Source organism: Bartonella acomydis (genome assembly GCF_039543025.1).
Classification (GTDB): domain Bacteria; phylum Pseudomonadota; class Alphaproteobacteria; order Rhizobiales; family Rhizobiaceae; genus Bartonella; species Bartonella acomydis.
Genome location: NZ_BAABIY010000011.1, coordinates 1 through 52,997 on the forward strand (window position 1 = coordinate 1; position 52,997 = coordinate 52,997).

The 52,997-nt window shown below is 37.5% G+C and carries 46 protein-coding genes, 3 tRNA genes and 3 pseudogenes; 43 read left to right on the forward strand and 9 right to left on the reverse strand.

The features are described 5' to 3' along the window. Window positions 1-297: pseudogene (locus ABD909_RS01575) on the forward strand (autotransporter outer membrane beta-barrel domain-containing protein); the annotation flags it as partial. Between the two features lie 412 nt (window positions 298-709). Beyond that, the gene (gene ndk / locus ABD909_RS01580) at window positions 710-1,132 is read left to right on the forward strand and encodes a nucleoside-diphosphate kinase (protein WP_345096213.1); all 423 of its coding nucleotides are present in this window, start codon (window positions 710-712) and stop codon (window positions 1,130-1,132) included. Window positions 1,133-1,230: 98 nt separating this feature from the next. Here the strand turns inward: ndk and pgsA are convergent, their stop codons facing one another. From pgsA to ABD909_RS01595, 3 genes are all read right to left on the reverse strand, one after another. Continuing rightward, complete coding sequence (gene pgsA / locus ABD909_RS01585; RefSeq protein WP_345096214.1) at window positions 1,231-1,812, reverse strand: CDP-diacylglycerol--glycerol-3-phosphate 3-phosphatidyltransferase; 582 nt, start codon at window positions 1,810-1,812, stop codon at window positions 1,231-1,233. Window positions 1,813-1,884: 72 nt separating this feature from the next. Then, window positions 1,885-3,870 (reverse strand): excinuclease ABC subunit UvrC, encoded by a 1,986-nt coding sequence (uvrC, locus tag ABD909_RS01590; protein ID WP_345096216.1) that lies wholly within the window; start codon window positions 3,868-3,870, stop codon window positions 1,885-1,887. A 389-nt stretch (window positions 3,871-4,259) separates the two neighbouring features. Continuing rightward, window positions 4,260-5,123, reverse strand: coding sequence for a 23S rRNA (adenine(2030)-N(6))-methyltransferase RlmJ (locus ABD909_RS01595; RefSeq protein WP_345096218.1), 864 nt, complete (start codon window positions 5,121-5,123; stop codon window positions 4,260-4,262). A gap of 185 nt (window positions 5,124-5,308) precedes the next feature. Between ABD909_RS01595 and ABD909_RS01600 the strand changes: the two genes are divergently transcribed. From ABD909_RS01600 to ABD909_RS01645, 10 genes are all read left to right on the forward strand, one after another. Further along, window positions 5,309-5,455 carry a hypothetical protein gene (locus ABD909_RS01600; RefSeq protein WP_345096219.1) on the forward strand — a complete coding sequence of 49 codons (147 nt, stop codon included), beginning with the start codon at window positions 5,309-5,311 and terminating at the stop codon, window positions 5,453-5,455. Window positions 5,456-5,690: 235 nt separating this feature from the next. Continuing rightward, window positions 5,691-5,996, forward strand: coding sequence for a twin-arginine translocase TatA/TatE family subunit (tatA, locus tag ABD909_RS01605; protein WP_345096261.1), 306 nt, complete (start codon window positions 5,691-5,693; stop codon window positions 5,994-5,996). A gap of 58 nt (window positions 5,997-6,054) precedes the next feature. After that, window positions 6,055-6,396 (forward strand): Sec-independent protein translocase protein TatB, encoded by a 342-nt coding sequence (tatB, locus tag ABD909_RS01610; protein ID WP_345096221.1) that lies wholly within the window; start codon window positions 6,055-6,057, stop codon window positions 6,394-6,396. A gap of 86 nt (window positions 6,397-6,482) precedes the next feature. Further along, window positions 6,483-7,265 carry a twin-arginine translocase subunit TatC gene (gene tatC, locus ABD909_RS01615; RefSeq protein WP_345096222.1) on the forward strand — a complete coding sequence of 261 codons (783 nt, stop codon included), beginning with the start codon at window positions 6,483-6,485 and terminating at the stop codon, window positions 7,263-7,265. Window positions 7,266-7,326: 61 nt separating this feature from the next. Continuing rightward, entirely contained in the window at window positions 7,327-8,604 is a 1,278-nt protein-coding gene (serS, locus tag ABD909_RS01620) for a serine--tRNA ligase (RefSeq protein ID WP_345096223.1), read from the forward strand. Between the two features lie 130 nt (window positions 8,605-8,734). Further along, window positions 8,735-9,394 carry a protein-L-isoaspartate(D-aspartate) O-methyltransferase gene (locus ABD909_RS01625; RefSeq protein WP_345096225.1) on the forward strand — a complete coding sequence of 220 codons (660 nt, stop codon included), beginning with the start codon at window positions 8,735-8,737 and terminating at the stop codon, window positions 9,392-9,394. A 147-nt stretch (window positions 9,395-9,541) separates the two neighbouring features. After that, window positions 9,542-10,714: a peptidoglycan DD-metalloendopeptidase family protein gene (locus ABD909_RS01630; RefSeq protein WP_345096226.1), complete on the forward strand. Its 1,173-nt coding sequence runs from the start codon at window positions 9,542-9,544 to the stop codon at window positions 10,712-10,714. Between the two features lie 407 nt (window positions 10,715-11,121). After that, window positions 11,122-11,574 (forward strand): preprotein translocase subunit YajC, encoded by a 453-nt coding sequence (yajC, locus tag ABD909_RS01635; protein ID WP_345096227.1) that lies wholly within the window; start codon window positions 11,122-11,124, stop codon window positions 11,572-11,574. Between the two features lie 509 nt (window positions 11,575-12,083). Continuing rightward, window positions 12,084-12,470: an Mth938-like domain-containing protein gene (locus ABD909_RS01640; protein ID WP_345096228.1), complete on the forward strand. Its 387-nt coding sequence runs from the start codon at window positions 12,084-12,086 to the stop codon at window positions 12,468-12,470. Then, the gene (locus tag ABD909_RS01645; protein ID WP_345096229.1) at window positions 12,467-13,327 is read left to right on the forward strand and encodes a phytoene/squalene synthase family protein; all 861 of its coding nucleotides are present in this window, start codon (window positions 12,467-12,469) and stop codon (window positions 13,325-13,327) included. The genes ABD909_RS01640 and ABD909_RS01645 overlap by 4 nt, the downstream gene beginning before the upstream one ends. Window positions 13,328-13,988: 661 nt before the next feature. Here ABD909_RS01645 and ABD909_RS01650 read toward each other — a convergent pair. After that, window positions 13,989-15,878, reverse strand: coding sequence for a peptidyl-prolyl cis-trans isomerase (locus ABD909_RS01650; protein WP_345096230.1), 1,890 nt, complete (start codon window positions 15,876-15,878; stop codon window positions 13,989-13,991). A 153-nt stretch (window positions 15,879-16,031) separates the two neighbouring features. Here ABD909_RS01650 and tpiA point away from each other — a divergent pair, with 153 nt between their 5' ends. The 14 genes from tpiA (at window position 16,032) to ABD909_RS01720 (ending at window position 30,165) form a co-directional block, all read left to right on the forward strand. Beyond that, window positions 16,032-16,796: a triose-phosphate isomerase gene (gene tpiA, locus ABD909_RS01655; RefSeq protein ID WP_345096231.1), complete on the forward strand. Its 765-nt coding sequence runs from the start codon at window positions 16,032-16,034 to the stop codon at window positions 16,794-16,796. 82 nt (window positions 16,797-16,878) lie between these two features. Then, the gene (secG, locus tag ABD909_RS01660; RefSeq protein ID WP_345096232.1) at window positions 16,879-17,304 is read left to right on the forward strand and encodes a preprotein translocase subunit SecG; all 426 of its coding nucleotides are present in this window, start codon (window positions 16,879-16,881) and stop codon (window positions 17,302-17,304) included. Between the two features lie 158 nt (window positions 17,305-17,462). Next, the gene (gene pyrG, locus ABD909_RS01665; protein WP_345096233.1) at window positions 17,463-19,091 is read left to right on the forward strand and encodes a CTP synthase; all 1,629 of its coding nucleotides are present in this window, start codon (window positions 17,463-17,465) and stop codon (window positions 19,089-19,091) included. A gap of 36 nt (window positions 19,092-19,127) precedes the next feature. After that, window positions 19,128-19,964 (forward strand): 3-deoxy-8-phosphooctulonate synthase, encoded by an 837-nt coding sequence (gene kdsA, locus ABD909_RS01670; RefSeq protein ID WP_345096234.1) that lies wholly within the window; start codon window positions 19,128-19,130, stop codon window positions 19,962-19,964. A gap of 77 nt (window positions 19,965-20,041) precedes the next feature. Continuing rightward, on the forward strand, window positions 20,042-21,310 hold the full coding sequence (gene eno / locus ABD909_RS01675; protein WP_345096235.1) for a phosphopyruvate hydratase: 1,269 nt from the start codon (window positions 20,042-20,044) through the stop codon (window positions 21,308-21,310). Window positions 21,311-21,405: 95 nt separating this feature from the next. After that, window positions 21,406-21,813, forward strand: a complete 408-nt coding sequence (locus tag ABD909_RS01680) for an NINE protein (RefSeq protein ID WP_345096236.1) — start codon at window positions 21,406-21,408, stop codon at window positions 21,811-21,813. A 348-nt stretch (window positions 21,814-22,161) separates the two neighbouring features. After that, window positions 22,162-22,569: an NINE protein gene (locus tag ABD909_RS01685; RefSeq protein WP_345096237.1), complete on the forward strand. Its 408-nt coding sequence runs from the start codon at window positions 22,162-22,164 to the stop codon at window positions 22,567-22,569. Between the two features lie 178 nt (window positions 22,570-22,747). Then, the gene (locus ABD909_RS01690; protein ID WP_345096238.1) at window positions 22,748-23,071 is read left to right on the forward strand and encodes an FtsB family cell division protein; all 324 of its coding nucleotides are present in this window, start codon (window positions 22,748-22,750) and stop codon (window positions 23,069-23,071) included. A 134-nt stretch (window positions 23,072-23,205) separates the two neighbouring features. Then, window positions 23,206-24,246 (forward strand): pyruvate dehydrogenase (acetyl-transferring) E1 component subunit alpha, encoded by a 1,041-nt coding sequence (pdhA, locus tag ABD909_RS01695; protein WP_345096239.1) that lies wholly within the window; start codon window positions 23,206-23,208, stop codon window positions 24,244-24,246. Between the two features lie 16 nt (window positions 24,247-24,262). Then, window positions 24,263-25,636, forward strand: a complete 1,374-nt coding sequence (locus ABD909_RS01700) for a pyruvate dehydrogenase complex E1 component subunit beta (RefSeq protein ID WP_345096240.1) — start codon at window positions 24,263-24,265, stop codon at window positions 25,634-25,636. 14 nt (window positions 25,637-25,650) lie between these two features. Then, window positions 25,651-26,991, forward strand: coding sequence for a pyruvate dehydrogenase complex dihydrolipoamide acetyltransferase (locus ABD909_RS01705; protein WP_345096242.1), 1,341 nt, complete (start codon window positions 25,651-25,653; stop codon window positions 26,989-26,991). A 223-nt stretch (window positions 26,992-27,214) separates the two neighbouring features. Further along, window positions 27,215-28,675, forward strand: coding sequence for a dihydrolipoyl dehydrogenase (lpdA, locus tag ABD909_RS01710; protein WP_345096243.1), 1,461 nt, complete (start codon window positions 27,215-27,217; stop codon window positions 28,673-28,675). A gap of 63 nt (window positions 28,676-28,738) precedes the next feature. After that, window positions 28,739-29,701: a lipoyl synthase gene (gene lipA, locus ABD909_RS01715; protein WP_345096244.1), complete on the forward strand. Its 963-nt coding sequence runs from the start codon at window positions 28,739-28,741 to the stop codon at window positions 29,699-29,701. A 2-nt stretch (window positions 29,702-29,703) separates the two neighbouring features. Next, on the forward strand, window positions 29,704-30,165 hold the full coding sequence (locus ABD909_RS01720) for a type II toxin-antitoxin system RatA family toxin (protein WP_345096245.1): 462 nt from the start codon (window positions 29,704-29,706) through the stop codon (window positions 30,163-30,165). A 98-nt stretch (window positions 30,166-30,263) separates the two neighbouring features. Here ABD909_RS01720 and ABD909_RS01725 read toward each other — a convergent pair whose 3' ends face one another. Genes ABD909_RS01725 through rirA form a run of 3 tightly spaced genes read right to left on the reverse strand, consistent with a single transcriptional unit; the run spans window position 30,264 to window position 32,411 of the window. Next, the gene (locus tag ABD909_RS01725; protein ID WP_345096246.1) at window positions 30,264-30,752 is read right to left on the reverse strand and encodes a CinA family protein; all 489 of its coding nucleotides are present in this window, start codon (window positions 30,750-30,752) and stop codon (window positions 30,264-30,266) included. Then, window positions 30,749-31,969, reverse strand: a complete 1,221-nt coding sequence (locus tag ABD909_RS01730; protein WP_425547911.1) for a bifunctional 2-C-methyl-D-erythritol 4-phosphate cytidylyltransferase/2-C-methyl-D-erythritol 2,4-cyclodiphosphate synthase — start codon at window positions 31,967-31,969, stop codon at window positions 30,749-30,751. Before ABD909_RS01730 ends, ABD909_RS01725 begins: the two co-directional genes overlap by 4 nt. Beyond that, window positions 31,965-32,411 carry an iron-responsive transcriptional regulator RirA gene (rirA, locus tag ABD909_RS01735; protein ID WP_345096247.1) on the reverse strand — a complete coding sequence of 149 codons (447 nt, stop codon included), beginning with the start codon at window positions 32,409-32,411 and terminating at the stop codon, window positions 31,965-31,967. Before rirA ends, ABD909_RS01730 begins: the two co-directional genes overlap by 5 nt. A gap of 177 nt (window positions 32,412-32,588) precedes the next feature. Between rirA and ABD909_RS01740 the strand changes: the two genes are divergently transcribed. From ABD909_RS01740 to ABD909_RS01775, 8 genes are all read left to right on the forward strand, one after another. Beyond that, entirely contained in the window at window positions 32,589-34,853 is a 2,265-nt protein-coding gene (locus ABD909_RS01740) for a sensor histidine kinase NtrY-like (protein WP_345096248.1), read from the forward strand. 1 nt (window position 34,854) lies between these two features. Beyond that, entirely contained in the window at window positions 34,855-36,213 is a 1,359-nt protein-coding gene (gene ntrX / locus ABD909_RS01745; protein ID WP_345096249.1) for a nitrogen assimilation response regulator NtrX, read from the forward strand. Between the two features lie 4 nt (window positions 36,214-36,217). Then, a complete protein-coding gene (trkA, locus tag ABD909_RS01750) occupies window positions 36,218-37,594 on the forward strand; it encodes a Trk system potassium transporter TrkA (RefSeq protein ID WP_345096250.1) in 1,377 nt (458 codons plus the stop codon). Window positions 37,595-37,604: 10 nt separating this feature from the next. Further along, window positions 37,605-38,414 carry a glycosyltransferase family 32 protein gene (locus ABD909_RS01755; protein WP_345096252.1) on the forward strand — a complete coding sequence of 270 codons (810 nt, stop codon included), beginning with the start codon at window positions 37,605-37,607 and terminating at the stop codon, window positions 38,412-38,414. 145 nt (window positions 38,415-38,559) lie between these two features. Continuing rightward, entirely contained in the window at window positions 38,560-39,183 is a 624-nt protein-coding gene (clpP, locus tag ABD909_RS01760) for an ATP-dependent Clp endopeptidase proteolytic subunit ClpP (RefSeq protein WP_345096253.1), read from the forward strand. Between the two features lie 183 nt (window positions 39,184-39,366). Beyond that, a complete protein-coding gene (clpX, locus tag ABD909_RS01765) occupies window positions 39,367-40,641 on the forward strand; it encodes an ATP-dependent Clp protease ATP-binding subunit ClpX (protein WP_345096254.1) in 1,275 nt (424 codons plus the stop codon). 179 nt (window positions 40,642-40,820) lie between these two features. Next, a complete protein-coding gene (lon, locus tag ABD909_RS01770) occupies window positions 40,821-43,244 on the forward strand; it encodes an endopeptidase La (RefSeq protein WP_345096255.1) in 2,424 nt (807 codons plus the stop codon). 232 nt (window positions 43,245-43,476) lie between these two features. After that, window positions 43,477-43,755, forward strand: a complete 279-nt coding sequence (locus ABD909_RS01775) for an HU family DNA-binding protein (RefSeq protein WP_345096256.1) — start codon at window positions 43,477-43,479, stop codon at window positions 43,753-43,755. A gap of 521 nt (window positions 43,756-44,276) precedes the next feature. Here the strand turns inward: ABD909_RS01775 and trmFO are convergent. Then, window positions 44,277-45,682: pseudogene (gene trmFO / locus ABD909_RS01780) on the reverse strand (methylenetetrahydrofolate--tRNA-(uracil(54)-C(5))-methyltransferase (FADH(2)-oxidizing) TrmFO). Between the two features lie 169 nt (window positions 45,683-45,851). On the opposite strand from trmFO, the gene ABD909_RS01785 reads away from it, so the two are divergent. The 6 genes and pseudogenes from ABD909_RS01785 to ABD909_RS01810 all read left to right on the forward strand — a co-directional run bounded on the left by ABD909_RS01785 (window position 45,852) and on the right by ABD909_RS01810 (window position 51,488). Further along, window positions 45,852-45,934: transfer RNA gene (locus ABD909_RS01785), tRNA-Leu, on the forward strand. A gap of 135 nt (window positions 45,935-46,069) precedes the next feature. After that, a pseudogene (gene tig / locus ABD909_RS01790) lies at window positions 46,070-47,496 on the forward strand (trigger factor). 127 nt (window positions 47,497-47,623) lie between these two features. Continuing rightward, window positions 47,624-49,123 (forward strand): Asp-tRNA(Asn)/Glu-tRNA(Gln) amidotransferase subunit GatB, encoded by a 1,500-nt coding sequence (gene gatB / locus ABD909_RS01795; protein ID WP_345096257.1) that lies wholly within the window; start codon window positions 47,624-47,626, stop codon window positions 49,121-49,123. A 182-nt stretch (window positions 49,124-49,305) separates the two neighbouring features. After that, entirely contained in the window at window positions 49,306-49,704 is a 399-nt protein-coding gene (locus ABD909_RS01800) for an NADH:ubiquinone oxidoreductase subunit NDUFA12 (protein WP_345096258.1), read from the forward strand. A gap of 75 nt (window positions 49,705-49,779) precedes the next feature. Then, window positions 49,780-50,205, forward strand: a complete 426-nt coding sequence (locus ABD909_RS01805) for a DUF2155 domain-containing protein (RefSeq protein ID WP_345096263.1) — start codon at window positions 49,780-49,782, stop codon at window positions 50,203-50,205. Window positions 50,206-50,750: 545 nt separating this feature from the next. Next, window positions 50,751-51,488, forward strand: a complete 738-nt coding sequence (locus ABD909_RS01810) for a rhomboid family intramembrane serine protease (protein WP_345096259.1) — start codon at window positions 50,751-50,753, stop codon at window positions 51,486-51,488. Here ABD909_RS01810 and ABD909_RS01815 read toward each other — a convergent pair. Beyond that, window positions 51,478-52,308: a TrmH family RNA methyltransferase gene (locus ABD909_RS01815; RefSeq protein WP_345096260.1), complete on the reverse strand. Its 831-nt coding sequence runs from the start codon at window positions 52,306-52,308 to the stop codon at window positions 51,478-51,480. The two genes, ABD909_RS01810 and ABD909_RS01815, sit on opposite strands and share 11 nt — an antisense overlap. A gap of 203 nt (window positions 52,309-52,511) precedes the next feature. Here ABD909_RS01815 and ABD909_RS01820 point away from each other — a divergent pair. The 3 genes from ABD909_RS01820 to ABD909_RS01830 all read left to right on the forward strand — a co-directional run. Further along, window positions 52,512-52,595 (forward strand) — tRNA-Tyr (locus ABD909_RS01820). A gap of 31 nt (window positions 52,596-52,626) precedes the next feature. Then, a tRNA-Gly gene (locus ABD909_RS01825) sits at window positions 52,627-52,700 on the forward strand. Window positions 52,701-52,870: 170 nt separating this feature from the next. Next, window positions 52,871-52,997: GTP-binding protein (locus ABD909_RS01830; protein WP_234924853.1), on the forward strand; the 127-nt coding region annotated here is incomplete at its 3' end.

Here is a 52,997-nt window from a genome sequence, read left to right on the forward strand (position 1 = left end):
TTGAGGTGGTTGCAAGTTAAAGGCAAAGAAATCAAACTTTCGAATGAAATGACAGGTGCTATCAAGCCATTGACGTCACTGCGCAGTGAGGTTGGATTATCGTTAGGGTATGAATTTAAATTAGGGATCATTGCTTCATCGCTAGTTTATATTACGGCAGCTTTGTTGTGTGAGAATAAAGATGACACCCATACGACGATTAACCAATATCACCAATTTAGCGCTGACTTATCTGGGAATGCAGGGAAATTAGGCATTGGTTTAAGCAGTTTAGTGAGTGAGAAATTAAAGCTTTATGTGNGATTTTAGGTATACGCTATAGCTTCTAAATAGGTTGTGTTTTTGATTGATTTTAGCGTGTGGGTTATTAGGTAAGTGAAACAGGAGTCTTGAGCTGTGATTTTGAGAGAAGTTTGGCTATTTATAAAGGCTATGTATTTTCTGCTCCATAGCATTTTTCTTGGATCTTTTCTTTCTATTGAGTGGTAGTTTGAAGAGAAATATTCAAGGTTATGCCAAGATGTTTGGTATTGTAAGAGGGAGGCGACGATAGGGATGTCAGATATCATGGGTGTTTTTGTGTTTTACGGAAACTTGTGCGAAGCAATGCACCTTTTTAAAATTTGCTATGGATTTTTCCACAATCCCTTGGCAAAAGGCTTCTTGCTCGTTATAGAACGGCCAGATAATGTTATATAAAGGTGGTCAAATGGCTGTAGAACGTACTTTTTCAATGATAAAACCAGATGCAACGCGTCGTAATTTAACAGGAGCAATTACCAAAATGCTTGAAGATGCAGGGCTGCGTATTATTGCATCTAAACGCGTGTGGATGAGTCGGCGTGAAGCTGAAGGATTTTATGCTATTCATCGAGAGCGTCCATTTTTTGGTGAATTGGTTGAATTTATGTCTTCTGGTCCAACAGTTGTGCAAGTTTTAGAAGGTGAGAATGCAATAGCTAAGAACCGTGAAGTAATGGGGGCGACTAACCCTGTGGATGCACAAGAAGGGACAATTCGTAAAGTCCATGCTTTATCGATTGGCGAAAATTCCGTTCATGGTTCAGACAGTTCTGAAACTGCGAAAGTGGAAATCGCTTTTTGGTTTTCAGAATTGGAAATTGTTGGTTAAGAAAAGCATGTATAAAAGGAAGAAAATCCCGAAATGGTATATTTGGGGATTTTCTTATGAAGTTATAGATTTTTTAGAGTATGTGAGGCTGATAATTTTCATGTGATAACATGCTTTAAGCCAGCGCGAAAATAATCCCATCCTGTCCATAATGTGAGAAGAGCAGAAATCCATAACATTGTAATGCCAAATTCTACTGTATAAGGAAAAACTTTATTACCAGCCGGTCCCGCTAAGAGAAGAACAATGGCGATCATTTGAACAAAAGTTTTCCATTTTGCAAGACGGGAAACAGGAACACTGACTTTTAATTCGGCTAAATATTCACGTAATCCGGATACCAAAATTTCCCGACAAAGTATAATAATAGCTGCCCATAATGTCCATCCAGCAATTGTGCTATCTGCAGCAAGTAAGAGCAAACAGGCAGAGACGAGAAGCTTATCAGCAATGGGATCTAACATGCGACCAATATTGGATGTTTGTTCCCAAATACGGGCAAGATATCCATCGAGAAAGTCAGTAATAGAAGCAATAACAAAAATGGAAACAGCAATCCAACGTGCAATATCGCTTGATTGAAGCCGTCCTTCTAAAAAAAAGCAGGCAACAACCGTTGGTACCGCGATGATCCGTGCATAGGTTAGAATATTTGGAAAAGAAAAAGTATGATTTTTCATAGAGCAATTTTTAATTTTTGTAAGGCATGATTTATTTTATCAACGTAACAAGGCAAAGATGATGAAACAAGCTTATTTTTCATTAAAATAATTATGAATTTTTTGTGCCATGCTAACAGAAATTCCTATCACTTTTGTTAAATCTTCGAGTGAAGCATTGGCCACGGCTTTAGTGCTTCCAAAATGATGAAGCAATGCACGCTTTCTTGTTGGGCCGATATTTTCGATTTCATCAAGCGGGTTTTTGAATGTTACTTTTTTTCGTTTTGCTCTGTGCGTTCCAATTGCAAAACGATGTGCTTCATCGCGGAGACGTTGTAAAAAATAAAGGATAGGATCATGTGGGGGAAGTGTAAAGGGCATTTTGCCTTTGATAAAAAAACGTTCACGTCCTGCGTTACGCTCTATGCCTTTAGCAATTCCAACGACCGTGATGAGGTCATCTAATTTTAATTCAGAAAGTATTGTATGGACACTATTAATTTGCCCTTCACCACCATCAATTAAGATAAGATCAGGCCAAAGAGGAAAAGAATCATCATTTTGATCTTTTATATCATTACTTTTATTAGGCAGATTATGCTCCTTAATAAGACGTGAAAATCTTCGTTTAATAACCTCTCTCATCATAGCGAAATCGTCACCAGGTGTAATATTAGGTGAGCGAATATTAAATTTGCGATATTGATTTTTAACAAATCCTCGTTCATCTGCAACAATCATCGCGCCTACAGCATTGGTTCCCATAATATGAGAATTATCATAGACCTCTATACGGTGTGGAATATGGGACATTTGAAATATTTCAGCAAGACCTTGAAGTAATTTTGTATGTGTCGCTGTTTCGGAAAGTTTGCGTCTAAGTGCTTCATGTGCATTGATAGAGGCATGATTGATAAGAATTTTTCGTTCACCTTGCTTGGGCAAAGAGAGGAGGATTTTACGATTTGCTTTGAGACTGAATGCTTCCATAAGAAGTGCTTTTTCTTCGATTGATTCAGATAAAAGAATAAGTTTCGGAAGAGGCTTATTATCGTAAAATTGGGCAAGAAAGCTTGCTAAAATTTCACTACGAGAAAAAGATGGATCTGCTTTAGGGAAATAGGCACGGTTTCCCCAATTTTGACCCATGCGGAAAAAAAATACTTGAATGCAAGTTACTCCTTCCTGTTGCGCAATTGCAAAGACATCTGCTTCTTGTATTGTTTGAGGATTAATGCCTTGATGGCTTTGTATGTGAGAGAGAGCTGATAAGCGGTCACGATAGGCTGCTGCTTGTTCAAAATCAAGGTTTTTAGCTGCTTGATGCATAGCTTGAGCCATATCATTTTTAACAGATTGGCTTTTTCCTGAAAGGAAAGCTTTTGCTTCTCTTACCAGTTCTTCATAATCACTCTCACGAATTTTATCTGTACAGGGTGCAGAACATCGCTTAATTTGATAAAGCAAACAGGGGCGTGTACGATTTTCAAAAACTGAGTCGCTACAAGTTCGTAAAAGAAAGGCGCGTTGTAAAACATTAATTGTTTGTGTCACTGCACCTGAAGAGGCAAACGGACCAAAATAGTGGGCTTTTCTTGTTCGAGCACCACGATGTTTGTAAAGTGCAGGTGTGCGATGATCATCAGTGATAATAATATAAGGAAAGCTTTTATCGTCACGCAGTAACACATTAAAACGTGGATGTAATCTTTTGATGAGATTAGCCTCTAAAAGGAGTGCTTCTGTTTCTGTATGGGTAACGACAAATTCCATATGATAGGTCGCACGAATCATACGGGTAATACGGTTATTGTGCCCTTTTTCATGTGTATAGCTTGAAACACGTTTTTTGAGATTACGTGCTTTCCCAACATAGAGAATATCACCATTCTCATCCACCATTCGATAAACTCCGGGCTTATGCGGAAGGTGTTTGGCAAATTCTTGGATGAGTTTGGTACCTTTAAATTGATTTTTATCATTTTCTTGATTGGCATTATCCCATGTAATAGAGGAGAGAAAAGAGAGATTTTCTCTTTCATTTTGGAAACAAGCTGTGTTATTTTTCAGAATCATTTAGTTTATCCAAAAACATTTTATGTTTTGCATGTGAAATGCTCTTATTCATAGAATATTGCTGTTGATGTAATGATAGTTATTTTTCCTATAAATAATGTGTTGCTATATAAAAATATTCAAATTTAGAGTTATTTTTTTCATCAAAAATAAGGGTAGTTAAAAAAAACATTTTTATCTGTTCACTAATATCATTTATTGTCCAGAAGGACTATTTTAAGAAAGGCTTTATTTAAAATAATAAAATTTGTCCTAGGCATGATGATATATATTCAAAGATAATATGGTTCTAAAGTCAAGGAAACCAACAACCTTAGTCATATTTTGCAGCAGTTTAAAATCTTTGGTTTTTATCAAGGAGATTTTAGCTTAAGGCGCACTTGAAAAAGTTAACATGATGAATGTTCCTTTTGGATCCATTTCTGCGTTATTTGTGCATTTTCATCTTGTCCAAGACGATTGATAAGAAACGGGCTAAGTTTTTTCATTTCTTCTTCCAAAAGATAGGGAGGATTAATAAGAATCATCCCATTTCCACGCATTGTAGGTGGTATTGAACTTTTTCGAACACGCATTTCAAGTTGTAGGATTTTGGGAATCTTTGTTTGGTAAAGTGCATGAAGAAAAATTTCAATTTCTTCGTCATATTTAACAGGATACCATAAAGCATAAATTCCTCCAGGAAAACGGCGATACGCTTTTACCAATCCTTCAATAAGGCGGGAGAATTCTCCAGTTTTTTCAAAGGGTGGATCAACGAGAACAAATCCACGTTTCTCCTTTGGAGGCAAATGCGCATTTAAAGAAAGCCAACCATCCAAATGCAAGACTTTTGTTTGATAATCCCCGGCAAATCTTTTTGCTAAAATATTATAATCTTTATCATGTAATTCAATTGCGGTGAGGCGGTCTTGTTTACGCAATAATTGACGAATAACAATAGGAGAGCCGGGATAGAAGAGGATTTCTTTTTCTCCCTCATTTAATGAATTAAGAATATTACACCAAGGAGAAAGGAGTGTTGTTAAATCTTCTGGGATAGGAGCTGAAAAAAAACGTTGGACGCCTTCGCGCCATTCTCCTGTTTTATGTGCCTCCAAAGAAGAGAGATCATACATACCAATTCCAGCATGTGTATCTATAACGCGAAAAGCTTTTTTCTTACGTTTAAGATATTCGACAATGCGGGTGACAATAATGTGTTTAAAAACATCAGCAAAATTGCCAGCATGATAAATATGCCGATAATTCATGAATAAATTCTACCGTATATAACTGCTTACAAAACTTTTCTCTTAACATAGAATAATGATTTTATATCAACAAAAAATTTGTAAAGACCAGACAATCAAAAAATCATAGGTCTCACTTAGAGAAATACTGATATCATGGCTTTGCAATTATTTGCTATATTGGGATAATTTATTCAATATAGGTTATGTTTCTACTTCATGCGTTTGATTTTATAAAATTTGGCATTCGTGCTGATTGTCTTCCTGTTTTAGATATTCCTATAAAAGGAGCACATGATGTAATCGGAGGACGTGCTTATGTAAAGAAAAAAAGGAAACAGTTACAGCTTTAGAACGAGTTGCGGCTCAAGGGCCGATTGAGGGAGGGTATCAGTAATGAAACATATTCTAAGACATGAACGCACACTTTGACAAAAGATAAAGAGAGGTAAAAAGTGGGTTTACAATAAAAAGCGTATGATTGCCTTTAACTGGAGAAGAAAATATACAAGTAAGATATGGTTATGTTTGATACATTTCTTCAAAATAAGTATAAAGAAGTAAATTCAAAAGCAGTGAGAGAAAATGATGGGTAATATTTTGTCACCAACGCATTTAATTGTCATTTTATTGGTCATTCTTGTTCTTTTTGGACGGGGTAAGGTTTCTGAATTAATGGGTGATGTTGCTAAGGGGATTAAAGCGTTCAAAAAGAATATGAAGGAAGAAGAGGATGATATCGAAAATAAGCTTGAAATAGCTGTATCCTCTCAAACAATTGATATTGAATCTCAACAATCTGAACCATTATTAATAAAACGTGCAGCAGTACGCCGAAAAACTTCTTCTTCCTCTACAAAAAGGAAGACGTCTGCGGTTAAAAAACAACGATAAAATGATCAAGACGCCATCATAATTGTACTATTTTAAATGAGGAAGTCGAGTATAAGCGATGTTTGGGATTGATGGGCCAGAGTTTTTCGTGATCTTACTTGTTCTCATTATCGTTGTTGGACCAAAAGATTTACCTAAAATGCTAAAGACCATGGCAAAGGCCGTCGCTTATATACGTTCGGCAGCGAATGAATTTCGTCACCAGTTTGATGATGCAATGAGACAAGTTGAAATTGATGATTTAAAAAAGACATTGTCAGATATCAATGATATTAATCTAAACAAGGAGCTGACAGAGACTTTTAATCCTCTTCATGATGCAGGTGAAGGTCTCCATGATCATCCTAATATAAAGACAACACACCATAAATCAGAAAAAGAGAAAGAAATTTTGAGATGAGATCAATACAAAGCCAATGAAGATTTAACTGTATCCGTTGATTCTGAGAGTTTTGAGAGCATTTCTAAAGAAAGAGAAGGTGTGTCATGAATATTAAGAAAGATGACCTTGATGCCAATATGGCTCCGCTTTTAGAACATTTGATTGAACTCCGTCAGCGAATTATTGCTGCTCTTGTTGCATTTTTGATAGCTTTTTTTCTGTGCTTTTTGGTTAAAGATTATATCTTAAATTTTTTAATATGGCCTTATCAATGGGCAATGAAAATATCAGGTGGCAATCCTGAGAATATTCGTTTGCAATCAACACAAGTATGGGAAACTTTTTTAACAAAGATGAAGCTTGCTGCTTTTGGAGCGATTATTTTATCTTTTCCCTATACGGCTTTTCAATTTTATAGCTTTATCGCACCAGGACTTTATAAAAACGAGCGTATGGCTTTTTTGCCTTTTCTCATTGGTGGACCGATTTTATTTTGTATTGGGGGGGCATTTGTTTATGCTCTGTTAGCGCCAGTAATGCTTTGGTTTAGCCTTTCTCAGCAATTTCTTCCAGATGTTCATTTAAGAATAGAATTTATCGTCCGTATTTCCGACTATTTAAGCTTTATGACATCATTTATTCTCATTTTTGGTTTGATTTTTCAATTACCTCTTGTAACCAGTCTTTTAACGAAGGTTGGACTTTTAACGTCTCATAGTTTAGTATTTAAACGAAAATGGGCTATCCTCATTTCTTTTATAGTTGCAGCGATAGTAACTCCATCAGATTTTTTTACTATGTTTGCAGTGGCTTTACCAACGATAGCTCTTTACGAGATCTCAATTTTAATTGCTTACTGTATAGAAAAGAGAAAAAAGGCCTCTTAAGAGAAGTTTATATCTTGTTTTAAGAGGAAATGAATAAAAACGATGCAAATGAGGTATTTTGATGCTTGATATTAAGTGGATTCGTGAATATCCTGAAAAATTAGATAAAGCGCTGGAAAATAGAGGTATTGAACCGCAAGCAGAGAGGTTAATAAAACTTGATTTTGAACGTCGGGCCCATGTGGCAAAAGTGCAATCGGCACAGGAGCGTCGCAATAAGGTTTCAAAAGGAATAAGACAAGCTTTAGCAGCATGTGATCAGAAAATGGTTGAAGATCTTAGAGCTGAAGTTGAGGAGATTAAAGTCTTTCTTTCTTCTGCTACAACAGAAGAAAAGCGGTTGACAGAAAGCATTGAGAAGGTTCTTTCAGCACTCCCAAATATTCCATTCGATGATGTCCCAAAAGGTAAAGATGAAAGCGATAATGTTGTTATTCGACATTTTGGTACACCTCCAACATTTGATTTTACAGCAAAGGAACATTTTGATCTTGGTCAAAATCTTAAACAGATGGATTTTGAGCGAGCAAGTCGTTTATCAGGAGCACGTTTTACAGTATTGTCAGGAGCATTAGCTAGGCTTGAACGTGCATTGGGGCAATTTATGCTGGATGTACATGTTGAGGAGCATGGTTATACAGAAGTCTCAATACCTCTCCTTGTTCGTGATGAGATTGTTTACGGAGCAGCCCAGCTACCAAAATTTGCTGAGGATCTTTTTCGCACAACAGATGGTCGATGGCTTATTTCTACAGCAGAAGTGCCCTTAACCAATTTGGTAAACAATGAAATTCTTGAAACATCAGATTTACCACTGCGATTTTCTTCTTTAACGCCCTGTTTTCGCTCAGAGGCGGGAGCTGCAGGCCGTGATACGCGTGGGATGTTGCGTCAGCATCAGTTTTGGAAGGTAGAAATGGTATCTATTACCACTGAAGAGCAATCTTTAATGGAACTAGAACGTATGACAGAATGTGCAGAAGATGTCTTGAAACGTCTTGGTTTGCCTTTTCGCACGGTTATTCTTTCTACAGGTGATATGGGATTTGCAGCACGCAAAACCTATGATATTGAAGTTTGGCTTCCAGGGCAAGGATGTTATCGTGAAATTTCTAGTTGTTCAATTTGTGGAGATTTTCAAGGGCGGCGCATGAATGCACGATATCGTAAAGAAGGCGATAAAACATTGCATTTCATTCATAGTCTTAACGGTTCTGGTACGGCTGTTGGACGTTGCCTTATTGCTATTCTTGAGAATTATCAGCAAGCTGATGGATCAATTATTGTTCCAGATGTTTTACAACCTTATATGAAGGGTGTACGTTGTATTACTAGCTAATTTTATAAAAGGAGAGAGACGATATAATTTATTGCTAAGTGGTGATGATGTATACACACAAGGATTCGCTATTTTAAAAAATGAGTTGTACGCATAAGGGCTGCTACTTCTTTGGAGAACGAATGACATTATGGGGCAAAAGGGTATTTTACGATTTCGTGAGGACTTAGCCGGCCTTGTGCTGAAAATGCGCAGCAAAGGGATTGATGATGTCCGCTTTTTTTCGGCATTTGAGAAAATTCCACGTCAACAGTTTGTTGCCTCTTCTTTATTCAACTGTGCTTATGATAATAAAGTTATTCCCATTGAGTGTGGTGAATATATTGAGCGTTTGGAAGAACAGCTTTTGATTCTTTTTGCGTTATCCTTGAAAAAAAAACATCGTGTCTTAGAGATTGGTACAGGATCTGGTTTTTGTACTGCCCTTATGGCATGTCTGAGTGGTCGTGTGACAACGGTTGATCGTTATAAAACACTTGTTGATTTGGCACGCCAGAAATTTCAAGGCTTAGGGCTTGAAAATATTGCTATACGGCAGATGGATGGCTGCAGTACTGTTACAGGCTTGGGATCATTTGATCGTATTCTTATTTGGCCATCACGTTCTGATGAACCAAAAGAATTTTTAGATCTTTTAGCTGAAAATGGGATTCTGATTCAAGCTATAGGGCCTGATGAAGGGGTACAAACGGTGATGCGCTATACGAAAATTGGCAGTCGATTTGAGAGTTTAGAAATGTTTCAAGTGCGCTATCAACCTTTTATTAAAGGTATTGCAGAAATACTTTAATTTTTAAACTTAAGGTGCGCTGTTTATGATAAATTCATTTTGATCTCATTATAAAGATATTTATGAATAAAATATCTTATTTTAACTCTTAGGTAATATTAAAAAGCTTTAATAGAATGAGTTGAGTATTGGCGAGTGAGCAAAACTATGTGTTTAAAAGTTTTGAATAATATTTTCCGGAGTAAATTTCAGAGAATAGTTTTTTTAGCGATGATAACAATTTTTGCGGGGTGTAGTTCCGGTACACAGCGCTTTACAAATATTTTTTCTCATCATACGGTATCATCTCCTTCCAATATATCTACACCTATGTCTGCAGATTCGCAAATGTTATCGTATGGTGGTGTGATACAAAGCACTGAATTGCCACCTATAGATTCGAATGATGATTCATGGATGGGCAATGAGAATGTGTATAATTACCCACAACAAGATGGATCGTCTACTGATAGTCGTGTTATGGGAACACCACCACGCAATCTTGGAACGCTTTCCCGTTCACAAATGGATAATGCTCCTATTTTTCGGCGTAATTCTTATATTGTTCAAAGTGGAGATACATTGTTAAGCATTGCGCGGCAAATAGGAGTGAATGTTGAAGCATTAAAATTAGCAAATGGTATAAACAATAATTCCATTTATATTGGCCAAGTACTCATGGTTCCGAAAAAGGGAACACTAGCAACTTCAAATGCTTATAATGATAATACGAGCACATCAGCAACAGAATCTTCATTTCCGTCTCAAGTTACATCTTCCACAAGTTACAAGAAAACTCTACCTCTATATAAAGCACCTGTAAAAACTCTTCCCTCTGCAAAGATGAATAATTCAACTTTTGAGAAGAAACCTTCTAGACAGATGAGACAATTAAATCATGGAACTGATTTGTCAGATACTTTTCAGAATACAGATAATATTGTTACTCCTCAAGCCACGGGAATTTCTAAGATGCGCTGGCCGGTGCGTGGGCGTTTATTAAGTTTGTTCGGTCAGAAAAGAGGAACAGCCACTAATCGAGGAATAGATATCGCTGTGCCTGAAGGTTCATCAGTAAAGGCAGCAGAAAATGGTGTCGTTATTTATGCAAGTGATGGGTTAAAAGAGCTTGGCAATGTTGTTATGATTCGACATGAAAACAATGTTATTACTATTTATGGATGTAATAGTAAGCTTGTTGTGAGTAAAGGACAAAGGATACGGCGTGGAGATGAAATTGCTAAATCTGGCGTCTCAGGAAATGTTAAAACGCCACGTGTTTATTTTGAGGTGCGTAAGAATTCATTACCTGTCGATCCTACCAAATATTTAGAAAACTAATTCATAATGAACGTTTATTTTCAAAGTTGATAATTTACGTGGATTCCGAGAAAAACAATCAATTTTTCTAAACGATAATATTTCAGTAAAAAAACTCATATATTTAAGAAGAGCAGTGGGTTTGGCTTGCTAGAAGAGGAGAAAATGGTTTGTTATCCTTAATTTTCTAGTTAGTGAGAATTTTTATGTTTATGATGTAAAAAAAGAGAAATAAAATTGTTTCTTAAAAGTTTTTTCTCGTTGTCTTCTGTCTCTTAAAAATTTATTTTCTTTCTATAAAGCTATGATTACATTGTGTCATTATGATTTTGTATGATAAATCATCCTCTGGGAAAGTTTTTTCTGAGCCAAAAGTCTATTTTAGTAAAGTAGCAAATACCTGACGGTTTAATCGATAGGAGATAAAAATGTTTATTACGAATGCTTATGCTCAAGTTACAGGCGGTGTTTCCAATGGGAGTTCACTTGTTAGCTTTGTCCCGTTGGTTTTGATTTTTGTAATTATGTATTTTTTTATAATTCGCCCACAGCGTACGCAAATAAAAAAACGGCAGGAGATGCTTAATGCTGTGCGCCGTGGTGATACAGTTATAACAGGTGGTGGTATTATCGGCAAAGTTACGAAAGTTTACGATGAGAGTGGTGAATTAGAGGTTGAAATTGGCGATGATATGCGTATTCGCGTAGTCCGTTCAACATTAACCGATGTTCGCGTCAAAGGAGAGCCTATTGCGGCGAAAAAATCAAAGGCTCATACAAAACCAAAAGTACCACAAAAGTCTAAATCTAAAATTAAAACAAAGGAAGATGTGAATATACCTGAAGAGAAAAAATCCGTATCAAAGGAAAGCGAATCTTAAAATACAATTGCGTTGTCTGATATGATTTTCAACGTATTTTGATAAAAATGGCTAGCTCTGTTAAGAAATATTCAGGGTAGGGGAGAACTTAATAATTGATAAACCAACATAATTGTGGTTTTCTGTGGGCTATTAAAGAAGTGATTACTTTATTTACGCTATTTGTGCTGCATTGTAGCAAAGTTTCTTATTCTTTTTATAGGGTTTTTGTTTTAACGTATGGGAGTTTGTTTATTTTTGAGAACATAAGCTGAAATTTTTCAATCAATAAATATATTTGAACGAATGGTAGCATTTGATAGCATCTTATTTGTAAATTTTCCGCAATATTTAAAGTAGCTTTCCCCTATTGATGGTATTTTCAGTGTAGGATTATATAAAAGATTTCACATTGATATTGCTATACACGTTATGATTAATATATCAATTTTTGTTATAAGTTTTTTGCTTTTTAGGGGGAGGAGAGGAAAAATGCAATTGGGTTATCAAAAATAAAGGATGTTTTATTGATGTTTCATGCAATTCAAATCCGTGAAGCACATTTTCCAAGGCGGGCACCTATTGATGCGTATGGAAATGGTGGATTTCGTTTTGCTGATATGTCCCACAGAGGGTCTATTGTTTGTGTACCATCGGGTATTTATGCTATTGATATGATAGGGCCTATTCCAACTCAAGAGAATATATTTCGTATTTTAGAAGAGTCATCTGAGATTGAAGTTTTGCTTATAGGTACTGGTGTTGAATTATTGCGATTACCCGAAGATTTACGGGTACTTTTATGGGAAAAACATATTGCATCAGATACAATGAGCACAGGAGCAGCAGTGCGTACATTTAATGTTTTGTTGGCTGAAGACCGTGCTGTTGCTGCATTATTGTTTGCTGTAGAATGATTAATTCTCTTCCTTATTATCTTGATATTTTACGTGCTACAGATCGTGATCGCTATATATCGGTTTTATTTGCGCCTAAAAAAAAGCGCAAAGCATTGGCGGCTCTTTATACTTTTAATGTAGAAGTTTCTCGTATTCGTGAAATTGTACATGATCCACTTCTCGGTGAGATACGATTACGCTGGTGGTATGATTCTATTGCGCATGGTGAAAGGCAAGAAAGTAAAAATAATCCGATTTTGAATGATTTATTTTCTGCAATGATGCTTTTTAATCTACCTAAGACGGCTTTTTTACGTTACTGTGATGCGCAGATTTTAGATCTTTATCATAATCCGATAGAAACGCTTCATGATCTTGAGTTCTATTGGGGTGAAACAGCGAGTATAATTTTACAGCTTTCTTGTCAGATATTAGATCCTGATGGTGCACAAAATTTTACAGATGTCTGTAAACATGGAGGGATTGCACAAGGATTAAGTGGGGTGTTGCGTCTTTTATCATTTATGCAATCACGATATCAATATTATTTGCCTACTGATATGTTAAAGGCTGTCGGAGTGGATAGAGGAGATTTGGAGTCTCATCGTATCAATAGCGCACAACAATGCCACATTATTGAAGCTATACTAGCATTAGCAGGAGAACATTATAGCAAATTTTACGAATGTTCTAATGCTTTGCCTAGAATGCTTAAGCCAGCATTTCTTCCATTAGCAATTATACCAGCATCGCTTCAAAAAGCACGTCAGTTGGGAGCTGCAGTTTTTCAAGAAAGTACAACTTTATCACTGATTCACCGCTACTGGTTGGTCACAAGGACAGCAATAGGTGGTAATTTTCCAAAGATATTATAAGGATAAAAAATATTATCTAAGAACAGCAGAAATCGTAAATCTATTGAAGGTAACCGTGTATTATGAATTTGAATTTCTTTTTTATTATTTGGCAGACATCGCAAGTAGTATGTATAAAGTATGGTCTTCAAACAGTTAGAAATAAAATTTATAGAGTTAAAGATGTCGTTTATTTCTTTTAGGTAGTGTTCATTTTGTCTAGGTTATACATCAGTGGATGATGTAGAGAACAATGTAAGAGAAAATTTATGAAACAGATCAATTAAATTTCCAGTAAGATTGGAATTTTGATATGCAGTGCTTAAATACATTCATCAGGTATTATTTTTTTTGATGAGATAATATTATCAGGGCTACAGAAAATCTGTGGCTGGTGGTAGATATTGCATGTAAAAATTATAAAACTATAAGTGATTGTTGTTGGTTATGAGAACATTTAGAGAGAAATTTTATAGATTATATTTTATTGCACTGAAAACTATTCTTAAAACTGTATCTACTCTTTTTTGCAAAGTTGTAAGATCGCAGAAAACTCCATTGTTTTAAAGAAGTTATGCGTTTTTATATTACAAAAAAATGAAATTTACTTACTTTTTCAAAGAGGGAAGAAATTCTGAATGCAATTTCTTCACCTCAATACTAAAAATCATTTGCAATATTTTTATTGGAGAGCGTTGAAAATTTGATGATAGTTCGTACTATTAATTTTCAAAGGATGTTCTTTATTGGCAATTTGTAGCATTCCTAGCTTAATATCTTCTTTCATTATCATATCAATGTTGGCACGAATATCAGGTGAAAGAGCCTGAGGTGTGACATCTTTAGGCATGGTGACAGTCTTTATTTGATAAACGATACGGTTTGTTATAATCGGACCTTTTACTATACCGTAATGATCTTTAGGCGCAGCAAATAATGCTTTAAGACCTTCATCTCCAAGGATTTCAGATGAGTCTTGGCGTCGGAGTGCTGGTGTTGTTTGTTTTGTGATACCAAGTATATGGGCAAGAGAAGCAAGGCTTTTCCCTTCATTAAGTTGTTTGAGAGTATTTTGCGCTTTTTCATCAAGAAGGCGTTGAACTTCTTCAATTTTCCATTGAGAAAGTGCATCTTGCTTAGCTTCTTCAAATGTTCTATCGCGGGCAGGAATAATTTTATCCACTTTATACCAAAGATACCCATTTTCTGGGAGAGAGAGGGGATCAAGATCAATGCTTTCATTTGCTTGATAAATGGCATTCAAGAGAATGTCTTTTTGGGGTAAATTCGTGAGTATTTCCCCTTCAATTGTTTTTCCTTCTTTATCAAGAGTGATTGTACGAAGAGGTAATTTATATTGGTCAGCTAGTTCTTTGAGAGATGCACCCTCAAAACGAGCATTTTCGATTGCTGTATAGTTATTACGCAGAGTATTCGTTGCACGACTTTGGGCGAGTATTTGTCGAATATTTTTCTCTACCTTTTCAAAAGGAAGAGAGGCTGCAGGATCAATATGTGTTACACGAATGATAACAGGACCTTTTAAATCATTGATTACAGCACTGATTTGCCCTTGTTTGAGTTGGAAAACCTCAGACGCTAGATGATTAGGCAGTTCACTTTCTGTGAAAGGTCCTTTTTTAATATCACTAAGAGTTTTATTTTCCGCTTTAACCAGCGCATCAAAACTCAATCCGTCGGCTATTCTTTTGGCAGCATTATCGGCAGCTTCGCGTGTGGAGAATTGCAATTCTTCAATGGTGCGTTTTTCAGGTGTCATAAACTGTGAGGTATTTTGAGTATAATAAGCTTTTACCTCATCTGCTAAAATATCTTCGGGTTTTACAATTTGAGCCGAGGTCATAGATAACAAAGAAACAGTCCGGTATTCAGGGGTACGAAATTCGTTTCTATGTATTTCAAACCACTTTTGCAATGTTTCTTGGTTTGGGTTAGAAATTGTTTCCTTTTCTTTTAAATCAATAATAAGATAATCGGCAATTCGGGTTTCTCCTTGATAAAGCACGAGCGCTTTATAAAAGAGATCTGGTGCTTTCATCCCCGATAGCGAAGCTGCAATGAGCTGATTACGCTTCTCTTTTTGAGTATAATAATCAAAGAAATTACTTTCGCTAATACGTAAATGCTGAAGATAGTTACGAAACAAATTTTGGTCAAAGACACCATTTGTTTGAAACATATTATCAGTACTCAGAATACGCGCTATAGCATCTTTTGAAAGATTAATTTTCATTTTACGTGCTTGCTCATCAAATAATGCATTTTGTTGTAACTGATTAAATACAAAAGCGGGAATTTTATATTGCTGTATTTCATTTGCTGTGAACATTCGTCCAAGCTGAGATGCGAGTGCTAAACGTGCACTTTGATCAGCCAGTGCAAGACGATAACCATCGACAGTTATAGTAGATTTTCCAGAAGAAATAAGATTTCTTTCATTCGTTGTTTGTAAATGTGGTATTCCCCATAAAAGGATGAAGCATAAGAGCAAAATAGCAAGGAAAATCCTAGAACCCCAGGATTTTGTAGCATTTCTTATGATGTCAAGCATCGTTTAATTCCATTTTATATATGAGTTATTATCAAAACAGTAAGGGAATTTGCAATAAAGAAGTAAAAGATGCAAGCTTAAAGACTTGCTTTCGTTTTATAATTTGATACCTAGGAAACAAACAATGTGTTGTGGTAGCTCTTGAGGTAAGATATGTCCCCAAATATTCGGCCTTTTATTGCTGGAAATTGGAAAATGAATGGAACTGGTGAATCACTGGGAGAATTGCGTGCCATTGCTGCTGGTGTTAGCTCTGATTTAGGCCGTTTGTTTGAAGCATTGATTTGTGTTCCAGCGACACTTTTATCACGTGCTTCTGATATATTGAGTGGCGAAGACTTGCTACTGGGAGGACAAAATTGTCATTTTGATGATTATGGTCCTTATACTGGAGACATTTCAGCTTTAATGTTGAAAGAAGCAGGAGCAAGTCATGTCATTATTGGGCATTCAGAGCGCCGCACGGTTTATCAAGAAAGTGATGAAATTATTTGTGCTAAAGTGCAAGCAGCGTGGCGAGCAGGTCTTGTTGCGATTGTTTGTATTGGCGAAACATTGGAGGAGCACAGAAATAATCAAGTATTGAAAGTACTCACGCGACAGCTTGAGAGATCTTTGCCAGCTGATGCAACAGTAGAGAATATTATTATCGCTTATGAACCTATATGGGCCATAGGTACAGGCAATATGGCTACTTTAGCAGATATTGCAAGGGTGCATAATTTTATTCGCGATAAGATATGCACTCGTTTTGGTAATGAAGGGAAAAAGATGCGATTGCTTTATGGTGGTTCAGTAAAAGCATCTAATGCCTTTGAGCTTTTGAGTATGAATCATGTTAATGGTGCTTTGATAGGGGGGGCAAGCTTAAAAGCAGTAGATTTTTTAACTATCTGCGATGTTTATCGTAAATTATAACAGAGAAATCTTGGTTTTCCTCTTGGATTATGTATTATTTACGTGTAAAGAGCCATGAAGTGTTATTTGAAGAGCAGGGTTTATGCAAACAGTACTTATTATTATTCATTTTTTGGTCGTTATTACTTTGGTTGGTGTTATATTAATTCAGCGTTCAGAAGGTGGCGGGCTTGGTGCAAGTAGTGGTTCTGGATTAATGAAAACGCGTGGGACTAAAAATCCGTTAACACGTTTAACTGCTATTTTGGCATGTTGTTTTTTTGCAGTGTCCATTGGGCTTAACGTCGTCGCGAATATAACAAATTCCAGTTCTGATATTCTTAAGCGTATTCCGGCTAATTTAGAACAAAACTCTACAAATAAAGGGATTCCAGGAGAAATTCCATCATCAGATGTTAAATCTCAACCTTCAATTCTCGAACAGTTGGGAGCTTCTTCAGTTTCACCTGAGGCACAAAAACAGCTTCCAAATTCTGCAACTGAAAATCCTGTTCCACCGGCACTTTAAAATCCCGTTCCGAATAATGGTACAAAATAGTTTTTCGAAAGAGTATAATTATTTTATAAAGTGATTTTTTCATCTTTTTTATTTTATAGAAGAAAAAGAGGTTATGTTTACATTTTTTACTGGAAAAATTATCATAAACTGCTTATCACCATAAGCCCATGGCACGTTATATTTTTATCACTGGTGGTGTGGTTTCTTCTCTTGGAAAGGGCATCGCTGCAGCAGCATTAGCTGCATTATTACAAGCACGTGGGTATCGTGTACGGCTTCGCAAACTTGATCCTTATTTGAATGTTGATCCAGGTACAATGTCACCTTATCAACATGGTGAGGTCTTTGTAACCGATGATGGTGCAGAAACGGATCTTGATCTTGGTCATTATGAGCGTTTTACCGGACGTTCTGCGAATAGCCAAGATAATATCACGACAGGACGTATTTATCGCAATATCATTGAATGCGAACGACGTGGTGGCTATTTGGGAGCTACAGTTCAAGTTATTCCTCATGTTACCGATGAAATTAAGAGATTTATTACTACAGGCAACGAAGAATTTGATTTTGTTTTATGTGAAATAGGTGGAACAGTCGGTGACATTGAAGCAATGCCTTTTCTAGAAGCGATTCGTCAGCTTCACAATGAATTACCAAGTCATAATGTTGTTTATGTGCATCTTACATTAATGCCTTATATTCCATCGTCCGGTGAATTAAAAACCAAACCAACACAACATTCCGTTAAAGAATTACAATCAATTGGTATTGCCCCCAATATTTTACTGGTGCGTACAGATCGGCCTATTCCAGAAACAGAGCGAGGCAAATTATCACTTTTTTGTAATGTTCGTCAAAATGCCGTTATTCAAGCATTGGATATGCCAACGATTTATGATGTTCCCATAGCATATCATAAAGAGGGCTTAGATTCAGAAGTTCTTTCTGCTTTTGGAATAGAACTAGCATCTAAACCCAAAATGGAGCATTGGGAGGATATTACACATCGAATTCACCATCCAGAGGGAGAAGTTACAATTGCTGTTGTTGGGAAATATACAGGGTTAAAGGATGCTTATAAATCTCTTACCGAAGCAATTATCCACGGTGGTTTAGCCAATAAAGTAAAGGTTAATATTGAATGGATTGATGCAGAGCTTTTTGAAAAAGAAGATCCTACGCTTACTTTACAAAAAGTTCATGGAGTTTTAGTTCCTGGTGCTTTTGGAGTGCGTGGTGCAGAAGGGAAAATTCAAGCAATTCAATTTGCTCGGGAGCATAAAGTTCCATTTTTCGGCATTTGTTTTGGTATGCAATTGGCTTGTATAGAAGCTGCGCGCAATATTGCACAGATTAAGGATGCTTCATCAAGTGAATTTTGTGAAACCGAAAATCCGATTGTAGATTTGATGAGAGAATGGCGCAAAGGGGATGTCCTAGAGAAACGTACACAGTGTAGCAATCTTGGTGGGTCAATGCGTCTTGGTGCTTTTGCTGCTGAATTAAAAGAAAAGAGTCATATTGCAAAAATTTATAGGGTAACAAAGATTTTCGAGCGACATCGACATCGTTATGAAGTAAATATCGATTATAAAGAAAAGCTAGAGCAGTGTGGTTTAATTTTTTCTGGTATGTCTCCTGATGGTTTTTTGCCGGAAGCAATAGAATATGCAGATCATCCATGGTTTATCGGTGTTCAATATCATCCAGAATTAAAATCACGTCCATTTGATCCACATCCACTTTTTGCTTCTTTTATTGAGGCTACTGTAGAACAAAGTCGATTGGTTTAGTTGATAAATTGCGTTATTTGCTTTTTGAGGAATAAAATGTCTGAACCAAATGCTGTAGTAAAAGTTGGAAATGTTATTTTTTCAAATGAAACACCTCTTTCATTAATTGCGGGGCCATGTCAAATAGAAAGTAGGGATCACGCTTTCGAAATGGCTGGTCGGATTAAGACAATTACGGATCAAGTTGGTATCAGGTTTGTCTATAAATCGAGTTACGATAAAGCTAACAGAACCTCTTTAAGCGCAGCACGTGGTGTTGGACTTGAAAAAGCAATGGCTATTTTTTCTGATTTGAAGAAGGAATTTGATTTCCCAGTATTGACAGATGTGCATACAGAAGAACAATGTAAAATTGTCGCATCCATCGTAGATGTTTTGCAAATACCTGCTTTTTTATGTCGTCAAACTGATCTTTTGATAGCAGCAGCCAAAACAGGACGTATTATTAATATAAAAAAAGGTCAATTTTTAGCTCCATGGGATATGGAGAATGTTTTAAGAAAGGTTACGCAAAGCGGTAATCCGAATGTTATGCTTTGTGAGCGAGGGACTTCATTTGGTTATAACAGGCTTATTTCTGATATGCGTTCATTACCTATTTTGCGTTCATTTGGTGCTCCTGTTATCTTTGATGCAACGCATTCTGTTCAGGAGCCAGGTGGGCAAGGTGCTTCATCTGGTGGTCAGAGTCAATTTGTTGAAGTTTTAGCACGTGCAGCTGTTGCGGTTGGAGTGGCGGGTGTTTTTTTAGAAACACATCAAGACCCCGATAATGCACCCTCTGATGGACCTAATATGGTTAAAATCGATCATTTGCAGAGATTGCTTGAGACTTTAATGGAGTTTGATTATTTATCCAAAAAGATTAATTGAATATAAAGTTATAAAGGATATTGTATCATTATGGTGTTTAAAATACATCGAGATTTTTGTTGGGTAAGGAAGCACATATGGCTATAATTGTCGATATCATTGGACGTGAAGTGCTTGATAGCCGAGGGAATCCAACGGTAGAAGTTGATGTTCATTTGGAAAATGGAGCTTTTGGGCGTGCTCTTGTTCCCTCTGGTGCATCAACAGGAGCCCATGAAGCTGTTGAGATTCGTGATGGTGGCGTGCGTTATCAAGGAAAAGGTGTTGAAAAGGCCGTTGCTGCAATAAATGGCGAAATTCTTGAAGAGCTTGGTGGACGAGATGCAAGAGATCAAATCGCGATTGATCAAGCAATGATTACTTTGGATGGAACAGCAAACAAAGCACGTCTTGGTGCTAATGCTATCTTGGGTGTTTCATTGGCTGTTGCAAGAGCCGCTGCAGATTCATTAGGTTTGCCTTTATATCGTTATATTGGTGGGACACAGGCACATATTCTTCCCACTCCTATGATGAATATTATAAATGGTGGGATCCATGCTGATAACCCAATTGATTTTCAAGAATTTATGATTATTCCTATAGGAGCATCTACAGTGAAAGAAGCAGTTGGTTATGGTGCTGAAATTTTCCATACGTTAAAAAAACGTTTAAAAGATGCAGGGCATAATACTAATGTTGGTGATGAAGGTGGCTTTGCACCACAATTCAAAAGCGCGAAACAGGCAATTGATTTTATTATGGAATCTATCATAGCCTGTGGATATAAACCCGGTGAACAGATTGCGCTTGGTTTAGATTGTGCTTCAACGGAACTTTATAAAAATGGTTCATATTTTTATAAAGGTGAAGATAAATATCGTGATATGGAAGAGCAGGTAGATTATTTGGCACAACTTGTTGAAACTTATCCCATCATTTCTATTGAAGATGGAATGGCTGAAGATGATTGGGAAGGCTGGAAATTACTCACTGATTCGATTGGAGAAAAATGTCAGCTGGTTGGCGATGATTTATTTGTAACAAATTCTGCGCGTTTGCGCGATGGTATAAAAATGGGGGTAGCTAATTCTATTCTTATCAAAGTAAATCAGATTGGCACATTGAGTGAAACGCTTGACGCTGTAGAAACAGCGCATAAAGCAGGCTATCGTGCTATTATATCTCACCGTTCAGGTGAAACAGAAGATTCTTTTATCGCGGATCTTGCCGTTGCAACGAATTGTGGGCAGATTAAAACGGGTTCACTTGCACGCTCCGATAGATTGGCAAAATATAATCAGCTCATTCGTATTGAAGAAATGCTAGGAAACCAGGCATTTTATGCTGGTGATTTGCGCCGTTAGTCGCCATGAGTATAAAATTTTAAACTGTGGTATTATTGGGATTGTATTTTTAACTGTAAGAGATAGGGGGGCAAAGATTTTATAGGTGTAGAAAAATGAGAGGTATAATTATTAATCAGGATCAGGGGGCTTATCTTGTCTCCGGTGATGATGGTAAGCGTTATCAATTTGCAACTTGGGATTGGTTAGGAAAAAATCCGCCAAGAGTGGGTGATCCTGTTGATTTTGTCTGTGAAGGGGAGAGTGTTCATTCTGTTTACCCATTGTTGCAACAGGATTCAGAGCCTTCAAAACCAATGTTAGCAATGATTTGTTGGTTTACTGGTGTATTTGGTGTGCACCGTTTTATGGTTGGGAAAATGAGAACTGGTGCTTTAATGCTTGCGCTCTCTTTATCGCTTGCTGGATTGATGGTTACAGGGATTTGGGCCATTGTTGACTTTATAGTTATAGCAGCGGGGAAGTTTACTGACAAAGATGGAAAGCAAATTACACGTTGGTAAAAATTTTATATTATAAATATAAATAATATAATATTGTTTACTTTTTTGCAGTAAATGTATTAAGAGGATAATAAGAGATTACTCTATTATATATTAAGATATTAAAAATTTATGCACGGTTGTCTTATAGTATCAAAAGAACTGTGCATATTATTATATGAATAAAAGAGCAATACAAATCAACTAATATGTTTTGTGTTGCTATTTATAGTGGTGGGGAATTTCAAACTATCTAAATTATTGCATTTGTTATGGTGAATACGGCTTGTATTCATACTAAGCGTATTATCGTCTTATAAAGAAAGCAAAAACTTAATTTTATAAATAATAATTTTAGAGGTGGTAAAAATGAGAGGTAGAATTATTGGTCAGGATCAAAGTGCTTATTTTGTATCCGGTGATGATGGCAAGCGCTATCAATTCTCAAGTTGGGAGTGGTTGGGAAAAAATCCACCGAAGATTGGTGATTCCGTTGATTTTGTGTGTGAAGGGGATATCATCAAATCTGTTGTTCCTCTTCTGGGGCAACAACCATCAGAACATTCACAAGTTATTATCGCGATTGTTTGTTGGTTTTTAGGTTTATTGGGAATTCATCGTTTTATGGTTGGTAAAGTTGGAACGGGTATTTTAATGCTTCTTCTCTCTTTATCAGTTATTGGGTTGGTGGCGAGTCTGATTTGGCGCGTTATTGATCTCATATTTATTTTAACAGGAAAGTTTACTGATAAAAATGGGAATAGAGTTACAAATTAGTAATTGCTAAATATTATAATATAAGAGTGGGGAATATAGCATAGCTTTGTTAGGGTATAGTCTTAGCGTATAATGATAAATTGTTTGCATGTGTAAGCTTTTGGTAATGAGGTATTAATCAAAATTATGCATAGTTGACAAAATTTAAATTATTATGCTGTAAAGGCTGTGCTATTTTATGTGGACAAAGCAGAAACGCAAATCAATAAAAATACGCTTTGTGCTCCCACTTATGACGGTGGGCGTTTTAAGTTATTTCAGTTATCACATTTATCATGGTGAGTATGGATTGTATTCACGCAGTGTAGTTAATCAACATATTGTTGAATTAGAAGAGGAACTTCACAAAGTGGAATCTGAGCGGATATCCATTGAAAAGCGCATTTCTCTTTTGCGCAGCGGGCATATTGAAAAAGATATGTTAGATGAGTACGTTCGAAGAAATTTGAATTTTTCCAAGCCAAATGAACTGACAATCCTAACACCTTGTAAAGAATGTTAAAAATGAATAAGAACCCATTTAATTTCAAAGAATATTTAAAACAACGCTTGGTGATAGCGTTTGGGCTGATTGATAATACTTGTAACTTTTGTGCGTAAAGGTTATTCCTAGACAATCATAAAAGGGAGTTTAGTATGGCAGAAAGATCTAAAAAAGGTTCTGCATCGGTGGTGCACACGACATTGTTGAATGCCACAAAGAAAGCGCCAATAGCTTATTTTACACAACAAGAAGAAATAGATGCTTATCGTGAGATGCTTTTAATACGCCGTTTTGAAGAAAAGGCGGGGCAGCTTTATGGTATGGGGCTGATTGGTGGATTTTGTCATCTCTATATTGGACAGGAAGCTGTTGTTATTGGAACATTACAGGCAGCGAAAGAAGGTGATCAAGTTATCACCTCTTACCGTGATCATGGGCATATGTTGGCGGTTGGTATGAGCCCGCGTGGTGTCATGGCAGAACTCACGGGGCGTCGAGGTGGCTTTTCCAAGGGAAAAGGAGGATCGATGCATATGTTTTCCAAAGAGAAGAATTTTTATGGTGGACATGGCATTGTTGGAGCACAGGTTCCGATAGGTTCTGGTTTGGCATTTTCGAATCAGTATCTTGGTAAGGACAATGTGACATTGGTATATTTTGGTGATGGTGCTGCCAATCAGGGGCAAGTTTACGAAAGTTTTAATATGGCTTCGCTTTGGAAACTTCCTGTTATTTATATTATTGAAAATAATCAGTATGCTATGGGAACGTCTGTGGCACGTGCATCGGCAGAGACTGATTTTTCTCGTCGTGGTCTTTCTTTTGAGATTCCAGGCATTGTTGTTGATGGTATGGATGTTCGCGCAGTAAAAGGGGCTGCTGATGAAGCAATTTCTTGGGCGCGCTCAGGCAAGGGACCAATTATTCTTGATATGCAGACTTATCGTTATCGTGGTCACTCCATGTCTGATCCAGCAAAGTATCGCTCAAAAGAAGAGGTTCAAAAAATAAAAGAAGAACACGATCCAATTGATCAAGTAAAGAATCGGATTCTTCAACAAGGTTTTGCCAGTGAAGATGATTTAAAATCGATTGATAAAGAGGTACGTGCAATTGTTGCAGATGCAGCAGATTTTGCGCAAAGTGATCAAGAGCCAGATGCTTCTGAGCTCTATACTGATATTTTAGTTTGATACGAAGGAAGCGAGTATGTCTATTGATATTTTGATGCCAGCGCTTTCTCCAACGATGGAAGAAGGTAAATTATCCAAATGGCTCAAGAAAGAAGGCGATGAAGTGAGTTCTGGTGATATCATTGCTGAAATTGAGACTGATAAAGCAGTGATGGAAGTAGAGGCTATTGATGAAGGTATTCTTGGTAAAATCTGTGTTCTTGAAGGTTCTGAAGGTGTGAAGGTTAACACTGTTATTGCGGTATTGTTGGAGGAAGGTGAAACTGTTAAGGACATTTCATCAACGACCGATTCTTTAAATGCGCATCAAAAAACTGAAAATGTATCTTCTTCTTTTTCTTCATCACTGCCACAGCCTCCTCTTTTGAGTACTCTTCCTGATTTTGATATTCCAGCGGGGACACAAATGGTAACGATGACGGTGCGTGAAGCGCTTAACCAGGCGATGGCTGAAGAAATGCGGCGTGATGAAATGGTATTTGTCATGGGGGAAGAAGTTGCGCAATATCAAGGTGCTTATAAAGTGAGCCAAGGTTTATTAGAAGAGTTTGGTGCACAGCGGGTTATAGATACACCAATCACAGAACATGGTTTTGCGGGATTGGCTGTTGGTGCTGCTTTTGGTGGATTGCGTCCTATTGTTGAATTTATGACATTTAATTTTGCTATGCAGGCAATTGATCAAATTATCAATTCTGCAGCAAAAACTCGTTATATGTCTGGTGGACAAATGACAGCTCCTATGGTTTTTCGTGGTCCCAATGGTGCTGCTGCACGTGTTGGTGCGCAGCATTCTCAGTGTTATGCTGCTTGGTATGGTCATATTCCAGGTCTTAAAGTTGTTATGCCGTATAGTGCTGCAGATGCAAAGGGTTTGCTGAAAGCTGCTATTCGTGATGATAATCCTGTTATTTTTCTTGAAAACGAGATCTTATATGGTCATCAATTTGAGGTTCCTCAGATAGATGATTTTGTTTTACCTATAGGTCGGGCGCGTATTCATAAGTCTGGACAAGATGTTACGATTGTTGCATGTGGGATTGGTATGCACTATGCAGTTCAAGCTTTGCCCGAAATTGAAAAACTTTGTATTGATGTTGAATTGATTGATTTACGGACTATTCGTCCGATGGATCTTCCAACAATCATTTCTTCAGTTAAAAAAACAGGTCGGTTGGTAACAATTGAAGAGGGGTATCCTCAGTCATCTGTTGGAACGGAAATAGCAACGCGTGTTATGCAACAAGCTTTTGATTATCTTGATGCTCCAGTTGCTACAATTTCTGGTAAAGATGTTCCGATGCCTTATGCTGCCAATCTTGAAAAGTTGGCTTTGCCAAATATTGCTGAAATTGTTGAAGCCGTTAAGGCTGTGACTTATAGAGCATAACGGAGGAGAGCACTATGCCCATTAAAATTACAATGCCAGCGCTTTCTCCAACAATGGAAGAAGGAAATTTATCAAAATGGAAAGTTAAAGTAGGCGATAAAGTTTCTTCTGGTGATGTTATTGCTGAAATTGAGACAGATAAGGCGACAATGGAAGTAGAGGCCGTTGATGAGGGAACAGTTGCTAAGATCGTTGTCCCTGCTGGCACACAAGGTGTTAAAGTAAATAGTTTAATTGTCATTTTAGCAGAAGAAGGTGAAGATTTAGCTGAGGCGGTAAAGGCTGCAGAAAAAGCCTCTTCTTCTGCTGCAGAAAAAGCCTCTTCTTCTTTTGCAATGACAGAATCAAAGGATTCAAAACAAACAGATTTTAAAACAGCATCAATATCTTATATTTCATCAGTGCAGCAAGATAAAAAGGGTAGTAGACGTTTTTTTGCTTCTCCCTTAGCACGGCGATTAGCAGCACAAATGGAGCTTAATTTATCACTTATTTCTGGCAGTGGTCCTCATGGGCGTATTATCAAACGTGATGTGGAAAAAGCTATGAGTGGTGGTGTTTTTACAGCTTCTGATTCATCACATAAACAGATGGTCGTAGCAGGTACGTCTGATAAACAGGTATTGCAACTCTTCAAAGAGGATGAGTATACATTCACACCTCATAATAATATGCGTAAAACAATAGCTAAGCGCTTGGTTGAATCAAAACAAACAGTACCACATTTTTATGTAACGGTGGATTGTGAACTCAATGCTTTGTTAGAGCTTCGTACGCAATTAAATGCTGCTGCACCAATAGTTAAGACACAAGAAGGCCCTAAACCTGCTTATAAGCTTTCCGTTAATGATATGGTTATTAAAGCTGTAGCACTTTCGTTGAAAGCTGTTTCTAATGCGAATGTTTCTTGGCTTGAAGGTGGAATACTTTATCATAAACACTGTGATGTTGGGGTAGCTGTTTCTGTTCCCGATGGATTAATTACTCCCATTGTTCGCCATGCAGAGGAAAAATCTTTATCGATTATTTCTAATGAGATGAAGGATTTTGCAAAGCGTGCACGTGAGCGCAAATTAAAAATGGAAGAATACCAGGGAGGAACAACAGCTGTATCAAATATGGGTATGTATGGAGTAAAAAATTTTTCCGCTATTCTTAATCCTCCCCATGCAACTATTTTTGCTGTGGGTGCAGGTGAACAACGTGCCATTGTAAAAAATGGTGCATTAGTGGTTGCAACAGTTATGTCTATGACACTTTCTGTTGATCATCGTGTGGTTGATGGTGCGCTAGCAGCAGAGCTTGCACGGACTTTTAAGAAGATGATTGAGAATCCATTAGCTATGCTTATTTGAATTGTTTAAAAGTATTTCACGTAAATTATTTATGGGTATGGTATGTTAATATGAGAAAAGCAGGTTTAAAGAATTTAGATGACGAGATTTTTTTGTGTCTGATTTTGTAAAAGCTATTTATATTAAAACTTAGAGTGAGAGATACAAAGAATTCTATTCTATTTTTCTGTCTTAAGTTCAAAGAATACATATCTGTTTTATGTATATCCATGGAGGGATTACTGTGGCGAATCTTTATGATGTAATTGTGATTGGATCGGGTCCTGGCGGATATGTAACCGCAATTCGGGCGGCACAAAGTGGCTTCAAAACTGCAGTTGTTGAACGTGAACATTTGGGTGGGATTTGCTTAAATTGGGGGTGTATTCCAACAAAGGCACTTTTGCGTTCAGCAGAAATGAAGCATTTTGCGGAACATGCGAAAGATTATGGTTTAAAGCTTAATGGTTCAATTGAGGCCAATATAAAGGATATTGTAGCGCGTTCGCGTGCAGTTTCAGCGCGTTTAAATGCTGGTGTTGGTTTTTTGATGAAAAAAAACAAAATCAATATTATTTGGGGTGAAGCAAAGCTGACGAAGAGTGCAAAAGGAAGTCAGTTTGCGGAAATTGTTGTCTCTGCATCATCCAAACCGGTTATGCAACCGCAAAATCCAGTACCTAAAGGAACATTAGGAGAAGGGATTTATCAAGCAAAACACATTATTATTGCAACAGGTGCACGTCCTCGTATTCTTCCCGGCATTGAACCAGATGGAAAACTTATTTGGAGTTATTTTGAAGCGATGGTTCCCCATAAAATACCGAAATCACTTGTGGTTATAGGGTCTGGGGCAATTGGCATTGAATTTGCTTCTTTTTATCATGATATGGGAGCAAAGGTCACTGTTGTTGAAATGATGCCACATATTATGCCAGCTGAAGATATTGAAATTTCAAAATTTGCTCGTAAACAGTTAGAGAAAAAGGGTATCCGCATTCTGAGCCAAGCAAAAATAACAAAGGTTGAAAAAGCTGCTGATACTATTATGGCACATATTGATGTGGAGGGTAAAAGAGAAACGATCACAGCTGATCGGTTGATCTCCGCTGTTGGGGTTCAGGGTAATGTTGAGAATCTAGGATTGGAATCCTTAGGCATAAAAACTGAACGTGGGTGCATTGTAACCGATGAATGGAGTTGGACGGGTGTAGAGGGTATCTATGCTATTGGTGATGTCGCTGGTCCACCGATGTTGGCACATAAAGCAGAAGAAGAAGGTGTAATATGTGTTGAACGTCTTGCGGGGTTAGAGAGTGTTCATCCACTTGATAAAAGAAAAATTCCAGGTTGCACATATTGTACACCGCAAGTTGCTTCTGTAGGTCTTTCAGAAGCTGCAGCAAAGGAAGCGGGCTATGAGATACGTGTTGGTCGTTATTCTTTTTCAGCGAATGGAAAAGCGATTGCTTTGGGTGAAGATCAAGGATTAATAAAGACGATTTTTGATAAAAAAACAGGACAGCTTCTTGGTGCACATATGGTAGGAGCGGAGGTAACAGAGCTGATTCAAGGTTTTGTTATTGCGATGAATCTTGAAACAACCGAGGAAGAATTGATGCATACTGTCTTTCCGCATCCGACCTTATCGGAAATGATGAAAGAAAGTGTATTGGATGCTTATGGTCAAGTTTTAAATGCTTGATGACGGGATTGTATGAAATTTTATATTTCATGAGTATTCCATATTGGTGAGGCAAAGGTTTAAATGGTTACGGTTGTTGATAAAGTTACGAATAGACGTTTGCGTCATCCTGAAAAGGCGCATCGTCCGGATACAAGCATTCAAAAAAAACCGGATTGGATTCGTGTAAAAGCACCAACATCACCGATTTATAAAGAAACGCATGGTATTGTCCGCACTCATAAATTAGTAACCGTATGCGAAGAAGCAGGGTGCCCCAATATTGGTGAATGTTGGAGCCAGCGTCATGCCAGTTTTATGATTTTAGGTGAAATATGTACGCGGGCTTGTGCATTTTGCAATGTTGCAACAGGGATTCCACTTGCTGTTGATGAAAACGAACCAGAACGTGTGGCAGATGCTGTTGCCCGGATGGATTTAAAACATGTTGTTATTACATCGGTTGATCGTGATGATCTCGCTGATGGTGGTGCTGAGCATTTTGCGAAAGTTATTTATGCGATTCGTCGAAAAGCGACTAAAACAACAATTGAAGTTCTCACACCTGATTTCCGTCATAAGGATGGAGCTTTAGAAATTGTTGTTGCTGCTAAACCTGATGTTTTTAATCATAATCTAGAAACAGTTCCTTCTAAATACTTAAAGGTTCGTCCAGGGGCCCGTTATTTTCATTCGATTCGGCTCTTACAACGCGTTAAAGAACTTGATCCGACAATATTTACAAAATCAGGAATTATGGTTGGACTTGGGGAGGAACGAAATGAAATTCTTCAATTAATGGATGATTTACGTTCTGCGGATGTTGACTTTATGACAATTGGACAATATTTGCAGCCTACACGAAAGCATCATCCGGTTATTCGTTTTGTAGCTCCTGAAGAATTTGAGTCTTTTGCTAAGATTGGTAAAGTGAAGGGTTTTTTACATATGGCTTCCAATCCTCTGACGCGTTCATCTCATCATGCCGGCGATGATTTTGCAATTTTGCGAAAGGTACGTAATGAAAAATTTGCTTTACAGAGATAATTATGCCAACTTTTACAACACATCGGCAGATTGCCCATAGTGCCAATGAAATGTTTGATTTGGTTTCAGATATTGAACGTTATCCTGAATTTTTACCAATGTGTGAGGCTTTAATAGTTCGTTCTCGCAAAGAATATGAAGACAGGACATTGCTTCTTGCTGACATGATTGTTGGTTATAAGGTTATCCGAGAAATTTTCACGACTCAAGTGTTTCTTCAGCCGAAGAAAAATTTGATAGAGGTTAAATATATTGATGGGCCTTTTAAGTATCTTGAAAATCGTTGGGCATTTCATGATATTGAGAATACTAATGCTTGTGATGTAGAGTTTTTTATTGATTATGAATTTAAAAGTAAAATGCTTAAACTAGTAATGGGATCAATGTTTGATATGGCTTTTCATAAATTTACCGATGCTTTTGAAATGCGTGCGCATCAAATTTATGGCTCTCCAGTAACTTAATTTATTCATTAACATTGTTGCATAACACTCATTGTAAGTTATACAATATGGACTATGGTTGCTGTTGATAAGCAGTCCGAAATCAGATATAAAAAAATTCATTGGAGAGATTTCAAGACCATTTTCAAAGCGTGTTCAACAGTCTTGTAACGTATGGTATCACGATCCAGCTTTCCAAAGCGTATCTCTCGGTGCAAAGTTTTATGATTTTTATAAGCAACGGCGAAATGCACAAGCCCCACAGGTTTCTCAAAACATGCTCCTCCAGGTCCCGCAATTCCTGTTACAGAAACGGCAATTTCAGCCTGTGAATGTTTTAGTCCACCCTCGGCCATTGCAAGAGCAACTTCTTTTGAAACAGCACCATAGGTCCTTATAAATTCAGCACACACGCCAACGAGGCGTGATTTTGCTTCATTTGAATAAACAACAAATCCACAATCGAAGACATCGGATGACCCTGCAATATTGGTGAGATTTGCAGCAATAAGTCCTCCTGTACAGGACTCAACAGTTGCTAAAATTAAACCTTTTTGGCGACAAGCTGTAAGGACTTCACGTGCTTGTTTTTCACAAAAATATGTCATTTGGGAATTTCTCCTGAGTAAAGGACGCTGGCTGTTGCAAAAGCCGCAATGCCTTCGCCACGACCAATAAATCCAAGCTTTTCGTTTGTTGTTGCTTTGATGGAGATTCGATCAGATGAAATTTTCAAAATATGCATAAGATTTTCTACCATTATCTGACGATAGGAACCGATTTTTGGTTCTTCGGCGATTAAGGTGATATCTACATTGGCGATACGGCCACCTGCTTGTGTAACAATATCAAGAGCATGACGAAGAAAAATCTCTGATGATGCATTTTTCCATTGAGGATCAGAGGGAGGAAAATGTGTGCCAATATCTCCTGCTCCCCGGGTAGCGAGCAGAGCGTCTGTTAATGCATGAAGAGCGACATCAGCATCAGAGTGTCCATTTAATTTTTTATGAAAAGGAATTTTTATGCCACATAATGTAAGAGATGTTCCTTCTTCAAAAGAATGAACATCATAACCATTGCCTATACGGATATCAGGAAATATTTGCATTTTCTTCTGAAGATATAAATGTGCAGTATCAAAATCCTCGTGCCATGTAATTTTTATGTTATTAGGATCACCAGGAACCGTGCGCATAGGAATTCCAAACCATTCGGCAATTGCACAATCATCGGTAAAATCGTCTTTGCAAAACTGCTGTGCTTTTTCATGGGCTGCTAAAATAAGTTCGAAGGGAAAACACTGTGGAGTTTGTGCGCTATAAAGATGAGTACGTGGAATTGTTTCTAAAACGTGGTGCGCATTATTTACGTGTTTGAGGGTATCAGAGACAGCGAGAACGGGAAGAACACCTTCCTGATGGTTGATAGTGGTATGGATTCTCTCGAAGAGTTGATTTTCAATAAAGGGGCGTGCACCATCATGAATATGCACATATTTTGGCCTAAAATTTTTAAGTGCATGAAGTCCATGTAAGGTGGAGATTTGACGCGTCTCACCTCCCTCAATGATAATGAGGCGTTCTTTAAAATCAGCGAGTGCTTGTTCACAGATTTGATGGTCTTCTGGATGAATAACAAGAACAATTTTTGTAATAGCTGGATGCTGTAAAAAACAACGCACGGTATGATAAATAACCGGTTCTTTTCCTAGAAGTCGGTATTGTTTTGGAATTTTTTGTAGAGATTTTGCTCTCTTACCGCGTCCAGCGGCTAATATAATTGCTGCAATAGAAATATTTAATCTCCTTTTTAATCTTTTAATTTATTGTTTGATGGTCATCAATTTTAAATTGCTTTTGAGAGGATGGTCGTTGTAGATCAGCAAGAGATATTGCCGATAATACATCAAAAAAAGCGTTTAATGCTTTTTGAAGTGCGGTATTTAAGCCACAAAAATCTATCAATGGACAATGAGATTCTTCAGGATCAAAACATTCTGCCATATAAAAATTATCTTCTGTTACTTTCACAACATCAGCGACGGAAATTTCTGCTGCGGGTTTGGCCAATTTGATACCACCATTTCGCCCGCGTACTGTCTGTATAAAACCTGCTTCAACAAGGGGCTGCAGGATTTTAAATAAAAAAAGCTCGGAAACGGCATAGGCCTTTGCAATTTCTGAAATACGACTGAGTGATTCCTGATTATCTGCACAGTACATAAGCATTCGGAGTGCATAATTTGTCTGTTTTGTTAACCGCATCTTATCTCCTCTGTAAACTATTACTGAACGCAGTTTATTTTAAAGATATTTTACAAAATAGAGAAGTTCTTTCTCTTTTTGAGAGATTGGCTATATGTTCAATGTAGTGTTGATCTTGTCAATTTTTGCTACAAGAGGTTATATGGAGACAATGGGATAAAGATATGTAGGCTAATCATGAATACAATATCTGTAACGAATCTCCAAAAGGGAGATAAAAATACTTATAACGATGAGTTGTATCGTTTAAGTAAGGTGTATGTTTTTTTAGGCGTCACAATTATTGTGTTGGCTTTGCTCACAGCATCTATTTCGTTTATCATTCTTATTGGATTAACGCCTGTTGTACCCAATAGAGTTGTAACCCTGATCCTTATAGGGATTAATAGTGTTTGGGTTTTAGGGCTTGTGATTATTGTTTTTTACGAGATGATCCCTATCATTCGTGCATGGCGCTCTAGGCGTGCAGGTTCTCGTCTTCATGTACGCCTTATTTCATTGTTTGCACTTGTTGCAACAATGCCAGCTGTTGCTGTGGCTCTTGTATCAGGGCCTGCACTGAATTTAGGACTCGACCGATGGTTTGATACGACAACACGGCAAATTGTTGGGTCTTCTATCGATTTAGCGAATGCTTATGCGGATGAAATGCTACAAAATTTAAAAAATTTGTCTTACGCCATGGCCTTTGCACTTGATAACAAAAAGCTTTTAGAACGCAATCCAGCTGAATATAGGATGCAATTGACACGTCATGCTATAGGGCGCAATCTGCGTGGTGCATTTTTGTTAAGCTCAAGCGGGACAGTTTTTATATCGAGCAATCTTGGTGATGAGGATAAACTGCCGATTCCTCCCTCGCATCTTATCGAGCGTGCAACGAGTGCTAGGCCTTTTTCTTTTCAGCCGGGTGTTCATGATTATTTTGGTATTATTTTAAAATTTACCAATATTCCCAATACATTTTTGTATTTGGTACGCGACGTTGATAAAGAAGTTTTATCTGCTTTGCGTTTGACAGAAGTCAATACAGACCGTTACCGTGATTTAAATGAAAATCGCCTGCTGACACAAATAGCATTTGGTATGCTTTATCTGTGTCTCTTTTTTAGTTTATTCTTATCAGCTATTTGGGCTGGGATTGCTGTTGCTGACCGTTTGGTGCGTCCTATACGTCTTCTTATTAGTGCTGCTGATGATGTGGCTTCTGGGGATATGGAAATTTTTGTACCAGTACGAGCAAAAGACGGGGATATTGGACAGTTATCGAAAACATTTAATTACATGGTCAGTGAATTAAAAAGTCGGCGTAATGAGTTGATTGCAGTTCGCGATCAAATTGATGAAAGAAGACGTTTTTCTGAAGCTGTTTTGTCTGGTGTAACAGCAGGGGTAGCTGGCATTGATGATGATGGCGATATTACAATTATCAATCGGTCTATGGAAACAATGTTTGATATTTGTTCTGAAGAGGTTATTGGACATAGTTTATTATCATTAAGTGCAGAAATTTGGCAAGTTTTTCAATTTGCACGTTCGCTAGAACGGAAGAATCACCATGAACAGGTCACTTTAAGTGTGGCAGGGCAGGAACGCGTTTGTAATGTGCAAATTACCATGGAAGAAGATGATGGACAGGGGCAATCTTGGGTTCTAACCATTGATGATATTACAGATCTTGTTGCAGCACAACGTACATCTGCATGGGCAGATATTGCACGCCGTATTGCACACGAAATTAAAAATCCCCTTACACCTATTCAGTTATCGGCTGAGCGGATTCGTAAACGCTACAACAAAGTTATTACACAAGATAGAGAAGTCTTTGAACGCTGTATTGATACGATTATTCGCCAAGTTGGAGATATTGGTCGTATGGTTGATGAGTTTTCTTCTTTTGCACGTATGCCAAAACCGCAAATGAATGTTTTAGATATCCGTGGGTTGCTGCGTGAAGCATGTTTCTTGATAGAAGTTACACGCCATGATATTCATTTTGAGCAAGATTTAGGAAGTACACCACTTGTGGGTGCATTTGATAATCGTCTCATTGTGCAAGCTTTTTGTAATGTTATCAAAAATGCCAGCGAATCAATAGATTCTGTCATGCGAGAAGAAAATATCCACGGTCATATTCTTGTGCGTTCTTATTGTAAGAAAGGATGTTTGATTGTAGATGTTATTGATAACGGGAAAGGTCTTCCTAAAGAGCAAAGGCAAAAATTATTAGAACCTTATATAACAACGCGAGAAAAAGGAACTGGGCTTGGGTTAGCTATTGTGCGCAAAGTTATTGAAGATCATGGTGGTACGATGGAGTTACATGATGCGCCGAAAAGTTTTTATGGCGGTCGTGGTGCAATGATCCGTTTGATATTTCCAGCAGATGGGGTTAAGCAGGGTAGTATTACACAAGCTACAGGTCGGAAAACAGGGGAATAGAATGGTATCAGATATCTTAATTGTTGATGATGAAGCAGATATTCGTGAGCTTGTTGCTGGTATTTTAGATGATGAAGGTTATGAAACACGTGTTGCCTGTAATTCTGATGAAGCCTTAGCGCAAATTAGTGCACGTATTCCAAAGCTTATTTTTTTAGATATTTGGTTACAGGGAAGTCGTCTTGACGGGTTAGCACTACTTGATGAGATTAAAACGCGCTATCCTGCTCTTCCAGTGGTTATGATTTCTGGTCATGGTAATATTGAGACGGCTGTTTCTGCTATAAAACGAGGGGCATATGATTTTATTGAAAAACCTTTTAAAGCTGATCGGCTTGTTTTGGTTGCGGAACGGACTCTTGAAAACTCAAATTTAAAACGTGAGCTTTTAGAACTACGAAAGCGCTCAAACGATACATTGGAACTTCTCGGAACATCAACTGTTATAAAAAATTTACGTCAAATCATAGAAAAAGTAGCACCAACAAATAGTCGTATTATGATTACAGGTCCCTCAGGTGCGGGCAAAGAGATGGTCGCACGTGCTATTCACGCACTTTCCACGCGTTCAAATGGGCCATTTGTGACAATAAATGCTGCAACAATTACTCCAGAAAGAATGGAAATCGAATTATTTGGTAGCGAAATGGAAGGAGGAGAGCGCAAAATCGGTGCCTTAGAGGAAGCACATGGTGGGATATTATATCTTGATGAAATTGCTGATATGCCACGTGAAACTCAGGGAAAGATACTTCGGGTTCTAACGGGGCAAACATTTGAGAGAGTTGGTGGTACAAAACGTGTTAAGGTGGATGTGCGTATCATTTCTTCAACGGCACAAAATCTTGAAAATCTCATATCAGATGGACGCTTTAGGGAAGATCTTTTTCATCGTCTTTCAGTTGTTCCTATTACTGTTCCACCACTGTCAGCGCGACGTGAAGATATTCCAGAACTTGTGCGCCATTTTGTGAAAACAATATCACAGCAAGTCGGTATTAAACCGCGTGAGATTAGTGAGGATGTGATTGCTATTTTACAAACACATTCTTGGCCAGGTAATGTACGGCAATTGCGGAATAATATTGAGCGTCTTCTCATTCTTGTACGTGAGGGTGATGGTCCGATAACAGCGGAATTTCTTCCTAGCGAAGTAAGTGATTCTTTGCCACGCATTCAAATGGATGCAGATGAGAGTATCATGGATTTACCGCTGCGTGAGGCGCGGGAATTGTTTGAAAAGAGGTATTTAGTAGCGCAGATTGGGCGTTTGGGTGGGAATATATCCCGTACAGCTGAATTTATAGGTATGGAGCGTTCAGCTTTGCACCGTAAGCTTAAAGCGCTTGGAGTTTCATAAGGTTATGCGTGTTATTATTTGTGGTGCAGGACAGGTTGGTTATGGGATAGCAGAGCGCCTTGCAGCTGAAAATCACGATGTTACTGTTATTGATATTGAAACAAGATTGATTGAAAAAATTCGCAATACGTTGGATGTGAGAGGTTTTGTTGGTCATGGTTCGCGGCCTGAGGTTCTTTTGGCTGCTGATGCAGACAAAGCAGACATGCTAATTGCTGTCACTTTATTTGATGAAGTCAATATGGTGGCGTGCCAAGTGGCACATTCCTTATTTAATGTTCCAACAAAAATTGCGCGTATTCGTTCACAATCTTATCTAGAACCACGTTATAAAACGCTTTTTTCTAGAGAGAATATTCCCATTGATGTGGTTATTTCGCCAGAAGTTGAAGTTGGTGAAATGGTTTTACGGCGTATTGCTCTACCTGGTGCAATAGATGTTCTTTATTTTTGTAATGATGATATTATTGCTTTAGCTTTGGAATGCATGGAAGATTGTCCAATTATTAATACGCCTTTGCGTCAATTAACGGAGCTTTTTCCAGATCTTCACACGACAGTTACTGCGATTAAACGTGGTTCAGAATTATTGATTGCACATTCAGATACGCAATTGCGTGTTGGTGATATAACCTATCTCGTTGCAGCTCGTGATCAAATGCGTCGTGCAGTTGGGCTTTTTGGTCATAAAGAAGAAGATGCTCACCGCATGATTATTGCAGGAGGCGGTCACATTGGTCTTTATGTTGCACAGGCTATTGAAAAGCGTCTTCATAAATTAAGATTGAAGATTATAGAATCGGATAGAGAGAGAGCTCTCACAATTGCTGATCAACTTGAAAAGACAACAGTTTTGTATGGGAATGTATTAGATCCGGTAATTCTTCAAGATGCTGGAATTGATAAGGCCGATTTAATGATTACATTGACCAATCATGATCAGGTCAATCTCTTAAGTGCTATTATTGCTAAAAGATTGGGATGCAAAGCCAATATGGTATTGATTAATAATGTCGCTTACCAAGAGTTTAGCCGTGCCGTTGGTGTGGATGCATATCTTAATCCACATAGTGTTACGATATCAAGAATTTTGCAACAAATGCGTCGTGGCCGTATTCGTGCTGTTCACTCAGTTTTTAATGGGCAGGCAGAAATTATTGAAGCTGAAGTGATGCAAACCTCTTCATTGGTTGGTAAATCATTGTCAGAGCTAGCTTTACCAGAAGGGTTGAGAATTGGTGCAATTTATCGCAATAAGGCCATAATACAGCTTTCGGCAGATACACGTATTTTATCTGGCGATCGAATAGTAATTTTTGCTCTTGTGGAGTGTGTTCGTGATGTGGAGCAGCTCTTCCGTGTAAGTTTAGAATATTTTTGATCTATTGCCTATGGATATCTGCACTTTTTGGTATAGTGGAAAATTAAGACTGGTTGATAGACTTTGTTTGTCGTCTATGGTTAAAACTGGGCAACGTGTTAAACTTTTCAGTTACAACAAAGAAATAGAGAATCTCCCTGCTGGTGTTGAATTATATGCAGCCGAATCAATTCTACCACGTTCAGCAATTTATCGTCTTGATCCCAATTTTTCTGATGATAAACAAAGCTGTACAATTGTTCAATTTTCAGATTTTTTTCGTGTTATGTTGATGAAATATCAACAAGGTGTGTGGTTAGATACTGATGTTTATTTGCTTAAACAATTTCATCCAGATACACAGAAGGTTTGGCTTGCACGAGAAAATGCTGTAAGAGTAGGTGTTTCTGCACTTTATTTTCCGTCTGATAATCCTATTATAAAAGTGTTTGAAGATTATTGGACAGGTACAGAAATGGTTCCTCATTGGCTTGGTTTTAAACGTCGTGTTTGGAAACCATTCTGGTTGAAGAGGAAAAAAATGCCAATTTTACCAGGAAATCTTGGAGTTACAATATTTGGCAATGATGGTATTTCACGATTAGCCAAACGGTATGGTTTTTTTCATGAAGCAAAGGAAAAAGAGACTTTTTATTATTGGACAGGACGGAAAACTGAACGCATTTTTGATCCTGCTTTTGGTGTTAAGCCACTTGAGGATACACGTTTAATAGGGTTCCATATTCATAGAAAGATGATGACTACTCAACAACCCCAAGAAGGTAGCTTTTATCATTGGGCCGTGTCTCGCATTCCTGATGCAGATGATTTGTTCAGATAGGGTTATTATTGCTATTTTAACCACTGGGATTTTAATCTTGCTTACAGAGCATTGATTATGGCTTGCCTAACAGAGTAATGTTGGCCTATGGAAAAAAGTATTGAATGCGTAAAGAGCGGTTGTTATATGAATGGAAAGTTAAAATATGAGTGATCCAATGAAAACAGCATTAAGTCTTGTGCCTATGGTTATTGAACAAACTAATCGTGGTGAACGAGCCTATGATATTTTTTCTCGTCTTTTAAAAGAGCGGATTATTTTTATTAATGGTCCTGTTGAAGATGGTATGGCGATGCTTGTTTGTGCTCAATTACTTTTTTTGGAAGCAGAAAATCCTAAGAAAGAGATTAGTCTTTATATTAATTCTCCAGGGGGTGTCGTAACATCTGGTATGGCAATTTATGATACCATGCAGTTTATTCGTCCTCCCGTTTCCACGCTATGCATGGGGCAGGCTGCATCTATGGGTTCGTTACTTTTAACAGCTGGAGCAAAGGGGCACCGTTTTACATTGCCAAATGCACGCATTATGGTGCATCAACCATCTGGTGGTTTTCAAGGTCAGGCTTCAGATATTGAGCGGCATGCGCAAGATATTATAAAAATGAAACGTCGTTTAAATGAAATTTATGTTCAACATACAGGCCAAGACTATGAGGTTATTGAAAGAACTCTTGATCGCGATCACTTTATGACTGCAGAGGAATCCAAACAATTTGGTTTAGTTGACGATGTTATACAATATCGTGCAGAAACTGAAAAAGATTAAGAGTTTTTATAGAAAAAAGAGCTACTGTAAAGAGAGAGTTTTTAATAGAGTTGCGAAAATAAGAGAAGAACATCTAAAGATATTGTAACATGCAGGTTTTTTTATATGTCTTAAAGTTTTCTTTATGAAAGACTTCCTTTGGAAAGACGAAGTATTCATATATCGTGGTGAAAGGAAAGAAAAATGAGCAAAATTGGCAATAGCGGGAACGAATCAAAAAATACTCTCTATTGCTCATTCTGCGGCAAAAGTCAGCATGAGGTGCGTAAGCTCATCGCAGGGCCCACTGTATTCATTTGTGATGAATGTGTAGAGCTTTGTACGGATATTATTCGTGAAGAAAATAAATCTTCTGGGATTAAGGCACGTGATGGTGTTCCTACTCCACAGGAAATTATCACAGTTCTTGATGATTATGTTATTGGTCAGCAACATGCAAAGCGTGTTCTTTCTGTTGCTGTGCATAATCATTATAAGCGACTTGCGCATCAGTCTAAGAGCAATGACATTGAGTTAGCAAAATCGAATATTCTCCTTGTTGGCCCAACGGGATGTGGTAAAACTTATTTAGCACAAACATTGGCACGTATTATTGATGTGCCTTTTACCATGGCAGATGCGACCACTTTGACAGAAGCAGGTTATGTAGGTGAGGATGTTGAAAATATTATTCTCAAACTTCTTCAGGCTGCTGATTATAATGTTGAACGTGCACAGCGTGGTATTGTTTATATCGATGAGGTTGATAAGATTTCTCGTAAAGCTGATAATCCTTCCATTACAAGAGATGTATCGGGGGAGGGTGTTCAACAAGCATTATTAAAAATTATGGAAGGAACGATTGCTTCTGTTCCTCCTCAAGGTGGGCGAAAGCATCCGCAACAGGAGTTCCTTCAAGTTGATACAACCAATATTCTGTTCATTTGTGGAGGAGCTTTTGCTGGTTTGGAGCGTATTATTTCTGGGCGTGGTGAAAAGACATCTATTGGTTTTTCTGCAACTGTTAAAGCACCTGATGAGCGTTGTGTTGGTGAAATTTTTCGTGATTTAGAGCCTGAAGATCTTATAAAGTTTGGTTTGATACCAGAGTTCATTGGCCGTCTTCCTATTGTTGCTACCTTAGAAGATTTAGATGTTAATGCGCTTGTTCAAATTTTATCACAACCCAAAAATGCGTTGGTGAAGCAATATCAGCGTCTTTTTGAGATGGAGAATGTCGAATTAGCATTTCATGAAGATGCGTTACGGGTTATCGCTAAGAAGGCAATTGAGCGGAAAACCGGTGCACGTGGTTTGCGTTCTATTATGGAGAAGATACTTCTTGAGACAATGTTTGAACTTCCAGCACTTGAAGGTGTTCAAAAAGTGGTTATTTCAAGTGATGTAGCAGATGGAAAAGCGTGTCCTCTTTATATTTACTCGGAATGTACAGAGGATAAAGAAAATGTATCGGCATGATATTGTGTGATATAAGAAGTAACAATAAACGCCATTTGAGGATGAATGTTTCTGGGTATTATGGTCATAATGCTTGATTTATATGCTTCCAGTTACCACTTCATGTGTTATGTAAAGCTGAAGTTTTCTAAGCATGGGCTTGTGTAACGGATAGATCATAGGCTCCAGAAAGGAGAGTTATGCAATATATTGATGAAAAGACAGATGAAGTAAGAGAGGGGTTTTACGCTGTTTTACCTCTTCGTGATATTGTTGTCTTCCCACATATGATTGTTCCGCTTTTTGTGGGCCGAGAAAAATCAATTCGTGCTCTTGAAGAAACAATGGCGGTGGATAAGCAAATATTGTTGGTTACGCAAAAAAATGCTTCTGATGATGATCCAAAATCAGAAGATATTTATGATATTGGTACCTTTGCGAATATTCTTCAACTTTTAAAACTTCCTGATGGAACGGTAAAGGTTCTGGTTGAAGGTACTGCACGTGCAAAAATTAAACAATTTGCTTTGAGTGAAGATTATCATCGGGCCCTTGCAACTGTTACAGAAGAATCGAAAGAGAATGATGTTGAGATTGAAGCTCTTTCAAGATCAGTAATTGCTTATTTTGAAAATTATGTAAAACTGAATAAAAAAATCTCTCCTGAAATTGTCAATGCTATTAGCCAGATTGATAATCCTTCTAAACTTGCCGATACGATTGCTTCTCATTTGATGATTAAGCTTTCAGAAAAGCAGAAAATATTAGAACTCTTACCTGTCCGCGATCGTCTTGAACGTGTCCTGTCCTTTATGGAAGGAGAAATTTCTGTTCTGCAGGTTGAAAAGCGTATTCGTTCGCATGTTAAACGGCAAATGGAAAAAAACCAACGAGAGTATTATCTCAATGAGCAGATGAAGGCTATTCAGAAAGAGTTGGGTGCGGGTGATGATAGCCGTGATGAGCTTTCTGAATTAGAGGAACGTATTAAGAAAACAAAACTTTCCAAAGAAGCGCAGGAAAAAGCTGGCGCAGAATTGAGAAAATTACGCAATATGTCTCCTATGTCTGCAGAGGCAACAGTTGTACGTAATTACCTTGATTGGTTATTAGCAATGCCTTGGGGCAAAAAATCGAAAATTAAAAACAATTTAGATTTTGCTGAAAAAATTATGAATAATGAACATTTTGGTCTTGAAAAGGTCAAAGAGCGAATCACTGAATATTTAGCAGTACAAAGTCGAGCATCAAAAATAAAAGGCCCTATAATTTGTTTACTAGGTCCTCCTGGTGTAGGAAAAACATCTCTAGCGCGCTCTATTGCAAAAGCGACGGGACGTGAGTATGTTCGTATTTCATTAGGAGGGGTACGTGATGAAGCGGAAATTCGTGGACATCGTCGAACATATATCGGTTCTATGCCTGGAAAAATTATTCAGTCTATGAAAAAAGCGAAGAAGTCTAATCCGCTTTTTTTGCTGGATGAAATTGATAAAATGGGGCAAGATTTCCGTGGAGATCCTTCATCAGCTTTATTAGAAGTACTTGATCCTGAACAAAATGGCACATTTATTGATCACTATTTAGAAGTCGAATATGATCTTTCTGATGTTATGTTTATAACAACTGCGAATACGCTTAATATACCAGGACCGTTAATGGACCGCATGGAAATTATTCGTATCGCAGGTTATACTGAATGCGAAAAAATAGAGATCGTTAAACAACATCTTTTACCAAAGGCATTAAAAGATCATTGTTTATCGAAAAAAGAATTCAGTGTTTCTGATGGTGCAATAAGATCAATTATTCAATTTTATACACGCGAAGCAGGTGTCCGTAACCTTGAGCGTGAGCTCATGAAAATAGCACGTAAATCAGTTACAAAAATTCTTAAAACGCATCAAAAATCTATAAAGATTACAGAAAATAATATTAGTGATTTCTTAGGTGTTAAACGTTACCACTATAATCAGATTGAAGGAGAAAATCAAATTGGTGTTGTGACAGGGCTTGCTTGGACAGAGGTTGGTGGAGAGCTATTGACCATTGAAGGTGTTATGATGTCCGGTAAAGGTAAGATGACTGTAACTGGAAATTTGCGCGATATCATGAAAGAATCAATTTCTGCAGCTGCATCTTATGTTCGTTTTCGTGCAGTTGATTTTGGTATTGAGCCTCCGCTTTTTGAAAAACGTGATATTCATGTTCATGTTCCAGAAGGGGCGACACCAAAGGATGGTCCATCAGCAGGGATTGCAATGGTAACGGCAATTGTTTCAGTATTAACAGGGATAGCGGTCCATAAAGATATTGCCATGACTGGTGAAATTACTTTACGAGGGCGTGTGTTACCGATTGGTGGATTAAAAGAAAAATTATTAGCAGCTCTTCGAGGGGGAATAAAAAAAGTACTTATTCCTGAAGAAAATGCGAAAGATTTGGTTGATATTCCTGATGATGTTAAAAATAATATGGAGATTATCCCAGTAAATCATGTGAGCGAAGTTCTGAAATATGCTTTGGTTCGTTTTCCTGAGCCTATTGAATGGACAGAGCCTTCTACAGCACCTGTACCTACAAGGACAGAGAGCGACAATGAAGGAATACAGATTGCGCACTGATTCATTCATCTTGTTTGCAATGGCATTTTTCGAGCAAAAAGGGGCGTATTCGTGATTATTTTTTTATCTATTTTGAAGAAAAAGTAAAAAATTCCGTGAATAACTGTTATTATTGCTAAAAAAACAATGTTTTGGATAAAAATAAGACTTCTGTTTGTTGTACTTTTCAATAAACTGACCAATAACACGGTTAAGTTGTGTTATCCGGTAATATAGGGAAAGGAAATATTCCATGAATAAAAGTGAATTGGTTAGCTCTGTTGCTGAAAAGGCTGGTGTTTCGAAAGCGCAAGCAGGTTCCGTTGTTGATGCTTTTATTGCTTCTGTAACAGAGGCTTTGGCTTCAGGAGGAGATGTTCGTCTTCCAGGATTTGGTTCCTTTGAAGTTTCTCATCGTGCTGCGACAAAGGGGCGTAATCCTTCAACTGGTGCTGAAATTAATATTCCAGCACGTTTTGTGCCAAAATTCTCTGCAGGGAAAACTTTAAAAGAAGCTGTTAATAAAAAATAATTTGAACAATGCTAAAGAAAACCCGATATATTTATAAGCGGGTTTTTTTAAACTTTTTTATAATGTGCTTTTCACGTGGCGAGTTATAGTATGTGCTTTCTTCAAGGAGTGTTCGTGCTGTTAGAGGGTGTTTTTTAGAATTTTCGTAAATATTGGTGCGCGTACATATTTATTTGAATATTTCAATAAAATGTGTCGCTGTAAGCATTTGTGTGAATTATAAAGAGTATTATAGTTCTGTTATACTAGTGTTTTATGGTATTCTTGCATAGAAAAAGTGATAAATGAACCATTATTGTGGTAAATTTATTATGTATTTAGTTTTTTATTGCTGGAATAATTATATTGATAGTGAAAAAGCTTTTTTAAATTTACTACGCTATATAGCTCAACAATAGGATATAGCGTAGTGTTTATTTTTTTTGGTAGATCAGTATCACAAAGGCTTTAGAATGATTTTGGTATAAGATTCAATAGGGAATTGAATCTGTTTGTATGTCCTGGAAGTAAATAATATATTTTCATAAAAAGAGATTATTTTTTTCTGCTAACCATTGAGTACAATCATTGAGAGCTCTAGTGGTTAGTGCTTGTTTTTTTGCTAATTTCTTTTCTTTGCTTGGTAAACGTTTTCCTAAATGCTCCTTAGAAGCAATAGGGGGGAAAAGTCCAAAATTGATATTCATTGGTTGAAAAGATTTTTTTTTGTTTCTTCTGTTACAATGTGCCCACCGGTAATGTGATTCAAAAGAGCTCCAAATGCTGTTGTTATTGGTGGTAGACAAGGGACATTATGATGATATTCAGCAACGGCAAAACGTCCAGCAAGAAGCCCTATTGCCGATGATTCTACATAACCTTCACATCCGGTAATTTGTCCCGCAAAACGCAACTGTGTTTTTTGTCTCAAGCGAAGCGTTTGATCAAGAATGGTGGGTGAGTTAAGATAAGTATTACGATGAAGCCCACCAAGGCGTGCAAACTCTGCTTGCTCAAGACCAGGGATCATTTTAAAAATGCGAGTTTGTTCGCTATATTTTAGTTTTGTTTGAAAGCCAACCATATTATAAAGGGTTCCAAGCTTATTATCTTGGCGTAATTGTACAACAGCATAAGGTTTAACTGTGGGATTATGAGCATTGGTTAATCCGATAGGTTTCATGGGGCCATGTCTAAGAGTTTCAAGTCCGCGTTCAGCCATGATTTCAATTGGTAGGCATCCATCAAAATAAGTTTTTTTTTCAAAGTCACGAAATTCGGTTTTTTCTGCACTTCTCAATGTTTGAACGAACGTTTCATATTGTTCTTTATTAAGGGGACAGTTAAGATAATCTTTTCCTGTTCCCTCAGGTCCGATTTTATCATAGCGAGACTGATACCAACAAATATCCAAATCAATACTATCAGTATAGACAATAGGTGCGATAGCATCAAAAAAAGAAAGAGATTCTGTTCCAGTTATTGCCTGTATTGTTTGAGCAAGGGCTGGTGAAGTAAGAGGGCCTGTTGCAATAATGATATGGTGCCAATCCTCTGGAAACTCTCGAATCTCTTCACGTTTTATTGTTATAAGCGGATGATTTTCTAGCGTTGTCGTAATGGTTTTTGCAAATTCATCACGGTCAACGGCAAGGGCACTTCCTGCTGGTATTTTATTGGCATCAGCAGCTTTCATGATCAGCGAGTTTGCCAGTCGCATTTCACTGTGTAAAAGTCCTACAGCATTTGTTGATGAATCATCACAACGCAATGAATTTGAACAAACAAGCTCTGCAAGCTTATCGGTTTTATGGGCATCGGATTTTTTTTGAGGCCGCATTTCATGCAAAATAACGGGGATTCCCGATTGAGCGATTTGCCAACTTGCTTCACTGCCAGCAAGACCACCACCGATGATATGGATTGGAGTATTGGATATATTTAACATAACCTGTTTTTAGCGAAAGTCATTCTGTGTGAAAAGTGTAAATTTTATTTTTGCAATTTATCGAAGAATAATATGTGTTTGGATATTTTTAATATATTTGTTTGCTTTTTTTCTCTAATTAATGGTATAGAAACGCCGCTTATGTAAGGTTACTGGTTTGTAAGTTTAAGCGGATGTGGCGAAATTGGTAGACGCACCAGATTTAGGTTCTGGCGGGAGACCGTGGGGGTTCGAGTCCCTCCATCCGCACCAAAGGGATTTTTTGAGCACATATAGGTATCTGTATGTCTGGAATTCCGCTTCATGGTGATTTAACACTTAAGTGTTAGAATGTGGTTATTATCAGAGTGGGGTTATCCCTCTCCTTAAGAAAATGAAGGTTGTTTAATGCAGGTTACCGAGACGCTTAATGAAGGACTGAAGCGCGAAATTAAGATCGTGGTTCCGGCGAGAGATTTAGAAGAAAGATTGAAAGAACGGTTGGATCATACCAAGGATAAGATCAAACTCAATGGTTTTCGTCCTGGTAAGGTGCCTGCTGGATATTTACGAAAGATGTATGGTAAGTCTTTTATGGCAGAAATTCTCAATGAGATTGTCAGTGATGCCCCCCGTTCTATTTTAGCTGAACGTGATGAACGTTCGGCTATGCAGCCGCAAATTGATATAGCTGAAGACGAACAAATTCTGGATGGCAAAGCCGATTTTGTTTTTAATTTGAAGTATGAAGTTTTACCAACGTTTGAAATTAAGAACTTTGAACATATTGAAATTATCCGTGAAATTGCCACTGTTCCTGAACAAGAGATTGATGATCAAATAAAGCGTATCCTTTCTTCTACACGTAGTTATTCACTGAAGGATGGTCCTTCTGAAGAAGGTGATCGCATTACAATAGACTATCTTGGTAAGCTTGAGGGTGTTCCATTTGAGGGAGGAACGGATAATGATGCGCAATTGATTCTAGGATCGAAGCAATTTATCCCTGGTTTTGAAGAGCAATTGGTTGGTGTAAAAGCGGGTGATAAGAAAACAATTTCTGTTAAATTCCCTGATAATTACAATGCCGTTCATTTAGCCGGTAAGGATGCAGAATTTGATATCACCATTAAAGCTGTTTCTCAATCGGATGAGCTAAAAATTGATGATGAAGCAGCACAAAAAGTTGGTTTAGAATCTTTAGATCGTTTGCGTGAAGTTGTTCGTGGGCAGATTGAAAACCAATATGGCACGATGACACGTCAAAAGATTAAACGTCAAATTCTTGATGCTTTAGATGCTGATTATAATTTTGAGATTCCTGAAGGACTTTTAGAAATTGAATTTAACAATATATGGAATCAGGTGAATGATGATTTGAAAAAGGCTGGACACAGTTTTGAAGATGAAGGTGTTACAGAGGAGCAGGCGCGGGAGGAATATCGTGTGCTTGCACAGCGTCGTGTTCGTCTTGGCTTGGTGCTTTCTGAAATTGGCGTGAAGGTTGGTGTTAAAGTCAGTGAAGATGAATTAAAATCGGCGGTTTTTGATCAGGTTCGCCAGTATCCTGGACAAGAAAAGGAAATTATGGATTTTTTCCGAAATACTCCGGAAGCTGTTGCAAATTTACGTGCTCCAATTTTTGAAGAAAAAGTCATTGATTATTTGCTGGAACGGATAAAAGTTACAGATAAAGAAGTGACGGTTGAAGAGCTAATGAAGGAAGTTGATGAAGAGGATTTGACAAAAAAAAGCCGGCAAAGAAAAAATCTGCAGTGAAAGAAAAAGCTACGGAAAAAGTTCCAGCTAAGAAAAAGGCTTCTAAGAAAGATTAATATTAGCCAGTACAAACAAGCCCGATGAAGTCGGGCTTGTTTATGAGATTTCTATTCTAGGCTTGCACGAAGAGTGTTTTTAGATTAGCCCTCAAGTGTATTTGAAAATATTGATAGTGGATTAGCAATGAGCATCGTTGATACGCGCACTCCTGATTCTAAACGTTTTATTTCTGGAGCGACAGGTGATTGGGAAGTCATTATTGGCATGGAGGTTCATGCACAAATTATATCAAATTCAAAACTTTTTTCAGGCGCGTCAACCAAATTTGGCGCTGGGCCAAACAATCACGTTTCACTTATTGATGCAGCTATGCCTGGTATGCTACCTGTTCTGAATGAGGAATGTGTTCGTCAGGCGGTTCGAACGGGTTTGGGATTAAAAGCACATATTAATTTAAAATCTGTTTTTGATCGTAAGAATTATTTTTATCCAGATTTACCCCAAGGGTATCAAATTTCTCAATTTCGCTATCCAATTGTTGGAGAGGGAAAGATTGTTATATCTGTTGGTCCCGATTCGAATGGTCAATTTGAGGACATTGAAATTGGCATTGAACGATTGCACCTTGAACAAGATGCTGGAAAGTCAATGCATGATCAGCACCCAACGATGTCTTTTGTAGATCTTAACCGTTCTGGTATTGCTCTTATGGAAATTGTTTCTAAACCAGATATGCGCTCTTCAAATGAAGCCAAAGCTTATATGACAAAATTGCGTACAATTGTTCGTTATTTAGGGACTTGTGATGGCAATATGGATGAGGGATCTATGCGGGCTGATGTTAATGTTTCAGTTCGTCGCCCTGGTGAGAGTTTTGGGACGCGTTGTGAAATCAAAAATGTGAATTCTATCCGCTTTATTGGTCAAGCGATTGAGTATGAAGCGCGTCGTCAAATTGCAATTTTAGAAGATGGTGGTGTCATAGATCAAGAAACGCGGCTTTTTGATGCTGCAAAAGGTGAAACGCGTTCTATGCGTTCCAAAGAAGAAGCACATGACTATCGTTATTTTCCTGATCCTGATCTTTTGCCATTGGAATTTGATCAAGCATTTGTGGATTTTTTAGCTGCTGAATTGCCTGAATTGCCTGATGATATAAAGACACGTTTTATCAAGGAGATGGGATTGACGTCATATGATGCTTCTATTCTTGTTACCGAAAAAGCCATTGCTGATTATTTTGAAAAAGTAGCCCATGGGCGTGATGGAAAAATAGTTGCAAATTGGGTGATTAATGATCTTTTGGGCGCTTTAAATAAAGATAATCGTGAGATTGAGGAAACACCAATATCACCAGATCAATTGGGGGAAATTATTGATCTTATGAAAGAAGGGACAATTTCTGGAAAAATCGCTAAAGATCTCTTTGAAATTATTTGGCATGAAGGTGGAGATCCGCGTCAGATTGTAGAAGAACGCAATATGAAGCAGGTGACAGACATAAAAGCTATAGAGAAAGCTGTAGATGAAATTATTGCTAACAATTCTGATAAAGTTGCAAAAGCAAAACAAAAGCCTGCTTTAGCTAGTTGGTTTGTTGGACAAGTTATGAAAACAACAGGTGGAAAGGCAAATCCTCAAACTGTTAATGAATTGGTTAAGAGGAAACTTGGTATAGATTAAGTTAGGGATAGAGGAGAATCCGTAAATGTGATATTTTCACAGTAAATGGATATGGATTTACCTATCAAATAAAACTATGAGTGGTTTTGCCAGTAAAATTCTATTTTCAGTAATTTCAGGTGTTATAAAAAATTTATTTCAGTGATTGGTTTCATGAGCATACTAAATGAATGGAAGAGCAGATGGTTCGTTTTTTAAAGCAAATCTTCACATGGTGGAATGGCAATACGATAAACACACGCTTTTTTACATGGCGCAAAGGTAAGCAGATAGGGGAAGATCAGTTTGGGAATATTTATTATGAGGGAGGGATGCACAAGGATGGTTATCCACGTCGTTGGGTCATTTATAAAGATTATTCTGAAGCTTCTACTATTCCTCCAGGTTGGCATGGCTGGATCCATCATCGTTGTGACTGTCCCCCACCGCAAGAGAACTATTGCCCATATGAGTGGGAAAAGCCCCATATTGCTAATATGACAGGAACAAGCAAAGCTTATCGTCCAAAAGGAGCTATTCCTTATAGTAGTAAGCCTTCTTATGTGCATGAAGATTATGATGCATGGTCGCCTCAAAAATAAAGTGTTTTGGTGTATTTTTTCTTAATTTGTACTATTTTATAAATAGAATTTTTAAAATGCAATTGATTTGATGTGATGAGAGCTTTTTTAGGGTTAGGATTGAGACATTTTTTTTGTCGTTTTTTTATGGGGGTTGTCGTAGTTTTTTCTACAGTTTGTGGAGTGCAGGCTGAGCGTATTAGCAATGGCATTGCTGTTTTTGCTGGTCTTGATAAAATTACTGGTCGGACCACGCGTTTTGAAGTTTCTCTTGGTGAAGCTTATCAATATGGTGCTTTACAGGTGACACCACGAGCGTGTTATACGAGCTCTAAGGATGAGCCAACCCGTACAACTGGTTTTATCGAAGTGAATGAGATGATGCTAGATAAAAAGGTACGACGTATTTTTACAGGATGGATGTTTGCAGATAGTCCTGGTTTGAATGCAGTCGAACATCCTATCTATGACGTGTGGTTAAAAGACTGCAAACAGAATTCTCAGAATCTTTCTGTTCAATGATTTTTGTCTAAGAGGGTGAAAGATAGCTTATTGTTTTTGTTTTATAGTTCTATTTAAAAGCAGCTAAATGCAACTTTTTAAATAAGAGTAGTGAGATGCTGAAAAGAGGAAGAGATTTGTGCCTTTAAAAGGTAAATTGTTTGCTTTGCATATTATATATTTTTCGTAATAATGTGGTTATAAATTTGCTCAACAATAATCATTATTCTTCTACAGAGGAATATACATGAGTTTATGAGATTTTTTCCCATAGGGATAGATCTATTTCTTTTTGATTGAGTCGTATATTTAATAGATGAAACATCAAAACAACATCGTCTCCATAAGGAAAATTTTAGTTAATTGAATAGTTGCGATTTAATGTTGTGGCTTTATGAATGATATTTTAAAGATCCTATTATACAAGTGTCTTCATAGAATAACATTTAAACTTTAGGAGTGGGAAGCGAATGAAGCTAAATTTAAAACTACCTTATTGTTAAAACTGATATATCCCTTTTGTATAAAGAACTATCAATTCACCAGAGAGTATGAGATTTTATATAATGAAAGATGCTAATCAGCAAAATAATGTGTCATTTTTTTCACAACAACCGAAAGAATCGTTATTGAATATTCCATTTATGATAGTGGTTATGATCACACTTTGTTTTTGCATTTATATTATTCCTCAGTATTTTTTTTCTTATACACTCTCTCTTGAAAGTTTTGAGCTTTTTTCATTTACACCAGTGTTATTTAAAACTGAACCCTTAGCATTTTGCTATACGATTATTACGTATTCATTTATGCATGGTAGTTTTCAACATGTTGCTCTTAATATGGCTTGGCTTTTGGTATTTGGAACTCCTTTGGTAAGGCATTTGGGTAGTTTACGCTTTTTATTTTTTTGGATATTAACAGCGATGATCGCTGTATTGACTTACTTTGTATTTCATCACAACAGTGCGGTATCGCTTGTTGGTGCATCAGGTGCAGTATGTGGAATGATGGGTGCCATTATACGTTATGTTTTTCCTCTAAATTATTTGGGAAGCAGTATGCAGAATGATAGATTTTTAGGTCCTCTCTTACCTGTCAAAAAAGTATTACGTTCAAAGAGTGCGCTAGTTTTTGTATGTTTATGGCTGAGTATTGATTTTATCATAGGAATTTTTTCTTCTCTATTTGCAGGAGAGGGAACTGCAATCGCATGGGAGGCACATATTGGTGGCTTTTTTTCTGGCTTTTTGTTAATTCGTTTATTTGATACTTCGCGAAAAAAATTGAAAACTATGATCTAAGATATTTATGGGCTGCATAAAGCGCTATTGTTGCTGCATTTGAAACATTTAATGATTTAATATTTCCAGGCATATCAAGACGCGCTAATGTACAAACGGTTTCACGTGTTTTTTTGCGTAAACCTTTTCCTTCTGCACCTAAAATAAGAGCAATTTTTTTCCCTTTCAATACAGACTCTAGAGAATATTCTCCTTCAGAATCGAGTCCAAAGCTAATAAAACCTGCTTTATGGAGTTCTTGAAGAGCTTCGGCAAGATTTCGTACGGTGATATAATTGATAAGCTCCAAAGCTCCGGATGCAGCTTTAGCAAGAACTCCACTTTCTTGGGGTGAGTGGCGAGAGGTTGTAATAAGTGCACCAGCTTTAAATGCAACTGCAGAGCGCATAATAGCGCCGACATTGTGTGGATCGGTAATTTGATCCATGACGACAACAAGATCGGTATTGGTTAATTCAGACAATTGGCATGGTTTTAAGGATTCAGTTTCTACAACAACTCCTTGATGAACTGCTTCACTTCCAACGAGTGCGTCAAGTTGTTTGGGAGAGCATAATGTCACAGGACAAGGTAATTCTGATTCGGATACATTTAATCGTTTTAAAGCATTAGCTGTAACATAGAGAGAGTTAAAAATTCTTTTTGGGTTTTTTAAAGCAGACTGAACGGTATGGATGCCATAAAGACAGATTTTTCCTTGTTGTAAGGAAGCAATTTTCTTTTTCGGCTGTATGGTAGAGTGAGAAGAAATACTCTTTGCATCTCGATATTGGCGACTTAAACGAGCATAATGAGTATTTTTCGATATTTTTTCTTTCATGGTTTCTTTATAGCGCTTTAAGAGCAAAAATAGATAGAAAAATTTGTGATTTTAAAATTATTAGCAGGAAATTTATAAAGAAATGTATTTATTGTGTTGACAGATACGATAGTAATCGTCATAACCGCCCCGAAACCAGTTTGAATTGAATGGTCAAAATTTGGTTGTCGTGATGCCTCGTCACGCAGCTTTGTCGATGTAATGGAGGGGTGCCCGAGTGGTTAAAGGGGGCGGACTGTAAATCCGTTGCGTATGCTACGTTGGTTCGAATCCAACCCCCTCCACCATTCATCGAAGGAGAGTTAGTGCGTGGGTTATGCGGGTATAGCTCAATGGTAGAGCAGCAGCCTTCCAAGCTGAATACGCGGGTTCGATTCCCGCTACCCGCTCCAAATAGTTGCTGATGATTGGGTTCGTGAGTATGGTGAAAGGTTTTTTCATTATATATTGGGTAGAGGTTTCCGTCTTTAAGAGTTGTAATGATTGGGTTAAGAAAGTGGTCCGGTTTTATACAGTTCTAGGGTCCTGTTCTTGAGTACGAAAAAACAAGAGATTAATAGTGATGGCAAAGAGCAAATTTGAACGTACGAAACCACATGTTAATATAGGCACGATAGGTCACGTTGATCATGGGAAGACCTCATTAACAGCAGCAATTACGAAATATTTTGGTGAATTTAAAGCCTATG

What these genes read in the sequence shown, in the direction of transcription:
- secG (WP_345096232.1), top strand. Translation starts at nt 16,879, where the DNA reads ATGCAAACAGTACTTATTATTATTCATTTTTTGGTCGTTATTACTTTG.
- ABD909_RS01650 (WP_345096230.1), bottom strand. Translation starts at nt 15,878, where the DNA reads ATGCTTGACATCATAAGAAATGCTACAAAATCCTGGGGTTCTAGGATT.
- ABD909_RS01600 (WP_345096219.1), top strand. Translation starts at nt 5,309, where the DNA reads ATGTTTCTACTTCATGCGTTTGATTTTATAAAATTTGGCATTCGTGCT.
- tatB (WP_345096221.1), top strand. Translation starts at nt 6,055, where the DNA reads ATGTTTGGGATTGATGGGCCAGAGTTTTTCGTGATCTTACTTGTTCTC.
- tpiA (WP_345096231.1), top strand. Translation starts at nt 16,032, where the DNA reads ATGTCCCCAAATATTCGGCCTTTTATTGCTGGAAATTGGAAAATGAAT.
- ABD909_RS01720 (WP_345096245.1), top strand. Translation starts at nt 29,704, where the DNA reads ATGCCAACTTTTACAACACATCGGCAGATTGCCCATAGTGCCAATGAA.
- pgsA (WP_345096214.1), bottom strand. Translation starts at nt 1,812, where the DNA reads ATGAAAAATCATACTTTTTCTTTTCCAAATATTCTAACCTATGCACGG.
- ABD909_RS01645 (WP_345096229.1), top strand. Translation starts at nt 12,467, where the DNA reads ATGATTAATTCTCTTCCTTATTATCTTGATATTTTACGTGCTACAGAT.
- ABD909_RS01810 (WP_345096259.1), top strand. Translation starts at nt 50,751, where the DNA reads ATGAAAGATGCTAATCAGCAAAATAATGTGTCATTTTTTTCACAACAA.
- ABD909_RS01685 (WP_345096237.1), top strand. Translation starts at nt 22,162, where the DNA reads ATGAGAGGTAGAATTATTGGTCAGGATCAAAGTGCTTATTTTGTATCC.
- kdsA (WP_345096234.1), top strand. Translation starts at nt 19,128, where the DNA reads ATGTCTGAACCAAATGCTGTAGTAAAAGTTGGAAATGTTATTTTTTCA.
- tatC (WP_345096222.1), top strand. Translation starts at nt 6,483, where the DNA reads ATGAATATTAAGAAAGATGACCTTGATGCCAATATGGCTCCGCTTTTA.
- yajC (WP_345096227.1), top strand. Translation starts at nt 11,122, where the DNA reads ATGTTTATTACGAATGCTTATGCTCAAGTTACAGGCGGTGTTTCCAAT.
- eno (WP_345096235.1), top strand. Translation starts at nt 20,042, where the DNA reads ATGGCTATAATTGTCGATATCATTGGACGTGAAGTGCTTGATAGCCGA.
- ABD909_RS01815 (WP_345096260.1), bottom strand. Translation starts at nt 52,308, where the DNA reads ATGAAAGAAAAAATATCGAAAAATACTCATTATGCTCGTTTAAGTCGC.
- pyrG (WP_345096233.1), top strand. Translation starts at nt 17,463, where the DNA reads ATGGCACGTTATATTTTTATCACTGGTGGTGTGGTTTCTTCTCTTGGA.
- serS (WP_345096223.1), top strand. Translation starts at nt 7,327, where the DNA reads ATGCTTGATATTAAGTGGATTCGTGAATATCCTGAAAAATTAGATAAA.
- ABD909_RS01680 (WP_345096236.1), top strand. Translation starts at nt 21,406, where the DNA reads ATGAGAGGTATAATTATTAATCAGGATCAGGGGGCTTATCTTGTCTCC.
- ABD909_RS01775 (WP_345096256.1), top strand. Translation starts at nt 43,477, where the DNA reads ATGAATAAAAGTGAATTGGTTAGCTCTGTTGCTGAAAAGGCTGGTGTT.
- tatA (WP_345096261.1), top strand. Translation starts at nt 5,691, where the DNA reads ATGGGTAATATTTTGTCACCAACGCATTTAATTGTCATTTTATTGGTC.
- ABD909_RS01705 (WP_345096242.1), top strand. Translation starts at nt 25,651, where the DNA reads ATGCCCATTAAAATTACAATGCCAGCGCTTTCTCCAACAATGGAAGAA.
- ABD909_RS01690 (WP_345096238.1), top strand. Translation starts at nt 22,748, where the DNA reads ATGTGGACAAAGCAGAAACGCAAATCAATAAAAATACGCTTTGTGCTC.
- lipA (WP_345096244.1), top strand. Translation starts at nt 28,739, where the DNA reads ATGGTTACGGTTGTTGATAAAGTTACGAATAGACGTTTGCGTCATCCT.
- uvrC (WP_345096216.1), bottom strand. Translation starts at nt 3,870, where the DNA reads ATGATTCTGAAAAATAACACAGCTTGTTTCCAAAATGAAAGAGAAAAT.
- ABD909_RS01725 (WP_345096246.1), bottom strand. Translation starts at nt 30,752, where the DNA reads ATGACATATTTTTGTGAAAAACAAGCACGTGAAGTCCTTACAGCTTGT.
- clpP (WP_345096253.1), top strand. Translation starts at nt 38,560, where the DNA reads ATGAGTGATCCAATGAAAACAGCATTAAGTCTTGTGCCTATGGTTATT.
- clpX (WP_345096254.1), top strand. Translation starts at nt 39,367, where the DNA reads ATGAGCAAAATTGGCAATAGCGGGAACGAATCAAAAAATACTCTCTAT.
- ABD909_RS01800 (WP_345096258.1), top strand. Translation starts at nt 49,306, where the DNA reads ATGGTTCGTTTTTTAAAGCAAATCTTCACATGGTGGAATGGCAATACG.
- ABD909_RS01630 (WP_345096226.1), top strand. Translation starts at nt 9,542, where the DNA reads ATGTGTTTAAAAGTTTTGAATAATATTTTCCGGAGTAAATTTCAGAGA.
- gatB (WP_345096257.1), top strand. Translation starts at nt 47,624, where the DNA reads ATGAGCATCGTTGATACGCGCACTCCTGATTCTAAACGTTTTATTTCT.
- ndk (WP_345096213.1), top strand. Translation starts at nt 710, where the DNA reads ATGGCTGTAGAACGTACTTTTTCAATGATAAAACCAGATGCAACGCGT.
- pdhA (WP_345096239.1), top strand. Translation starts at nt 23,206, where the DNA reads ATGGCAGAAAGATCTAAAAAAGGTTCTGCATCGGTGGTGCACACGACA.
- ABD909_RS01740 (WP_345096248.1), top strand. Translation starts at nt 32,589, where the DNA reads ATGAATACAATATCTGTAACGAATCTCCAAAAGGGAGATAAAAATACT.
- ABD909_RS01640 (WP_345096228.1), top strand. Translation starts at nt 12,084, where the DNA reads ATGTTTCATGCAATTCAAATCCGTGAAGCACATTTTCCAAGGCGGGCA.
- ABD909_RS01805 (WP_345096263.1), top strand. Translation starts at nt 49,780, where the DNA reads ATGAGAGCTTTTTTAGGGTTAGGATTGAGACATTTTTTTTGTCGTTTT.
- ABD909_RS01700 (WP_345096240.1), top strand. Translation starts at nt 24,263, where the DNA reads ATGTCTATTGATATTTTGATGCCAGCGCTTTCTCCAACGATGGAAGAA.
- rirA (WP_345096247.1), bottom strand. Translation starts at nt 32,411, where the DNA reads ATGCGGTTAACAAAACAGACAAATTATGCACTCCGAATGCTTATGTAC.
- ABD909_RS01595 (WP_345096218.1), bottom strand. Translation starts at nt 5,123, where the DNA reads ATGAATTATCGGCATATTTATCATGCTGGCAATTTTGCTGATGTTTTT.
- trkA (WP_345096250.1), top strand. Translation starts at nt 36,218, where the DNA reads ATGCGTGTTATTATTTGTGGTGCAGGACAGGTTGGTTATGGGATAGCA.
- ntrX (WP_345096249.1), top strand. Translation starts at nt 34,855, where the DNA reads ATGGTATCAGATATCTTAATTGTTGATGATGAAGCAGATATTCGTGAG.
- lon (WP_345096255.1), top strand. Translation starts at nt 40,821, where the DNA reads ATGCAATATATTGATGAAAAGACAGATGAAGTAAGAGAGGGGTTTTAC.
- ABD909_RS01755 (WP_345096252.1), top strand. Translation starts at nt 37,605, where the DNA reads ATGGATATCTGCACTTTTTGGTATAGTGGAAAATTAAGACTGGTTGAT.
- ABD909_RS01625 (WP_345096225.1), top strand. Translation starts at nt 8,735, where the DNA reads ATGGGGCAAAAGGGTATTTTACGATTTCGTGAGGACTTAGCCGGCCTT.